Annotated in this window: 55 protein-coding genes and 1 tRNA gene; 30 read left to right on the top strand and 26 right to left on the bottom strand. The window is 63.3% G+C overall.

Features of this window, described 5'->3' with window-relative positions:
* The first annotated feature begins 942 nt into the window (after positions 1 to 942).
* The 3 genes from AC0L2A_RS17095 (at position 943) to AC0L2A_RS17085 (ending at position 3,176) form a co-directional block, all read left to right on the top strand.
* Complete coding sequence (locus AC0L2A_RS17095; protein ID WP_473609771.1) at positions 943 to 1,116, top strand: hypothetical protein; 174 nt, start codon at positions 943 to 945, stop codon at positions 1,114 to 1,116.
* 42 nt (positions 1,117 to 1,158) lie between these two features.
* Positions 1,159 to 2,766: a cysteine peptidase family C39 domain-containing protein gene (locus AC0L2A_RS17090; RefSeq protein WP_473609769.1), complete on the top strand. Its 1,608-nt coding sequence runs from the start codon at positions 1,159 to 1,161 to the stop codon at positions 2,764 to 2,766.
* A 197-nt stretch (positions 2,767 to 2,963) separates the two neighbouring features.
* The gene (locus AC0L2A_RS17085; protein WP_473609768.1) at positions 2,964 to 3,176 is read left to right on the top strand and encodes an N-6 DNA methylase; all 213 of its coding nucleotides are present in this window, start codon (positions 2,964 to 2,966) and stop codon (positions 3,174 to 3,176) included.
* Positions 3,177 to 3,425: 249 nt separating this feature from the next.
* Here the strand turns inward: AC0L2A_RS17085 and AC0L2A_RS17080 are convergent.
* A tRNA-Gly gene (locus AC0L2A_RS17080) sits at positions 3,426 to 3,500 on the bottom strand.
* Between the two features lie 249 nt (positions 3,501 to 3,749).
* On the opposite strand from AC0L2A_RS17080, the gene AC0L2A_RS17075 reads away from it, so the two are divergent.
* The 4 genes from AC0L2A_RS17075 to AC0L2A_RS17060 all read left to right on the top strand — a co-directional run bounded on the left by AC0L2A_RS17075 (position 3,750) and on the right by AC0L2A_RS17060 (position 6,680).
* Complete coding sequence (locus AC0L2A_RS17075) at positions 3,750 to 4,247, top strand: prolyl-tRNA synthetase associated domain-containing protein (RefSeq protein WP_128170050.1); 498 nt, start codon at positions 3,750 to 3,752, stop codon at positions 4,245 to 4,247.
* 92 nt (positions 4,248 to 4,339) lie between these two features.
* Positions 4,340 to 5,338 carry a thioredoxin gene (trxA, locus tag AC0L2A_RS17070; RefSeq protein WP_473609767.1) on the top strand — a complete coding sequence of 333 codons (999 nt, stop codon included), beginning with the start codon at positions 4,340 to 4,342 and terminating at the stop codon, positions 5,336 to 5,338.
* Between the two features lie 166 nt (positions 5,339 to 5,504).
* Complete coding sequence (locus AC0L2A_RS17065) at positions 5,505 to 6,176, top strand: LON peptidase substrate-binding domain-containing protein (RefSeq protein WP_128187761.1); 672 nt, start codon at positions 5,505 to 5,507, stop codon at positions 6,174 to 6,176.
* 264 nt (positions 6,177 to 6,440) lie between these two features.
* On the top strand, positions 6,441 to 6,680 hold the full coding sequence (locus tag AC0L2A_RS17060; protein WP_473609765.1) for a Trm112 family protein: 240 nt from the start codon (positions 6,441 to 6,443) through the stop codon (positions 6,678 to 6,680).
* Positions 6,681 to 6,717: 37 nt separating this feature from the next.
* Here AC0L2A_RS17060 and AC0L2A_RS17055 read toward each other — a convergent pair whose 3' ends face one another.
* From AC0L2A_RS17055 to AC0L2A_RS17045, 3 genes are read right to left on the bottom strand one after another with little or no spacing between them, the layout of a single operon-like run.
* Complete coding sequence (locus AC0L2A_RS17055; protein WP_473609764.1) at positions 6,718 to 9,993, bottom strand: error-prone DNA polymerase; 3,276 nt, start codon at positions 9,991 to 9,993, stop codon at positions 6,718 to 6,720.
* Positions 9,990 to 11,471: a DUF6504 family protein gene (locus AC0L2A_RS17050; protein WP_473609763.1), complete on the bottom strand. Its 1,482-nt coding sequence runs from the start codon at positions 11,469 to 11,471 to the stop codon at positions 9,990 to 9,992. The genes AC0L2A_RS17055 and AC0L2A_RS17050 overlap by 4 nt, the downstream gene beginning before the upstream one ends.
* Positions 11,413 to 12,471: an ImuA family protein gene (locus tag AC0L2A_RS17045; RefSeq protein ID WP_473609762.1), complete on the bottom strand. Its 1,059-nt coding sequence runs from the start codon at positions 12,469 to 12,471 to the stop codon at positions 11,413 to 11,415. Before AC0L2A_RS17045 ends, AC0L2A_RS17050 begins: the two co-directional genes overlap by 59 nt.
* 172 nt (positions 12,472 to 12,643) lie before the next feature.
* On the opposite strand from AC0L2A_RS17045, the gene AC0L2A_RS17040 reads away from it, so the two are divergent.
* Entirely contained in the window at positions 12,644 to 13,066 is a 423-nt protein-coding gene (locus AC0L2A_RS17040) for a metallopeptidase family protein (protein WP_023802719.1), read from the top strand.
* Positions 13,067 to 13,254: 188 nt separating this feature from the next.
* On the opposite strand, the gene AC0L2A_RS17035 is transcribed toward AC0L2A_RS17040, so the two are convergent.
* A complete protein-coding gene (locus AC0L2A_RS17035; RefSeq protein WP_023804277.1) occupies positions 13,255 to 13,461 on the bottom strand; it encodes a DUF1737 domain-containing protein in 207 nt (68 codons plus the stop codon).
* 26 nt (positions 13,462 to 13,487) lie between these two features.
* Entirely contained in the window at positions 13,488 to 14,372 is an 885-nt protein-coding gene (locus tag AC0L2A_RS17030; RefSeq protein ID WP_473609760.1) for an HpcH/HpaI aldolase/citrate lyase family protein, read from the bottom strand.
* 574 nt (positions 14,373 to 14,946) lie between these two features.
* Here AC0L2A_RS17030 and AC0L2A_RS17025 point away from each other — a divergent pair.
* The 4 genes from AC0L2A_RS17025 to AC0L2A_RS17010 all read left to right on the top strand — a co-directional run bounded on the left by AC0L2A_RS17025 (position 14,947) and on the right by AC0L2A_RS17010 (position 19,991).
* Positions 14,947 to 16,503: a DUF4153 domain-containing protein gene (locus AC0L2A_RS17025; RefSeq protein ID WP_473521484.1), complete on the top strand. Its 1,557-nt coding sequence runs from the start codon at positions 14,947 to 14,949 to the stop codon at positions 16,501 to 16,503.
* Positions 16,504 to 16,506: 3 nt separating this feature from the next.
* Positions 16,507 to 17,202: a response regulator gene (locus AC0L2A_RS17020; protein ID WP_473609759.1), complete on the top strand. Its 696-nt coding sequence runs from the start codon at positions 16,507 to 16,509 to the stop codon at positions 17,200 to 17,202.
* Positions 17,203 to 17,261: 59 nt separating this feature from the next.
* Positions 17,262 to 18,758: an ATP-binding protein gene (locus AC0L2A_RS17015; protein WP_473609812.1), complete on the top strand. Its 1,497-nt coding sequence runs from the start codon at positions 17,262 to 17,264 to the stop codon at positions 18,756 to 18,758.
* Between the two features lie 66 nt (positions 18,759 to 18,824).
* The gene (locus AC0L2A_RS17010; protein ID WP_473609758.1) at positions 18,825 to 19,991 is read left to right on the top strand and encodes an NAD(P)/FAD-dependent oxidoreductase; all 1,167 of its coding nucleotides are present in this window, start codon (positions 18,825 to 18,827) and stop codon (positions 19,989 to 19,991) included.
* Positions 19,992 to 20,057: 66 nt separating this feature from the next.
* Here the strand turns inward: AC0L2A_RS17010 and AC0L2A_RS17005 are convergent, their stop codons facing one another.
* Positions 20,058 to 20,483: a GNAT family N-acetyltransferase gene (locus AC0L2A_RS17005; RefSeq protein WP_473609757.1), complete on the bottom strand. Its 426-nt coding sequence runs from the start codon at positions 20,481 to 20,483 to the stop codon at positions 20,058 to 20,060.
* 152 nt (positions 20,484 to 20,635) lie between these two features.
* On the opposite strand from AC0L2A_RS17005, the gene leuD reads away from it, so the two are divergent.
* Both leuD and AC0L2A_RS16995 read left to right on the top strand, forming a co-directional pair.
* Entirely contained in the window at positions 20,636 to 21,241 is a 606-nt protein-coding gene (gene leuD / locus AC0L2A_RS17000; RefSeq protein ID WP_473609756.1) for a 3-isopropylmalate dehydratase small subunit, read from the top strand.
* A 61-nt stretch (positions 21,242 to 21,302) separates the two neighbouring features.
* Positions 21,303 to 22,232: a hypothetical protein gene (locus tag AC0L2A_RS16995; RefSeq protein WP_473609755.1), complete on the top strand. Its 930-nt coding sequence runs from the start codon at positions 21,303 to 21,305 to the stop codon at positions 22,230 to 22,232.
* 118 nt (positions 22,233 to 22,350) lie between these two features.
* Here the strand turns inward: AC0L2A_RS16995 and AC0L2A_RS16990 are convergent, their stop codons facing one another.
* On the bottom strand, positions 22,351 to 23,145 hold the full coding sequence (locus tag AC0L2A_RS16990) for a lytic murein transglycosylase (RefSeq protein WP_287240078.1): 795 nt from the start codon (positions 23,143 to 23,145) through the stop codon (positions 22,351 to 22,353).
* Positions 23,146 to 23,412: 267 nt separating this feature from the next.
* On the opposite strand from AC0L2A_RS16990, the gene AC0L2A_RS16985 reads away from it, so the two are divergent.
* From AC0L2A_RS16985 to rpsP, 7 genes are all read left to right on the top strand, one after another.
* Positions 23,413 to 24,660 carry a flavin monoamine oxidase family protein gene (locus AC0L2A_RS16985; RefSeq protein WP_473609753.1) on the top strand — a complete coding sequence of 416 codons (1,248 nt, stop codon included), beginning with the start codon at positions 23,413 to 23,415 and terminating at the stop codon, positions 24,658 to 24,660.
* A 115-nt stretch (positions 24,661 to 24,775) separates the two neighbouring features.
* Positions 24,776 to 25,870 (top strand): zinc-binding metallopeptidase family protein, encoded by a 1,095-nt coding sequence (locus AC0L2A_RS16980; RefSeq protein ID WP_473609752.1) that lies wholly within the window; start codon positions 24,776 to 24,778, stop codon positions 25,868 to 25,870.
* Positions 25,871 to 25,933: 63 nt separating this feature from the next.
* Positions 25,934 to 26,533: a DUF1236 domain-containing protein gene (locus tag AC0L2A_RS16975; RefSeq protein ID WP_023803769.1), complete on the top strand. Its 600-nt coding sequence runs from the start codon at positions 25,934 to 25,936 to the stop codon at positions 26,531 to 26,533.
* A gap of 291 nt (positions 26,534 to 26,824) precedes the next feature.
* On the top strand, positions 26,825 to 27,787 hold the full coding sequence (locus AC0L2A_RS16970; protein ID WP_473609751.1) for a lysostaphin resistance A-like protein: 963 nt from the start codon (positions 26,825 to 26,827) through the stop codon (positions 27,785 to 27,787).
* A 324-nt stretch (positions 27,788 to 28,111) separates the two neighbouring features.
* The gene (gene ffh / locus AC0L2A_RS16965; protein WP_023803767.1) at positions 28,112 to 29,740 is read left to right on the top strand and encodes a signal recognition particle protein; all 1,629 of its coding nucleotides are present in this window, start codon (positions 28,112 to 28,114) and stop codon (positions 29,738 to 29,740) included.
* Positions 29,741 to 29,747: 7 nt separating this feature from the next.
* Positions 29,748 to 30,074, top strand: coding sequence for a chorismate mutase (locus tag AC0L2A_RS16960; protein WP_023803766.1), 327 nt, complete (start codon positions 29,748 to 29,750; stop codon positions 30,072 to 30,074).
* A gap of 43 nt (positions 30,075 to 30,117) precedes the next feature.
* On the top strand, positions 30,118 to 30,519 hold the full coding sequence (gene rpsP / locus AC0L2A_RS16955) for a 30S ribosomal protein S16 (protein ID WP_027153676.1): 402 nt from the start codon (positions 30,118 to 30,120) through the stop codon (positions 30,517 to 30,519).
* Between the two features lie 76 nt (positions 30,520 to 30,595).
* Here the strand turns inward: rpsP and AC0L2A_RS16950 are convergent, their stop codons facing one another.
* The 5 genes from AC0L2A_RS16950 to AC0L2A_RS16930 form a co-directional block, all read right to left on the bottom strand.
* Positions 30,596 to 30,859 carry a YMGG-like glycine zipper-containing protein gene (locus AC0L2A_RS16950; RefSeq protein WP_473517774.1) on the bottom strand — a complete coding sequence of 88 codons (264 nt, stop codon included), beginning with the start codon at positions 30,857 to 30,859 and terminating at the stop codon, positions 30,596 to 30,598.
* A 152-nt stretch (positions 30,860 to 31,011) separates the two neighbouring features.
* Complete coding sequence (locus tag AC0L2A_RS16945) at positions 31,012 to 31,422, bottom strand: DoxX family protein (RefSeq protein ID WP_473609749.1); 411 nt, start codon at positions 31,420 to 31,422, stop codon at positions 31,012 to 31,014.
* Positions 31,423 to 31,545: 123 nt separating this feature from the next.
* Positions 31,546 to 32,451, bottom strand: a complete 906-nt coding sequence (locus AC0L2A_RS16940; RefSeq protein WP_473609748.1) for a bestrophin family protein — start codon at positions 32,449 to 32,451, stop codon at positions 31,546 to 31,548.
* Between the two features lie 391 nt (positions 32,452 to 32,842).
* Positions 32,843 to 33,877, bottom strand: a complete 1,035-nt coding sequence (locus AC0L2A_RS16935) for an aspartate-semialdehyde dehydrogenase (RefSeq protein ID WP_091592145.1) — start codon at positions 33,875 to 33,877, stop codon at positions 32,843 to 32,845.
* Between the two features lie 106 nt (positions 33,878 to 33,983).
* A complete protein-coding gene (locus AC0L2A_RS16930) occupies positions 33,984 to 34,133 on the bottom strand; it encodes a hypothetical protein (protein ID WP_473609746.1) in 150 nt (49 codons plus the stop codon).
* Between the two features lie 198 nt (positions 34,134 to 34,331).
* Between AC0L2A_RS16930 and AC0L2A_RS16925 the strand changes: the two genes are divergently transcribed.
* Together AC0L2A_RS16925 and AC0L2A_RS16920 are read left to right on the top strand one after the other, a co-directional pair.
* Positions 34,332 to 36,188 carry a DEAD/DEAH box helicase gene (locus AC0L2A_RS16925; RefSeq protein WP_473609745.1) on the top strand — a complete coding sequence of 619 codons (1,857 nt, stop codon included), beginning with the start codon at positions 34,332 to 34,334 and terminating at the stop codon, positions 36,186 to 36,188.
* A 378-nt stretch (positions 36,189 to 36,566) separates the two neighbouring features.
* Positions 36,567 to 37,250, top strand: coding sequence for a DUF805 domain-containing protein (locus AC0L2A_RS16920; RefSeq protein ID WP_473609744.1), 684 nt, complete (start codon positions 36,567 to 36,569; stop codon positions 37,248 to 37,250).
* A 60-nt stretch (positions 37,251 to 37,310) separates the two neighbouring features.
* Here AC0L2A_RS16920 and leuB read toward each other — a convergent pair whose 3' ends face one another.
* The 4 genes from leuB to AC0L2A_RS16900 form a co-directional block, all read right to left on the bottom strand.
* A complete protein-coding gene (leuB, locus tag AC0L2A_RS16915) occupies positions 37,311 to 38,414 on the bottom strand; it encodes a 3-isopropylmalate dehydrogenase (RefSeq protein ID WP_091592151.1) in 1,104 nt (367 codons plus the stop codon).
* Between the two features lie 231 nt (positions 38,415 to 38,645).
* Positions 38,646 to 39,023, bottom strand: coding sequence for a RidA family protein (locus AC0L2A_RS16910; protein ID WP_473513217.1), 378 nt, complete (start codon positions 39,021 to 39,023; stop codon positions 38,646 to 38,648).
* Positions 39,024 to 39,173: 150 nt separating this feature from the next.
* Positions 39,174 to 39,482 carry a hypothetical protein gene (locus AC0L2A_RS16905; RefSeq protein WP_473609742.1) on the bottom strand — a complete coding sequence of 103 codons (309 nt, stop codon included), beginning with the start codon at positions 39,480 to 39,482 and terminating at the stop codon, positions 39,174 to 39,176.
* 151 nt (positions 39,483 to 39,633) lie between these two features.
* Entirely contained in the window at positions 39,634 to 40,857 is a 1,224-nt protein-coding gene (locus tag AC0L2A_RS16900; RefSeq protein WP_473609741.1) for an argininosuccinate synthase, read from the bottom strand.
* Between the two features lie 427 nt (positions 40,858 to 41,284).
* Between AC0L2A_RS16900 and AC0L2A_RS16895 the strand changes: the two genes are divergently transcribed.
* Positions 41,285 to 41,926: a LysE family translocator gene (locus AC0L2A_RS16895; RefSeq protein WP_473609740.1), complete on the top strand. Its 642-nt coding sequence runs from the start codon at positions 41,285 to 41,287 to the stop codon at positions 41,924 to 41,926.
* Between the two features lie 55 nt (positions 41,927 to 41,981).
* Here the strand turns inward: AC0L2A_RS16895 and AC0L2A_RS16890 are convergent, their stop codons facing one another.
* From AC0L2A_RS16890 to AC0L2A_RS16865, 6 genes are all read right to left on the bottom strand, one after another.
* Complete coding sequence (locus AC0L2A_RS16890; protein ID WP_473609739.1) at positions 41,982 to 42,434, bottom strand: hypothetical protein; 453 nt, start codon at positions 42,432 to 42,434, stop codon at positions 41,982 to 41,984.
* Complete coding sequence (locus AC0L2A_RS16885; RefSeq protein WP_473609737.1) at positions 42,431 to 42,892, bottom strand: hypothetical protein; 462 nt, start codon at positions 42,890 to 42,892, stop codon at positions 42,431 to 42,433. The genes AC0L2A_RS16890 and AC0L2A_RS16885 overlap by 4 nt, the downstream gene beginning before the upstream one ends.
* Entirely contained in the window at positions 42,889 to 44,124 is a 1,236-nt protein-coding gene (rlmN, locus tag AC0L2A_RS16880; protein WP_473609736.1) for a dual-specificity RNA methyltransferase RlmN, read from the bottom strand. Before rlmN ends, AC0L2A_RS16885 begins: the two co-directional genes overlap by 4 nt.
* A 270-nt stretch (positions 44,125 to 44,394) precedes the next feature.
* Entirely contained in the window at positions 44,395 to 44,898 is a 504-nt protein-coding gene (locus tag AC0L2A_RS16875) for an invasion associated locus B family protein (RefSeq protein ID WP_473609734.1), read from the bottom strand.
* Between the two features lie 234 nt (positions 44,899 to 45,132).
* On the bottom strand, positions 45,133 to 45,495 hold the full coding sequence (locus AC0L2A_RS16870; protein ID WP_023803329.1) for a YkvA family protein: 363 nt from the start codon (positions 45,493 to 45,495) through the stop codon (positions 45,133 to 45,135).
* 116 nt (positions 45,496 to 45,611) lie between these two features.
* A complete protein-coding gene (locus tag AC0L2A_RS16865) occupies positions 45,612 to 45,932 on the bottom strand; it encodes a 4a-hydroxytetrahydrobiopterin dehydratase (RefSeq protein ID WP_473609733.1) in 321 nt (106 codons plus the stop codon).
* 52 nt (positions 45,933 to 45,984) lie between these two features.
* On the opposite strand from AC0L2A_RS16865, the gene AC0L2A_RS16860 reads away from it, so the two are divergent.
* Positions 45,985 to 46,503 (top strand): low molecular weight protein-tyrosine-phosphatase, encoded by a 519-nt coding sequence (locus AC0L2A_RS16860; protein WP_036262501.1) that lies wholly within the window; start codon positions 45,985 to 45,987, stop codon positions 46,501 to 46,503.
* Here the strand turns inward: AC0L2A_RS16860 and thpR are convergent.
* Both thpR and AC0L2A_RS16850 read right to left on the bottom strand, forming a co-directional pair.
* Positions 46,407 to 47,003 carry an RNA 2',3'-cyclic phosphodiesterase gene (gene thpR / locus AC0L2A_RS16855; RefSeq protein WP_027153691.1) on the bottom strand — a complete coding sequence of 199 codons (597 nt, stop codon included), beginning with the start codon at positions 47,001 to 47,003 and terminating at the stop codon, positions 46,407 to 46,409. The genes AC0L2A_RS16860 and thpR overlap by 97 nt on opposite strands.
* Positions 47,004 to 47,142: 139 nt before the next feature.
* Entirely contained in the window at positions 47,143 to 47,787 is a 645-nt protein-coding gene (locus tag AC0L2A_RS16850; RefSeq protein WP_473609732.1) for an arylesterase, read from the bottom strand.
* An 85-nt stretch (positions 47,788 to 47,872) separates the two neighbouring features.
* Between AC0L2A_RS16850 and AC0L2A_RS16845 the strand changes: the two genes are divergently transcribed.
* The 4 genes from AC0L2A_RS16845 (at position 47,873) to AC0L2A_RS16830 (ending at position 52,843) form a co-directional block, all read left to right on the top strand.
* Positions 47,873 to 48,583: an ABC transporter ATP-binding protein gene (locus AC0L2A_RS16845; protein ID WP_473609730.1), complete on the top strand. Its 711-nt coding sequence runs from the start codon at positions 47,873 to 47,875 to the stop codon at positions 48,581 to 48,583.
* A complete protein-coding gene (locus AC0L2A_RS16840) occupies positions 48,583 to 51,132 on the top strand; it encodes an ABC transporter permease (protein ID WP_473609729.1) in 2,550 nt (849 codons plus the stop codon). Before AC0L2A_RS16845 ends, AC0L2A_RS16840 begins: the two co-directional genes overlap by 1 nt.
* Positions 51,133 to 51,373: 241 nt before the next feature.
* A complete protein-coding gene (locus tag AC0L2A_RS16835) occupies positions 51,374 to 52,153 on the top strand; it encodes a Bax inhibitor-1/YccA family protein (protein ID WP_287137798.1) in 780 nt (259 codons plus the stop codon).
* A gap of 117 nt (positions 52,154 to 52,270) precedes the next feature.
* Positions 52,271 to 52,843, top strand: a complete 573-nt coding sequence (locus AC0L2A_RS16830; RefSeq protein ID WP_473609727.1) for a GNAT family N-acetyltransferase — start codon at positions 52,271 to 52,273, stop codon at positions 52,841 to 52,843.
* Here the strand turns inward: AC0L2A_RS16830 and AC0L2A_RS16825 are convergent, their stop codons facing one another.
* Positions 52,844 to 53,230 (bottom strand): DUF2794 domain-containing protein, encoded by a 387-nt coding sequence (locus AC0L2A_RS16825; protein WP_023803338.1) that lies wholly within the window; start codon positions 53,228 to 53,230, stop codon positions 52,844 to 52,846.
* 632 nt (positions 53,231 to 53,862) lie between these two features.
* Here AC0L2A_RS16825 and AC0L2A_RS16820 point away from each other — a divergent pair.
* Positions 53,863 to 54,996: an IS481 family transposase gene (locus AC0L2A_RS16820; RefSeq protein WP_473609726.1), complete on the top strand. Its 1,134-nt coding sequence runs from the start codon at positions 53,863 to 53,865 to the stop codon at positions 54,994 to 54,996.
* Positions 54,997 to 55,060 lie beyond the last annotated feature (64 nt).

Genomic DNA, 55,060 nt, shown 5'->3' with positions numbered 1-55,060 from the left:
AGGAGCCCGCCAACCGACCAAGAATCTCGATGCTACGATGCGCCGCCGCGCACACATGATTTGCAATTTTATTCGGCGTCGGCTGGCTGGTGCCGTGCAGCCCAAACGCGAAAAAGCCGCGGCGGACCGCGGCTTTTCGATGCTTGTTTCCCGCTTGGGAAACTGGAGCGGGTGAAGCGATTCGAACGCTCGACCCCAACCTTGGCAAGAACACCTTAGACGTTTCCTGGGATTGGGCCGGCTTTGATGCAATTCGCTTTCTGGTTGTATTTCAATGATTTAACTACGATTTCCATTGACAGGGTTGCATGGAGCTTCTGTAATTGGTGGTCACCGGGGGACAGATGCTTGTTCCATGGGACGACCTATCCACTTTCAATCCTTGTAGCGAACCGGATAGAAATCCCCTGGATCGGCGAGCAGGTGGTTTCCCTCACCCGCTCCGTGGATGTGGCTGCTCACTTTGCCACCCTGTTCAGGGATAACAGCGAGGAAAGAGGCGCTGTCCTGGTGCTTGATCGAGACACATTGAGGACCCGGATCGCATTGAACCTGCAAACGACGACAGCATGTCGGAGCATGGAGTCAAGGATGGGGAGTTCGAAGGACGCATCGACGCGTCTGTGGACAACATTGCGCGGCATATCATCGCGGTGGTGTGGGGTCCGCGAGGATTCTCCAAGCTAAAACAATCTACCCCGCCGAAGCGGTGCCAAGTGTCACGGAAACCTGCGAAAATTTGTCTCTCGGATTCGAGTGCGCGAACCCCATCTTTCCTGCTTGTCAAGTTTTTTGGTGGCAAGATCGAACTTAATGTGCATACTCCGGGAACCATTCGACCCATAACCTGTTGATTCAAAAGCATTCTGTAACGCCACGCACACAGATTGACGAGTCTGATCAACAGCTTAGGTCTCCGGGGGCAGGGATTGGGAGCCGATCATGGAACTGAAACGCTTTGATGATTCGGCGCAAAACGACCAGGCAAAGCCGGGTCTGCGCAGGATTCCTTCTATCGACACGAAAATCTCTCAAGAGACCCGCGAGGCGCTCAAGCAGATTGACGCCAATATTCGCACCGCCGAACAAAAAAGCGGGCATCTTCTCGTCGCCTAGCAGGAGCGCGTCCTGTAGGACTGAATCGCTCGGACATATCGCATGGCTGTTTCAGCAATTCTGCTGGATCAGGCCGGTTGGACGCAACTGACCCAAGAGTTACAAGCGGGGCAGCTCAACGGGCGGATCGTCAGCAATATCATAAGGCATCTGAGGGAACTCGGTGCCGAGACCGTTCTTATCGACGACGAGTATCTCGACCGAGATTTCACGGAAGCGTTCGCCGCATACTACTCTAGGCTGTTCAAGCGCCATACGAAGCTGTGTAAGCGAGCGCATTTTTTTAGAAGCGACCTCAGCCAGATCGTCAATCTGGCGTCTCCTTCGGAGCTGGCCGCTCGACTCCAAGATCGGCAAGATGACTATCTTGGATTTTTGGTCCTGCGTCCCATTCACGAGGCTCCGCTTGCCCAAGCGACCCTATTACCACCAGCTCCACCGGCTGGTACTGAGAGCCATATGCTCGTTAAAGCCGAATACGAGACTCATGTCCTTGGCGCGCAACTCACTGTTAAAGGCCTGCCGATGACGCAACAGGACCAGCGGATCGGTGCATGTGCTCAGGCGACCATCTGGTCGGCAAGCCGCCATTTCCATGCCCGCCATAAAGGCCCCTGGCTTTCGACAGTGGGCATTACCGAAGCGGCTATGATGCAGGAGTTTGCGAGCGTCAGCTCGACGATTCCGAACGGCTCGGAATTCCTGAGCCTGAACGGTATGGTATCGGCGTTGCGAGTAGCGGGGCGGAAGCCCCTGATGTATATCAAGACCACCAATGTAAATCCTCCCGTGTGGCAAGGCATTCGGCCCGTCGATGTGATCAACCGATACGTCGATTCCGGTATCCCGGTGATTGTCGGGCTGAATCTTGGAAGCGATATAGGGCATGCCGTAATCGTCTCTGGGCAGGTCTTCACGCACCAGGCTCCAGCCATTGCAGCCCTCCCCAACGATCCTACCCGAGCCGCGTTCTGCTCAGCGTTCTACATCAATGACGATCAGCTGGGGCCGAACCTCCGAATGCCAATTCGGACAGGTGATCCCGTTGGCGAGACGCCATACAGCGTCGAGGACAACGTTCAGTTCCTACTCATTCCTCTCCCCGACAAGGTCTTCCTCCCGGCAGAGAAGGCCGAGGTCTTCGCCTGGGACCTGCTACGGCAGTATCGGAATGTCTGGCCCCAAGTGAAGCAGGACTATGCGGCCAACCTCGGAACTTCCGACGCTCTCGGCGATGCATTCCTTGCGGATTTCGCGCAAAATTCCGTCATCGCGAGGACATACCTCACATATGGCTGGAAATATAAGCATCGCCTGCTGCGGAACCGTCTTACAGACGCGGTCCATGCCTTGGCGCGTGGAACTGAACTGCCGCGCTATGTGTGGGTCACGGAATTTGGCACTGTCGATTCGTTCTCGGCAGCCGCCCTCCATGACCGCAGGATACTCGCGCACTGCGTTGTAGACGCGACTGCGAAAAACATGGGCGAGGACAGCCGCCTATTTTTCCATGCCCCTGGGTTGGCGATCAGCCGGTCACATGACCGAAGTAATCCGAACGGATCTTACCAAGAGGCTGTCCACGTCATATCCGATGACCAAAGCTATTATCCGAAGCTCCGTGGCGATCTTGACTTTGCCGGCTATTGATCAACGGAGCCAGGCGATAGCGGCATAATGTTCTGCCGTTGAGGCGCTACACCTTATATTCTCTACCCCCTCCATCCGTAGCTTGAGCGACGTAGAGCATATCTTCCGAAGCTCTGTCTCTGGGGCTTGATTTCCTGCTCTTTTTTCAGATTTGACGATTTGGTTTCTGTGGCTGCCCGCGCTACTCTCGTCATCGCTTGGGGTCGCACGGCATCGGCAAGATCTACGGCCAAGAGAAGAACATTACCACTTTTAACCTCGCGCGGATGAACATGTTGCTGCGCGGAGTGAAGGACACTGAGTTCGAGATTTACCACGGCGACACGCTCACGAACGACTGGGACATGCTCCGTTGTTCGAGATCGAGGGGCAAATTCGTCAGGCAACGGAGAGGCACAATTTATATCTAAAAGAACTCGGGCTTCCGCTTTTGCCTCAGTCTGATCAGTAGCTGATTCATCAAGCCTGAAATCGAACCGGCCAGGCATCACGTCGCGCAGGGTGACATCGACGCTTATGCGCGCCAAACCTTAGGATAGAGAAGTTGAAGCAGGCCATATCCCGCTCGCGCGTGGTCACCCTGTGGTCACCAATGCAAGAAAGCAAAACGGCCACCCGAAGGCGGCCGCTTTAATGGCTTGTTTCCCCTTTCGGGAAACTGGAGCGGGTGAAGCGATTCGAACGCTCGACCCCAACCTTGGCAAGGTTGTGCTCTACCCCTGAGCTACACCCGCTCGCGCGGCTTTTGGGCCGCAAGCCGAGCCTATATGGCTGAAGGGCGCGGCGATTGCAACAGGGAAATCGCAGGTTTTTTGGCGGCACCCGGCGACGTAACCGAGGCTTCCCTGGCGCGGACAGGAACGCAATCGGCAGCCTTGCCGCGCAACGGTCTTGTCTCGGCCGCGTCATTGGCCGTAAACGGCATGATCCAAACCGCGACAACAAGCCAAACCGCTACAACAGAAGGTCCGACAAGAAACGACATGCCGAAAACCGAAGCCGAGCTTTTCGCCTTTCTCGCCGATCTCGGGATCGAGGTCTCGACCCTGCGCCATCCGCCGCTGTTCACGGTCGCCGATTCGCAGGCGCTGCGCGGGGAAATCGCCGGCGGGCACACCAAGAACCTGTTCCTCAAGGACAGGAAGGACAATTTCTTCCTGGTCAGCGTCGATGAGGAGGCGGTGGTCGATCTCAAGCAGATCCACCAAATCATCGGCGCCGCCGGGCGCGTGTCCTTCGGCAAGCCGGAGATGCTGATGGAGCTTCTCGGCGTCGCTCCGGGGGCGGTCACCGTGTTCGGCTTGATCAACGATACGCAGTTGCGGGTCAAGGTCGTTCTCGACCAGGAGTTGATGCGCCATGCCGTCATCAACGCCCATCCGCTGACCAACGAGGCAACGACATCAATCGCCGCCGCCGACCTGGTCAAATTCGTCGAGGCAACCGGGCATGATGCTGTTATCTTGAAAGTCACGGCATGATCGCCACATGGATGACGATATACCGACTTCTGAGCGAGAATTAAGGATGTTGCGCCGGGCTGGCGGCCGGGCGGCGACCGAAAGGGCACGAGATGAGCGACAACAATCAATTTGGCGGCCCGTTTGGCAGCAATGCCGGACAGTATGCCACCACTGTGCAGTATGGCGGCACTGAGACCGCGCCTGAGAAAGTCGCGCTTGGCGACCCGCCTGTCGCTGCCGACGTCATCAAGGAGACGACGACGGCAGCATTTGCCGCCGACGTCATCCAGGAATCGCGCCGTCAGCCGGTGCTGGTCGATTTCTGGGCGCCATGGTGCGGGCCCTGCAAGCAACTGACGCCGCTGCTGGAAAAGGCGGTCACCGCCGCCGGCGGCAAGGTCAAGCTGGTCAAGATGAACATCGACGACCATCCTTCGATCGCCGGACAGCTCGGCATCCAGTCGATACCGGCAGTCATCGCATTCAAGGACGGCCAGCCGGTCGACGGTTTTATGGGGGCCATTCCCGAGAGCCAGATCGCCGCGTTCATCCAGAAGGTCGGCGGCAAGGGCAATGGTGCGCCGCAGGTGGCCGAGGCGCTTGCCGCGGCCGCGGAGGCGCGCGCCGCCGGCGATGTGCAGACCGCGGCGGACATTTTCGACGCGATCCTGGAACAAGCGCCGGAGACGATCGAGGCGATTGCCGGGCTGGGCGATCTGCTGTTCGAGGCCGGCGATGCCGAGGGTGCCGAAGCCGTGCTGGCGCGGGCGCCGGAAGCAAAAAAGGATGCGCCGCCGCTCGCCGCCGTGCGCGCCAAGATGGCGCTCGCCGCGCAGGCACAAGCACTTGGCAATCCGGCCGAGCTCGAGCGGCGCCTGGCCGAGAACCCCGGGGATCATCAGGCACGTTTCGAGCTTGCCATGATCCAGAACGCCAACGGCGAGCGCATGGCCGCAGCCGACAATCTGCTGGCGATCGTCAAAGCCGATCGCTCGTGGAACGACGACGGCGCCAAGACGCAGTTGCTGCAGTTCTTCGAGGCCTGGGGCATGACCGACGAGGCAACGCTGGCGGCGCGGCGCAAATTGTCGTCGCTGCTGTTTTCCTGAGCGCAGCACCAAGCTGTTTTTGCCTGATGGCCTTGCGGTCGACAACGGCTGCGCCAGATTAGGAGGCCTGACCGATCCGTTCTTCGCTTGCTGGCGATTATGCACCAGGTTGCGAAGGGATGGGCGGGCTTGGTGCGCTTCTTGAGGGAGCGAGCGGAGGTTTGAAGTGCAGGCGGGAAACGCGCATTACCGGCTCGATACGGATTTGCCGCCGACGGTGCCGATCTTCCCGCTTGAAGGCGCCCTGCTGCTGCCGGGCGGCCGCATGCCGCTCAACATTTTCGAGCCGCGCTATCTGGAGATGGTCGATGAGGCGATCGCCGGATCGCGGCTGATCGGCGTCATACAGCCCAGCCTCGACGGCGCGCGGCGTCCCGACGGCGAGCCGGCGCTTTGCAATGTCGGCTGCGCCGGCCGTATCATCGCGCTTTCCGAGAGCGGCGACGGCCGCTACCTGATTTCGCTGCAAGGGGTGTGCCGGTTCCGCATCGTGCAGGAGCTTGTGGTCAAGACGCCCTTCCGCCAGTGCCGGTTTGCACCCTTTCTCACCGATCTCGACGAAGATCAAGCCGAGGCCGAGATCGACCGGCCGGCGCTGCTCAAGGCATTTCGCGCCTATTTGCAGGCCAACGATCTTGAAGCCGACTGGGAAAGCGTCAGCCGCGCCGAAAACGCCATGCTGGTCAATGCGCTGTCGATGATGGCGCCCTACGGGCCGGCCGAGAAACAGGCGCTGCTCGAAGCGGCGGACCTGAAGACACGCGCCGAAACCCTGATCGCCATCACCGAAATGGCGCTGGCACGCGAGAACGAGGATTTCGGCTCGAGTTTGCAGTAGACAAAGTAAAAGGAACGCAGGGACTAAGCCAATTGCGGAAGTCGGCGCCGCCCCTCATCGCCCTGCCGGGCATTTCTCCCCGTATAGGGACGGGGAGAAGGGGCTGTCGGCAGCCTTGGCGGACGTTCTGCAACGCGGGTGATTGGCGAAACCACCGATGAGAGCGTCCCTCTCCCCGTCACTATACGGGGAGAGGATGCCGGCAGGCAGGTGAGGGGCAGCGTCAACGCACGAAGACTGAGGACGAACGAAAGGACTGACAAAATGGTGGATGGGCGTGAGGGAAAGAAGGCCAATGTCGACCCCAAGCTGCTGGAATTGCTGGCCTGCCCGCTGACCAAGGGTCCCCTCAGCTGGGATCCGGAGCGCAGCGAGCTCATCTCGAGGGTCGCACGGCTTGCCTATCCGGTGCGTGACGGCATTCCGATCATGCTGCCTTCGGAGGCACGCTCGCTCCCCTTCGACGACGGATTGCCGCCGCCGCGGTTGAGCGGGCCGTCCTGAAGCGTGGTGATCCTTCGCTGTCCCGCCGACACATCCCCTATTGAAAATTGCGCCCCTTGGGCATGACCCTTTCTGCCTTCCCCGCGATGTCCTGCCGGTCGTCTTGCACGACAGGGACATCGGGCTTCTCCTCAAAAAGCACGGATAGCCAGGGTGTCAGGTCCTCGACCTTGTCGGCGACGATATGGATGACGTCCGATTCCGACTGCAGTTTGCCGGTGACGCGGATCAGCCGCGCGCCCATGACAATGGGCCGGTAGCGGTTGAAGGTCCTTTCCCAAAAAATGACGTTGGCGACCGCCTGCTCGTCTTCCAGCGTCAGGAAAATCGCTTTGGCGTTGCCCGGCCGCTGCCGCACCAGGACAAGGCCGGCTACCGAAACGCGCTTGCCGTCCCGAACCTGGCCGAGGCGCGCATTGGGGGTGACGCCGGAGCGGTCCAGCCGCTGGCGCAGAAAGGCAAGCGGGTGCGCCTTCAGCGACAGGCCGAGCGAACGGTAGTCGTGGATGACGTGCTCGCCGAGCGGCATTGTCGGCAGCCTGGTCTCGGGCTCGAGATCGCGCAAGCGGATCGCCGGCCGGTCGAACAGCGGCAGGGTTTCCGTGGCACTCCTGCCGTCGAGCGCGCGGACCGCCCACAGGGCGTCGCGGCGGTCGAGGCCGAGCGAACGAAAAGCGTCGGCTTGCGCCAGCTTCTCGATCTCGTCGACGTAGAGGCCCGAGCGCAGCCAGACATCGCGAACGGATGCGTAGCCGTCGCCGCGTCTGGCGACAAACACCTCCATGCGCTCCTTCGACAGGCCCTTGACCTGGCGGAAACCCAGCCGGACGGCATGGCTGGTCCGGATGACGCCGCGCATCTGGGCATGGCGTTCGAGGATGCGGGTTGGATCGAAAGGCACTTCTTCCATCGCGCAATCCCAACCGGAAAAATTGACGTCGACCTCGCGGATTTCAACGCCATGGTCGCGCGCGTCGCGGACAAGCTGAGCCGGCTGATAAAACCCCATCGGCTGGGAATTCAGGATCGCGGCGCAGAACACGTCGGGATAGAAGGTCTTGAACCAGCAGGAGGCATAGACCAGCAGGGCGAAGGAGGCGGCATGGCTTTCGGGAAAGCCATATTCGCCAAAACCCTCGATCTGCTTGAAGCAGCGCTCGGCGAAGTCCTTTTCGTAACCCCGCAAAATCATGCCGTCGACCATCCGCCTGCGATAATTGCCGATCGTGCCGGTGCGCTTGAACGTGGCCATGGCGCGGCGCAGTTCATCGGCCTCGCCCGGCCTGAAGCCGCCGGCGACAATGGCGATCTTCATCGCCTGCTCCTGGAACAGCGGCACGCCCAGCGTCCTGCCGAGTATCTCTTCCAGTTCCGGCTTGGGGTATTCGGGCTTTTCCTTGCCCTGCCGGCGGCGCAGATAGGGGTGGACCATGTCGCCCTGGATCGGGCCGGGCCGCACGATCGCCACCTCGATGACGAGGTCATAGAATGTTTTCGGCCTGAGCCGCGGCAGCATCGACATCTGGGCGCGCGATTCGATCTGGAAGACGCCGATCGTGTCGGCGCGGCAGATCATGTCGTAGACATGTTTGTCCTCGGCAGGGAGGGTGGCCAGCACATAGGGCCGGCCAAAATCATCCCGCGCATCGGGATAATGATCCTCAAGCAGGGTGAAGGCGCGCTGCAGGCAGGTCAGCATGCCGAGCGCCAGCACGTCGACTTTTAGGATTTTCACCGCGTCGAGATCGTCCTTGTCCCACTCGACCATCTTGCGCTCGTCCATCGCCGTCTTGATGATGGGCACGATCTCGTCGAGCCGGTCCCTGGTGATGACGAAGCCGCCGACATGCTGCGACAGATGACGGGGAAAGCCCATGATCTCGTTGGCGCATTCGATCACCTGCCTTGTCGATGGATCGGTCTGATCGAGGCCGCCGGCCCTGGTCTCCTTTTCGCCGAGCTCCGAGGTCGACCAGCCCCAGATCGAGCTGGACAGCGCGCTCCTGACATCGTCCGACAGGCCCATCGCCTTGGCCACTTCGCGCATCGCCGAGCGGCCCCGGTAGCTGACGACGGCCGCGGCAAGCGCGGTGCGCTTGGCGCTGTATTTCGAGTAGATATACTGGATGACCTCTTCGCGCTTTTCATGCTCGAAATCGACATCGATGTCGGGCGGCTCGTTTCTTTCCTCGGAAATGAAGCGCTCGAAAAGCGAATCGATCCGCTCAGGCCCCACTTCGGTGATGCCGATGCAATAGCAGACCACCGAGTTGGCCGCGGAGCCACGCCCCTGGCAGAGTATGCCCTGGCTGCGGGCGAATTTGACGATGTCGTAGACAGTCAGGAAATAGCGCGCGTAATTCAGGCGCTCGATCAAAGCGAGCTCCTCGCGGATGCGCCTGGTCACATCGGCGGGAACGCCCGAGGGGTAGCGTATCGCGGCTCCCTCCAGAGCCAGCCTTTCCAGTTCGGCCTGGGGCCCGAGGCCCGATTCCGTCGGTTCGTCGGGATAGTTGTATTGGAGGTCACTGAGAGAGAAGCTCAATTCGCCGGCAAAGTGCTGCGTTTGCGCCAGTGCCTGCGGATGCCGCCGGAACAGCCGCGCCATCTCCATTGGCGGCTTCAAATGGCGCTCGGCATTGGCCGCCAATTCCAGCCCGGCTTCGGCAACAGGCACGTTGAGGCGGATCGCCGTCAGCACGTCCTGCAACCGGCGCCGTTCGGACGTATGGTAAAGAACGTCGTTGGTCGCCATCAGCGGAATGCTTGATGCCTCGGCCATGGCCGCCGCCTGCTCGATACGGTAGCGGTCGTTGCCGTGATAATCCGGCGAAACGGCAAGCCGAAGGGTCTTGCCGAAGCGATCTTTCAGGCGGCTGATCAGCCTGAGATCCTGCGCCGGCGTCGACAGATCCGGCAGGATCGCCAGCGACATGAGATCGCCCCATTCGAAAAGATCGTCGCGATAGAGCAGCGGTGCGCCCTTTTCGCTGTCGTCGCGCATATTGGCCTGCGTCAGCATGCGGCACAGATGGCCCCAGCCCTTGCGGTCCTGCGGATAGGCGAGAACGTCGGGCGTGCCATCGCAAAAAACCAGGCGGCAGCCGGGATGATAGGAAAGACCTTCCACCTTGGCCTGCTGCCAGGCGCGCACGACGCCGGCCACCGTGTTGCGGTCGGCAAGCCCGATCGACGAAAAGCCCAAAAACTTTGCCGCGACCACCAGCTCCTCCGGTTTCGAGGCGCCGCGCAGGAACGAGAAATTCGACTGGATGCCGAATTCGGCGTAGGGAACGACCGCCAGCGCGTTCATGCGAAGACCCCATGCATGAACCAGCGCGGCGCCGCCTGCGAGGCGCCGTAGAGACCCTGGCGATAAAGCCAGTAACGGCGGCCGTCGCTATCCTCGATGCGGAAATAATCCCGGGTCGCTTCCTGCCCCGCTGCCTCCCGCCACCATTCCGGGGCGATGCGTTCCGGCCCTTCGGCGCGCGCCACCCGGTAGAGCGCGCGCCGCCAGCGGAAGTTCAGCGGCGGTCCTTCAGGCATTTCGGTGGCCGGCACCTCGATCGGCTCGGGCGAGCGGAACAGCCGGATCGGCCGTTCCGGCCGCAAGACAGGCCTAGTGTCTTTCATCTTGCCCGGCGTCTTGTCCGGCTGCTTCGGCGCAGAGAGCCTTTGCGGCGCCTCCGCATAGGGATGCGTGGCGACGGCGCGCTCGGGCAGATGGCTCTCGACGGCGACCGGTTTCAAAACCGCGCTGTCGCCGAGCCGGGCGCGGATGCGGTCGGCGAAAAGGGCGATGTCGGCGCCGTCGTCGCGCGTCTCGCCGGTCAGATCCGCCTGCTGCATGTCGAAGGCCGCGGCCGACAGCACCGAGAGGCGCACGAGATCGAAGCCATAGCCGGCATCGATGTCCTGTTCGAGCGCGGCAAGCCTCTCGTGGAACAATTTCTGGATCAGCAGCGGCTCGCGCAACGGCCGCGAGGTGCCGACGGCGATGCGGCTGACGGCGCCGTCGACGCGGAAAAGCAGCAGCGCCAGCCTTCTTGCGCCCTCGCCGCGGCGCTCGAGGTCCGCCTTCAATGTCGTCGCCAGCATTTTCACCAGCCGCTCTATTTCGTCGGTCAGCATGATCGGTTCGGCGAGATGGCGTTCGACCGAAAGCGGCGCCACCGGCAGGCGCGGCGACACCGCCTCGTCGAGGCGGCCGAGCGCCTGGTCGAGGCGCAAAAGCAGCGATCTGCCGAAGCGGCGGGCGAGCGGCGCGCGCGGTGCTGCCATGACGGCGCCCGCCGTGCGCAGACCGACGCTTTCCAGGCTGGCGCGGATGTCAGGCTCGATGCGCAGCGCCGCCAGCGGCAAGGGCGCGAGAAGCGCTTCCTCCTCGCCACCGGGGACGATGCGATCACCAGAAAACCGCGCTGCCGCCCAGGCTGCACCTGGTGTGGCGGCAAGGCCGGCGCGGACATCGAAACCCTGATGGAAAAAGCGCGACAGGATGTCGTCCAGCATCGCCCGTTCGCCGCCGAAAAGATGGGTGCAGCCGGTGACGTCGAGGAACAGGCCATCGGCTGCGTCGATCGCCACCAGCGGGGTGTAGCGGTCGCACCAGTCGGCGAGGCTTTCGAGCAGGCGGCGGTCGGCCTCGGGATCGGCTTCCACGACGTCGATCGACGGATGCATGGCGCGCGCGTCGGCTATGCCCATGCCGCGCTTCAGGTGAAGCGCCTCAGCCCGCTCGTCGAGGGCGGCGATGCGCTGCGCGTTCGCCTGGCGATGGCTGATCACCAGCGGCAGGTGATCCGACGGCCGCGAACGCCAGGACCGCCCCAGACGCTGGCGCAGGATCCTTTCCGCGGCGAGATGCGGAAACCACAGGGACAGGATTCGCTGCCCGTTCCTGCCGTCTTTCCCCAGCCCTTCTTTCCTCGAAACTGCGTTCATCGGGGTTCCACTCCAGTGTGAATTGTCCTGGCAAGGCGGTGCGGCTCTTGCCGATGCTGACGGTGAAGGCAGGACAGCCGATCGAGCCGGCGAGCGGCCCGGCGATCGTCTCGCGTGGTGCCGACGGCGCCGCCGACAGGACGAGGCGGACGGGTGCCGCCGTCGGCTCGGGTTCGCCGGCCTGGCGCAGCAAAAACACCGGCCGGCCGGCGCTCTGTGCCCGGGCGTGCAGCCGCCGCGTCGCGGTGAGGTCCAGCCGCTGCGGACTGCCGCGGATTTCGAGGATGACGGCGGCGAGGGCCGTCATCCGGGCGGCCTCCTCGGCGGTCCACAGCGCGTCGAGGAGCCTTGGCGCCTCGGAAAACAGCAATTGCTCCGGCTCGATGCCGAAAAGGCGATGAAGCCCCCTGGCATAGGGGAAGCCGGCCTCGCGGAAGATTTCCGCGGTGCCGATCCACAGGACCGGCAGTCGCGGCCCCTGTTTGAGGATCAGGCTGACGAGCGACAGGGCGAAGCCGGCGACGGCTCCGGCATCGCGGGTCGCGGCGCCATGGATCTCGCTCAGCGCCGCCTTCGGCAGGCCGCCGCTGAGCGCAGTATCGAGACCTTCGGCGCCGGTGCGCACAAACGCATCGGGCGGCGCCACGGCGAGGCCGCGGCGGACAATTGTCAGATTTTTGGGCGGGATATTTTTGGGCGTGACATCAGCTGTTGGATTCCGGGGCGCATCAACGGGGGCTGCGCCGGCCGGCGCCTGCAGGCGCTCGGGCAGCGTTCCCTCGATCTTCGCGATCTGGCGGCGCAGGGCAAAAACAGTCTCCCGCGCCACGGCGCTTGTCGCCATGACGGTCAGCTTCCACTCACAATTGTTCCTGTTATGTTCTAATAGATTCCAGAGGGCGGCCGAAGAGTCAAGCGGAGTCATGGGGAATTTATTCCTGTCAGCGAAAGCGGCAACCCGGCCAATTGCCGAGTCCGGCGCGAAAGCCTATATGCCGGGATCAGAAGGACAAAGCATGGCCCGCATCTACAAAACCCGTACCTGGCACGACGAGCTTTCGCCGTCGATGGAGGAAATGGAGTTCCTGGCGCTAGAAGCTTACGCCCATCTGCCGGAGGAGTTTCGCAAGCTGACCGGCGAGATCGTCATCCAGATCGCCGAATTCCCGACCGACGAGATCATGGACGATTTGTCGCTGGAAACGCCTTTCGACCTGCTCGGCCTGTTCGAGGGGCGCGGCATCGCCGAGCGCTGGAATCCGCAGACCGGCGAGGGGCCGAACCGCGTCACGCTCTACCGCCGCGCCATCCTCGATTACTGGGCCGAGAACGAGGAGACGCTGGGCGATATCGTCACCCATGTGCTGATCCACGAAATCGGCCACCATTTCGGCCTGTCGGATGACGATATGGAGCGGATCGAAGAGGCAGCCGAATAGGCTGTGCTGATATTCAGGTGATGCCGGCCTGCGAATGGCAGTTCCCTGCGCTTCCTGTGCTCACGTACCCAAAAGTACGCTCCGCTCCGGTTCTCGGAAACTACCCAGTCTGGTCGCTTCGCGCCCGTCTTCGACTCCGGCGCGGCCTGACCTGAATCTCAACGCACCCTGCGTCGAGCTGTGCAAATCTACCAATCGCTGAGCTTGGTGCCAGGGCCGTATTCCTGGCCCTCGACATCCTTCACCACGGCCTGGCCGCAGCGCATGACCTTGGTCTGCTTGTCGTAGGAATAGGTTGGCGAGCCGAACAGGTGCCAGCCCTTGTTTAGCGCCGCCGTCACCTTGTGGCAGAAGCTGGAATCGTCCGGGCCGGACAGAAAGCGGTAGAGTTTCATTTTTCATTCCTGTGATAAGTTGCCAATCATGCCCCGCTGGTGCTGGCGGCCGCCTTCGCCAGCAGTTTCTCGGCCTGCGCCAGATGCAGCCGTTCGAGCATCTTTCCATTCAGCGCAATGACTTGCCTGCCGGCATTTTCGGCAAGCTCGAAGGCCTCCTTGACCGCACGCGCCTCGGCCACGGCTTCGGCAGATGGTGCAAAGGCGCGGTTTGCGGCATCGATCTGGGCCGGGTGGATCAGCGACTTGCCGTCGAACCCCATGGCGGCTGCTTCCGCGCATTCGCGCGCAAAAGCGTCCAGATCGCGAAAATCGTTGAAGACACCGTCGAGCAGGTCGAGGCCGCCGGCGCGCGTGGCGAGCACCATCTGCATCAGCCATGGTGTGAGATAGCGCCGGTCAGGCGTGGCGAGAATGCCGGTGTCCTTGACCAGGTCGTTCGTTCCGGCAACGAAACAGACCAGCCGCGAGGCCGGATCGCGGCCAAGCTCGGCAATCGGGCCGATGTTGAGCAGCGCCTTGGGCGTCTCGATCATCGCCCACAGCTTCACCGCGTCGGGTGAAAAATTGTCGTCCAGCACGTCGCCGGCTTCCAGGACGTCGCGCGGCGTGTCGACCTTGGGCAGCAGGATGGCGTCGGGCTCGCAGCGTGCCGCCGCCAGCAAGTCCCTGGCGCCCCATTCGCTGGAGAGCGGGTTGATACGCACGACCATTTCGCAGCGCAGGTTTGCGCGGTGAGGGAAAATGTCAGCCAGTTTTTCGCGCGCAAAAACCTTGTCGGCCGGGGCGACAGCATCTTCGAGATCGATGATGACGGCATCGCAGGCCAGCGACGAGATCTTGGCCAGCGCCTTGTCGTTCGAGGCCGGGACGTAAAGCACCGAGCGGCGCGGGCGGCAGGTTTCAGTCATGCCTGATCTATGCCGCCTGGAGGCGATCGAAGCAACCCGTCTGGCTTCTACCGGGCCAATCGCCTCAGGTTGAATTTTCCCTATCTTCAGGCGTTGGTGCTGCCCCTCACCTGCCTGCCGGCATCCTCTCCCCGTATAGTGACGGGGAGAGGGGCGCGCTCTCAATGATTTCGCCAATTTCCAGCGTTGTAGAATACGCGCCACGGTTGCGACCGGTCACTTCTCCCCGTCTCTATACGGGGAGAAGTGCCCGGCAGGGCGATGAGGGCGGCGACGACTTCGACAATTAGCGTCTCCGACACAAATTGAAAACTTTCATCTGGCTGAAGCGATTGCCCTGCACAAAAACTGCACAACATTGCGGAAAATCTCCTCGGACCCGCCTCGCTGCCTGCATTTCGGCCGGCGAAAAGGGCGGCATGCAAGAGCGCGAAAAACCTCGTTGGTCCCTGCCCCTCCGCAATGACGGTTGCTGGCTCGTCGATCCACCGCGGCCGGGTTCGGCGACCCTCCTCCCCTTCATCCGCAAATCTCCGCCCCCCGGCCGGATCAAAGCCGTAGAGAAAGCCCGATCATGACATCGTTGCTTGCCGCCGCGCCGGGCACTTGTGCGCGCTTCGGCGTTGCCGTCCTGCTTGCCGCGCTGGCCGATTTCTTCTTCTATGGGCAGCCGGTCGGCATCACGCTCTTCCTGTTCGGCATGACGCTGGCCGCCGCGGCCGCGGCGCTCCAGCCGTCGGCGCTCGGCGCCGGCCGGGCCTGGTTCAAACCCGTTGCCCTGCTTGTCGGGCTACTGCCGTTCCTTGAAAATGTCAGCGCGCTGTCCGTCGCGATCGGGCTTGCGGCGCTGGCCGTCTTTGCGCTTTCGCTGGTCGGGCGGCTGCGGCGCGGATTTGCCCGCATTGCCGGCCAGGTCGCGCTGTTCCTGCTCGCAGCGCCGTTTCGGTTCGTCCACGATTTCGTCCGCTGGCGCAAGGCGGCGCGGCGGCTTGGCCGGCGGCGCATCGGCTTCGCGGCGATCGCCGTCTGGATCATGCCGCTGACCCTGGGCGCAGTGTTTCTGGCGCTGTTCGGCGCCGCCAATCCGGTTATCGAATACTGGCTGTCGCTGATCGATCTCCACGCACTGCTCGACCTCATCCAGCTGCCGCGGCTGGCCTTCTGGCTGGTCGTGCTTGCCGGCGTCTGGGCTTTTTTGCGCCCGCGCCTGCCGCGCTTCTTGCGCCGCATTGCGCGTCGGGTGACACCTGTCCCTGTCAGCGCGGTGACGACGACGACAAAACCCGCCAGGGCGATCGAGGACATCATCTTCGGCAAGGCCGCCATCCTTCGCGCGCTGGTCATCTTCAACATCCTGTTCGCGATGCAGACCGCGCTCGACGCCACCTATCTGTGGGGCGGCATCGCCCTGCCCGACGGGCTGACCTACGCCGCCTATGCGCATCGCGGCGCCTATCCGCTGATCGTCACGGCGCTGCTCGCCGCCGGTTTCGTGCTGGCGGCGCTCAGGCCGGGAAGTGCCACTTCCAGCGATCCGTTCATCCGCCGGCTGGTCTATGTCTGGGTGGCGCAGAACATCGTGCTGGTCATCTCGTCGATCCTGCGGCTTGAACTCTATGTCGGCATCTATGCGCTGACCTACTGGCGCGTCGCCGCCTTCGTCTGGATGGGGCTGGTGGCGGCGGGCCTCGCCCTGATCATCGCCCGCATCGCGCTCGGAAAATCCAATGAATGGCTGCTTTCCGCCAATCTTCTGACGCTATCGGCGACGCTTTATGCCTGCTCGTTCATCAACTTTGCCGCCCTGATCGCCAACTACAATGTCGAGCACTCATTCGAAATGACCGGCCACGGCAGCGAGCTCGATATATGGTACCTGCGTTCGCTCGGTCCCAGCGCCCGACCGGCACTCGATCGCTTCCTCGAGCATCAGGCCAGGACCAATACGGCCAGCGTTTCCCCCTACCGCGAACTCGTCCGTTTGCTGGGACAGGACGAGGCCGGCTACCGCGCGGCCCAGGAAAACTGGCGCGCCTGGAGCTTTCGCGACTGGCGGCTCCTTCGCACTCTCGACACGTCCATCCCGTTCGTGGTTCCTCAGGGCTCCGAACCCTTCGTGCCGGGCCGCTGATCGATGCCGCATCACATCCTGATCGCCGACGATGATCCGCACATCCGCGAGATCATCTGTTTCGCGCTCGAAAAGGCCGGCATGAAAACGGTTGCGGTAGCCGACGGCGCCGCCGCCTTGCAGGCGATCGAGCGCCGCGCGCCCGACCTTGTCGTGCTCGACATCGGCATGCCGGAGATGGACGGGCTGGAGGTCTGCCGGCGGCTGCGGCACACATCCGATGTGCCGGTGCTGTTCCTGTCGGCGCGTGATGAAGAAATCGATCGCATCCTGGGGCTCGAAATGGGTGGCGACGACTATGTCACCAAGCCGTTCAGCCCGCGCGAGCTGGTCGCCCGCGTCAACGTCATCCTGCGGCGCGCCCGCCCGGCAAAAGCCGAACAGGCCGACGACAGGCAATTCTCGCATGGCAGACTGGCTTTGCTGCCGGCCAGCCACGCCGCCAGCTTCGACGGCAGGCCGCTGGTGCTGACCTCGATCGAATTCGCCATCCTGAAGGGGTTTCTGGCGCGCCCGGCGCATGTGCTTGGGCGCGACATGGTGATGGCCAATGCCTATGCCGGCAACATCCATGTCGCCGACCGCACCGTCGACAGCCATATCCGCAACATCCGCGCCAAGCTGGCGGCGGCCGGCTGCAAAGATGCGATCGAGACCGTGCATGGCGTCGGCTTCCGGCTCGGCCGGTGCGGCGCGTGACCGCGCATAAATGGCGGCCGCGCCTCGCCACCATCGTTGTCGCCATCCTGATCATGGTGATGGCGCTGCCGCTGGTCGGCCTGTTCTTCTTCAGGCTCTACGAGAACCAGCTGATCCGCCAGACCGAGGCCGAGCTGATCGCGCAGGGTGCCGCCCTTGCCGCCATCCATGCGCAAGAGGTCCGCGACGTCGGCATCCCGGCTGAAAAGCTCGGCGCGGCCGTGCCTGCCGACAGCGACAATCCGGACTCTCCCTACCGGCCGATCGAGCCAAGCCTCGATCTTGCGTCCGACAAGGTTCTGGCGACACGGCCCGCGGCGACAGCCGCCACCGTCGATCCCGCCTTCACGGCGATCGGCGCGCGGCTGTCGGGCATTCTTGCCGAGACGCAGAAAACCACGCTTGCCGGCTTCCGGCTGCTCGATCCCAAAGGCGTCGTCATCGCCGGACGCGAGGAGATCGGCCTGTCGCTCGGCGCCGTCGGCGAGGTTCGCGCAGCACTTGCCGGCCGCTATGCCAGCGCGCTCAGGCAGAGGATATCAGACGAGCCGCCACCTTCGCTCTATTCGGTCAGCCGCGGCACGAGAGTCCGCGTCTTCGTCGCAATGCCGATCGCCGTCGACGGCAAGGTCGCCGGCGTCGTCTATCTGTCGCGGACGCCGAACAACATCGTCAAGCATCTTTATGGCGAGCGCGGCAAGGTGGTGCTGGCGGCGATCGCCATCCTCGGCGGCACGCTGCTCATCGGCCTGATCTTCCTGCGCACCGTCAGCCGGCCGATCTACGCGCTGATGGAGCGGACAAAGCGCATCGCCGCCGGTGATCGAGCAGCGATCAGGCCGCTCGACCATCATGGCACGCGCGAGATGGCAGCGCTGTCCGACGCTTTCCTCGAGATGGCCGAAAAGCTGCATGCGCGCTCCGACAGCATCCAGACCTTCGCCACCCATGTCTCGCACGAGCTCAAATCGCCGCTGACGGCGATCCAGGGGGCGGCCGAACTGCTGCGCGATTCAGGTAGCGCAATGGACGAGGCCGAGCGGCGGCGGTTTTCAGACAATATCGTCACCGACGCCGGGCGGCTCAATCTGCTGGTGCGTCGTCTGCTCGACCTGGCGCGCGCCGAAAATCTTGCGCCCAGCGGCGAAAGCACGTCGCTCACTGCGGCCCTGGCGCTGTTGCCGACCGGGGACAGGCTGGCGCTTCGGGTCGAGGCGGGCGGCGAGACCGGCCTGCGCATCTCGGCCGAGAACGCAGCGATCGTGCTGGCCAATCTCATCGACAATTCGGCAAGGCATGGCGCGACACTGGTTTCGGTCACGGCGGCGAGCGCAGGCGGCAAGGCGACGATCCAGGTGAGCGACGACGGCGCCGGCATTTCGCCGAGCAACCGCGCGCGTATTTTCGAGCCATTCTTCACCACACGCCGCGATTGCGGCGGCACCGGCATGGGCCTCGGCATCGTTCTGGCCCTGCTGAAAGCGCATGATGGCACGATCCGCCTGGTTGACTCCGAGCGCGGCACGCGCTTCGAGATCATCCTGCCGGCTGTATGAATTGCAGCATGATCGTTTCAGAAAACCGGCTTCGGGATCATGCTTCAGAACTGGAGAAGCGAAAAAGTGCGCTACGACGTCGTCATCATCGGCGGAGCCATCGTCGGCTCCTCGATCGCCTATTATCTGCGCGAGGAAGGGTTTTCGGGCTCGATCGCGCTGGTCGAGCGCGACCCGCAGTTCGCCCATGCGGCGACGACGCTGTCCTGCGCTTCGATCCGCCAGCAGTTTTCGATTCCGCAAAACATCCGGCTGTCGCAGTTCACGCTGAAACTGTTCCGGCGGCTGACGGAAGAGTTCGGGGCCGACGCCGATATCGGTTTTCGAGAAGGCGGCTACCTCATCCTTGCCGGCGAGAACGGGTTGCCGATCCTCAAGGCCAATCACCAGACGCAGTTGGCCGAGGGCGCCGACATCGTGCTTGAGGATGCGGAGGCGCTCGTCCGCCGGTTCGCATGGCTGTCGGCCGAGGGCATCACCGCCGGCGCCTATGGCCGCAGCGGCGAAGGCTGGTTCGACGCGCATGCCATGCTGATGCTGTTCCGCAAGGCGCTGCGCGACAAAAAGATCGATTTCATCACCGCCGACGTGACCGGCATCGAACGGCTGGGCGACCGTGTCACCGGCGTCAGCCTCGACAATGGCGAAAGGCTCGACGCCGGTATCGTCGTCAACGCCGCCGGGCCGAATGCCGGAAAAGTCTCGGCAATGGCCGGACTGGTGCTGCCGGTGGAACCGCGCAAGCGCAATGTCTTCATCTTCGAGGCGCGCGAGAAATATGACGACATGCCGCTGCTGGTCGATCCCTCAGGCATCTATGTCAGACCGGAAGGCTCGGTCTACATCACCGGCGGGGCCGAGCCGGGAGACGGCGACGGCCCCGCCGATCCCAGCGATTTCGAACCCGACTGGCCGCTGTTCGAAGAGGTAATCTGGCCGGTGCTGGCGACCCGCATCCCGGCCTTCGAGGCGATCAAGCCGACGCGCGCCTGGGCCGGTCATTACGACTACAACACGCTCGACCAGAACGCGGTGATCGGCCCGCATCCGCAGGTCGGGAATTTCCTGTTCGCCAACGGTTTTTCCGGCCACGGCCTGCAGCAGGCGCCGGCGGTCGGCAAGGCGCTGGCCGAGCTGATCGTGCATGGCGGCTACCGCACGGTGGACTGCTCGGCGTTTGGGTATGAGCGCGTTGCCGAGGGGCGGGCTTTCAGGGAGTTGAATGTGATCTGAGGCTGGCGGACAGAGGGGGGTGCTGTCCCTCGGCACCAAAGGGTTCCGCCACCGCAAGGCCAGCCGTCAGCGCTCGCGGCCAAACCAGAACGCGTCCGCCATCCGCGTCATGCCGATCCGTTCGTAGAAGCCGACGGCGTCGGGCACGGAGATCAGTGACATGGCGACGGATGGCCCGAGCTGCCGCCGCGCTTCGTCGAGCAGGCCCTTGCCGATGCCGAGCCCTTGCGCCGATTTGCAGACGGCGAGCTCGGAAATATAGCACACCCACGAGAAGTCGGTGATGCCTCGGGCGAGGCCGATCAGCGGCTTGCCAGGCGCATCGAGGCGCGCCGTCAGCACCAGATCTGCATTGGCAAGCATCGCCTTCAGACGGACGTCGTCATCGATGGGCCGAGTGACGCCGAGGCCGGATTCCACCAGCACGCGGCGGAACTCGGCTGCGTCGAGGTTCAGTTCGCTGGCGTAGAGCACTTTGGGACGTGTTGTCATTCCGGCCACGGTGCACCATAGGGCGGCAACTTTGAAGCGGTCCGTGCTCTAGGACCAAAGCTTGCGAAAACAGCCGCCTTTTATTTGCCTGCAGCTTTGTGTAAACCGGGCGCCAATACATCCCCGCAGCGAAAAGAAGACGGGCAAGACCTATGGAAAAATTCACCAAGCTCACCGGCGTTGCCGCGCCGATGCCGATCGTCAATGTCGACACCGACATGATCATTCCCAAGGATTATCTCAAGACGATCAAGCGCACCGGGCTCGGCAGCGGACTGTTTGCCGAAATGCGCTACACGGACGACGGCTCGGAAAACCCCGACTTCGTGCTCAACAAGCCGGCCTACCGCAAGGCGCAGATCTTGGTCGCCGGCGACAATTTCGGCTGCGGCTCGTCGCGCGAGCATGCGCCGTGGGCGCTGCTCGACTTCGGCATACGCTGCGTCATCTCGACCTCGTTCGCCGACATTTTCTACAACAACTGCTTCAAGAACGGCATCCTGCCGATCACCGTCAGCCCGGAGGATCTGGACAAGCTGATGGACGACGCCTCGCGCGGCTCCAACGCAACCCTGTCGATCGACCTCGACGCCAAGGAAATCCGCGGTCCGGACGGCGGCGTGGTCAAGTTCGACCTCGACGACTTCAAGCGGCACTGCCTCTTGAACGGGCTCGACGATATCGGCCTGACCATGGAGAAGGCCGACGCCATCGCCTCGTTCGAGAAGAAGAACGCCGAGCTGCGGCCCTGGGCCTGAACGGTAGGATGACCCCGGCCGCGACAGGCCGGGTTCGTGGCGGCTGCACGGAGGGACAGGCATGACACGTTCGCTGCTTGCCGGCGCCTGGGCGCTGGCGTGGATACTGATGCCGGTGGCTGGCGCGCATGCACAGACCGACACGGTGCTCGTGCCGGCTGACGATGCGTCCGGCGGGGCCGCCGACCTGGGCGCGTCGAGCAATGCGGCCCTGGCCGAGGATGACGGCCAAGCACCGGTCCCGTTCGAGAATGGGCAGCTGACCATCACCCAGCAGGAAGACTATGGCGAGAAGGTGCTGGCCTATGACGGCAAGCAACTGGCGCGCAATTACGATGTCTTCTTCGACAGGATTGTCGAGGTCGGCGGCGTCACGGTGGCGCTGGTCGATGTCGGCGACGGCGGCAATCAATGCGGTCCGGCCAAGGTGATCGTGTGGAAGCCGGAAGGCGGCACGATCCAGACGACCACCGTCGAGCAGGACGAATGCGGCGCACCGCCGGCCGCGCTATCCGACGGCGCCATCTATTTCGTGCCCAATCTCTTGCCGGGCGAATCGAAGCCGGCGCTGCAATGGTCGCCGACCGGCGGGTTGTCGACCTTGGGCAACCTCGCCTACATGCCGGAGCCGGGTACCGGCTGGAAAGATGTCGACCCGGCGAAATACGACAGCATCGTCGATGCCTTCCATAACGAGGCCGTCTACAGGCAAGCCGCGTCGCTGCTCGGCAAGCAGATGCCCGACATGGCGACCAGCCTGCTGGTCGGCGGCGGCACCGAGAAAACCACCTCGGGCGTCTTCCACGCCAGCGGCTGCATGCCGCATGATTGCGGCGGCGACGACGGCTTCATGGCGATCGATCCGGCCAACCACAAGCTCTATTTCGCCCGCCGCGGCGACGAGCCCGAGCCGGATGCGTGGCCGGCGGTGAACACGTGGCCGGCCGAGGTCAGGGAAGCGATGGACAAGGCGCTCGGTTCGCCGAATTAGCTTCTCTGCTTCATGCCTTCGTTCCCGAGGCGGGGTCGAGCGGCGGCAGTCGTAACCTCAGACCATCGACAAAAAAGCCCGGCGCATGGCCGGGCTTTCCGTCGAATAGAGACTTTTATCACTCGCCGTCGATTGCCGTGGCGATGCGGGCGATGGCCTGTTGATAGTTGCTCGCGTCATTCCAGCCGGCAATTGCACCGAGATTCGCCTGTGCGCTGGCACCCGCCTGCCAACCATGAGCCTTGAGGAAGTTGGCGGTGGAAGCCAACGCAGTGGCCTTGTCGCGCAGATTTCCGCTGCCGACCCCGTATTTCAAGACATTTCCGGGCAGGAACTGCGTATGGCCAATCTCGCCATGCATGGCGCCGACCGACGAGGCGCTCAGCGCGCCGCGATCAACCAGTTTCAGGGCTGCAACAGCATGCGGGTAGAAGAACTCCGGGCGGCGGCAATCATAGGCAAGCGTTACAATGGCAGAGACCGTATTCTGCTTTCCCAAGAAGGAACCGAAGCCAGTCTCCATCCCCCAGATGGCGAGCAACACACCCGGCGTCACGCCGTAGGTCCGTTCGATCTTGTCGAACAGCGCCGCGTTCGACTTCTTCAGTGAACGGCCCTTGGAAATGATTGTGGACGCGCCACGGCGCTTCATGAAAGCATCCACCGAGCCACCGAAAGCCTTGTGAATAGCGCGGTCGGCGGCGATCGTCCTTTTTGCGTAGGTCGCGTTAGCCAGAGCGGCCAGACCCTTCGAGCCTACACCGCTGGCCCTTGCTTCCTGCGCGAACTCCGCCTTCCACGCTTCGAAGCCCGCGCCCGTTTTGCCGCATTGCGCGGCCTGTGCCGCTGTTGCCGCCGCAAGCATCATCGATGCCGCCGCTGCGAAAATCTTTGCCTTGGCAAAAAATGCCATGTTGCTCTCCTGGTTGCCTGAATCTTGTCCCGAATACGAATTTGCCAGCGAAACGCCCGCTTGTCACCGTTGGAGCGACGTGCGTCCGCTTGGACGCAGTACGCTCCAGCACTTTACAATCTGCGCATCGTGCTTTCCGAGAATCGGAACCGACTTTCGGGGCCGATGCGCTAAGAACTCGTTTACGCATCCTCGCCGCAGCGCTGGCGAATGCCGGACAACTTGCTTACGATCAAGTAATTATTGTGGCGGGGGGCTAGAATATTCATGGAAGACGTTGACGTCGTGGTCATCGGCGCCGGCTCGGCGGGACTTTCCGCCGCCAAGACCGTGCGTGCGGCCGGCCTTTCCTTCAAGCTGGTCGAAGCGATGAACCGTATCGGCGGCCGCGCCTGGACCAGCGACCAGCATTTCGGCGTTCCTTTCGACATCGGCTGCGCCTGGCTGCACGCGGCCAACCGCAATCCCTACTTTCCCGAGGCGCAAGCTGCCCGCTGGACGCTTCATCATCACGACATGAATATCGACCATCTCTATTATCGCAACCGAAAGGCGAGCGAAGACGAAGAGGCCGCAATGAAGGCGGCCGATATCAGGCTGTTCGAGCTGCTGGCGGCGCATGAGGTCAAGGTTGGTGACGACGACCGTCTTTCGGCGTTGCTCGCCAGGGGCCATGCGCCGCGCGCCGCCGCCACCTTCGCCGGGCCGATGGACTTCGGCGCCGACGAGGACGAGATATCGATCCGCGACTTTCAGGCTGCCGCCGATCTCGATCCGAACTACTTCACCAAGGAGGGGTTCGGCGCGCTGGTCGCCCGTTTCGGCGCCGACGTGCCGGTCGAGCTGTCGACGCCGGTGCGGAAAGTCCTCTGGGACGTGCCCGGCGTCGCCTGCGTCACCGATCGCGGCATCATCCGCGCCAAGGCGGTCATCGTCACCGCCTCGCCGGCGGTGCTCGCCTTCGAGGAGATCGAATTCGCGCCGGCGCTGCCAGACAGGCATTTCGCTGCCTTCTTCGACCTGCCGATGGGCATGCTGACCAAGCTGCCGGTTGAGATCAGGGGCACAAGGCTCGGGCTGGCGCCGTTCGACGACCTGCTGATCGAGCGGCTGGCCAGGCACGACATCTACTTCCTTTGCTTTCCCTTCGACCTTGACCTGATGGTCGGCTTCGTCGGCGGCGATTTCGCTTGGGAGATGTCGGCGGCGGGCGAGGCGGCAGGCGTCGACTTCGTCGTCGACCGGCTGTGCGCCATCTTCGGCGGCGACGTCAGAAAACATGTCGGGCGCGCCATGATGACCAATTGGGGCGGCGAGCGGTTCGTGCGCGGCGCCTATGCGGCGGCCCGACCCGGCCGTTCGCAGGCGCGCGCCACGCTGATGCAGCCGGTGGCGGAAAAAATCTTCTTCGCCGGTGAGCATCTGGCCGGTCCGCTGATGCAGACCTGCGGCGGCGCCAGGCTATCGGGCGAGGCGGTGGCGAGAACGGTCGCCGCTCAGCTTGCGGCAAAATAGCAACGGCAGGAACGCCGGCCGCCGACAGGCGTTTGGGCGATATGCCGCTGCGCACTATATCCGGGCCTGATGATTTGAGACTTGGTGATTTGAGATCTGGTGATTCGAGATCGGTATGAAGCTCTTCGATTGCCCGCATTGCGGCCACCGCCTCTATTTCGAGAACGCCCAGTGCCTGAACTGTGCCAGCCCCGTGCTTTACGATGCCGGGCATGCGCGCTTCGTGCTGTCTGGCGCCGGCGGCGTTTTCCAGTGCACCAATGCCGACGAGTGCGCCTGCAACTGGATGGCGGAACCTGGCCATGCCTTCTGCCGCGCCTGCGCGCTGAACCAGCTGATCCCGGACCTTTCGGTCGATGGCAACCGCCGTCGCTGGATCCGCGTCGAAGCGGCAAAGAAGCGGGCCATCTATTCGCTGCTCGCCGCCGGACTGCCGGTCGCACCCAAGCAGAACGCCGGCGACGAGGCTGGCCTCGCCTTCGACTTTCTCGCCGATCCGATCGGCGGTCCGGGTGGCGCGCGCATCCTGACCGGCCATGACAACGGCCTGATCACACTCAATGTCGCCGAGGCCGACTCGGCCGAGCGCGAAAGACGGCGCGTCGAGATGGGCGAGAACTATCGCACTTTGCTCGGCCATTTCCGCCACGAGCTCGGCCACTATTACTGGGACCGCCTGATCCGCGACGACCCGCAACGGCTTGCCGCCTTCCGCACCTTGTTCGGCGACGAGCGCGCCGACTACGAGCAGGCGCTGAAGACCTACCATGCCAATGGCGCGCCGCCCGACTGGCAGCAGGACCACATTTCCGCCTATGCCGCCTCCCATCCCTGGGAGGACTGGGCCGAGACATGGGCGCACCATCTGCACATCGCCGATACGCTGGAGATGGTGCATGCGCTGAATTTCCCGCTCGGCCGGCTGGAAACCGTGGAGGCCAACGACCTGTCGCGGGGCGACACCGGCGGCGAGCTCCAGCCGGCGCCGTCTGAACCTGCCGCCGTTCCCGAACCGTTCGAAAAGATCCTGGCCCGCTGGCTGGTGCTGTCGGAAGCGTCCAACTCGATCAACCGCTGCATGGGCCTGCCGGACCTCTATCCCTTCGTCATCTCGGAGCTGACGGCACAGAAGCTGGCCTTCGTCCATGAACTCCTGACCGGTGTCGTGAAAGAAACCGGAACAAAACGTGAGCCGGCCGAGGCGTTTTAGCCGGAACGCATGAGGTCTTGTTTCGTTTTCGTTCGCGAGGGACCATCAACACGGAGCGAAACCATGAAGCGCATACTGTTTCCTGCTGTCGCCGGAGCGCTTGTCGCCATGTCCGGCACAGCCTTGGCCGATACCGCCGTTTCGGCGGTCGCCGATCTCAACATTCGCGCCGGCCCAGGGCCGCAATACCCAGTCATCGGCGTGCTCGCCGCCGGCCAGTCGGCAACGCTCGATGGCTGCATCCAAAACAGCAAATGGTGCACCATAGCCGAGGCCAATGGCCAGGGCTGGATCTATTCCGACTATGTGACGGCCGATTTCGGCGGCAACGAGGTCGTCCTGACCCGGCGCCCGGCCGACGCAGACATTACCATCGTCGAAGCCCCCGCCGATGTCGACGATCCCGACATCTATACCGGAGCGATCGTCGCTGGCGAGCCGATCGAGCCGATCAGGCGGCCGCCGGCCGAAGTCCGCACCTACATCGAGACCAACCGGGTCGACCCGGTTTATCTCGAGGGCGAGGTGGTTACCGGCGCGACCTTGCCCGATACCGTCGAGTTGCGCGAGATTCCGGACTATGACTACCGCTATGTCTATGTGAACGGTCAGCCGGCACTGGTCGACCCCGGCACCCGACGCATCATGTACGTCGAGCGCTGACGGTGCCGAACAGGGCAATCGCCTCAGACAATTGACGGAACTGTCGAAGTCGGCGCCGCCCCTCATCGCCCTGCCGGGCGCTTCTCCCCGTATAGTGACGGGGAGAAGCGGCCTCTTCTGCAATGCTGGCGATTAGCGAAATCGTTGGTAGAGCGCCCCTCTCCCCGTTCACGGGGAGAGGATGCCGGCAGGCAGGTGAGGGGCGGCGCCAACGCCGATTGCCGTGACGATTGCGCGGCACGACCCGATCGAATAGATCATGCGACCCGAAGCACCAGCCTGTGAGCCCGCGTGATAGACCCTGCCGCCTTCGAGCGCTATCGGCATACTCCCAACGCCAAGACGACCCTGCCGCGGCTCCTGCTCGGAACGGCGATCGTCGTCCTGTTCTGGGTCGCGACGACCGTCGCCGTGCTGTTCGGCGGCGCCTATTTCTTCGTCGTCTGGCAAGCATCGTCCGGCGCCCCGATGGAAGGAGGGGCGGTGCAGAATTTCATGGCCTCACCCGCCGGGATCCTCGCCGCGCTCGCCTCCTTTGCCGGAATCTGGCTCGGCCTGTGGGCTGCCATGCGCTGGATCCATCGCGAGCCGCTGATGGCGCTGATCGGCACCAGCCGCCGCGTTTCGCGCTCGGGATTTTTTAGGGGATTGGCCGCGGTGCTGGTCACATCGCTGCTCTCCGAGATACTGCTCTATCTCTTGCAGCCCGACATTGCGCGCGGTGCGATCGGCCTGTCGTCCTGGCTGCTGTTCCTGATCCCGATCGCCGCGCTGACCCTGCTGCAGACCTCGTCCGAAGAGGTGCTGTTTCGCGGCTATCTCCTCAGGGGCCTGGCCAACCGCTTTCAAAACCCCTTCATCTGGGCGCTGCTGCCAGGACTTCTGTTCACTGCGATGCATTGGAACCCAGGCTCGACGACCGCCATCAACGCCTGCGTGCTGGCCTCGATCGCCGCTTTTGCGCTGCTCCTGACGCTTGTGGTCTATGCCACGGGCAATCTCGGCGCGGCCTTCGGCGCCCACCTCGGCAACAATCTGACCGGCTTCCTGCTGATTTCGCACCAGCAAAGCTACAATTCCTTCGCCCTGTTCAACGCCAAGCCGCTCGAAGGCCCCGGCTGGACGACGCTTGATGCCGTCCTCATCGCGGCGATCGGCATCGTCTGCAGCCTGTTGACCGTTCTGCTGCTGCTGCACCCGCGCTCGCCGCTGAAGGTCGAGCCGGATTTTTCGCACCCCGGCGGCCCAAGCTGATGCGCATCACGCTGGTGGTGCTGCCATAAACCAAACCGGCCCGGTTCAGCGTATTCGGCCCCGCACCTTGACTCCGCGGCCGATTTCCTGTCTACAGCCCGCGAATTCCGCGACGAGTATCCCTCCGAGCAAGCCGACCGGGACGCCGAAGCCTGTTTGAGGCGACGTGCTGTAAATCGATCCTGGAGGCCAACATCCGGCAGCGCTGTGCGCCCCCGGGTGCTTTTTGGCTTTGGGCTTTTGCCTGGACAGCTTGGGTTGGATACTGGGCGCGAACGCATTACCTCTCGGGCATCATCCGGGTGCCAGGGAAAAGGAAGAAGAATGTTTGAATCGCTACAGGAACGTCTTGGTTCGATCCTGAACGGCCTCACCGGCCGCGGCGCCCTGTCCGAGGCCGATGTCTCGGCGGCGCTGCGCGAGGTGCGCCGTGCGCTGCTTGAGGCCGACGTTGCGCTGGAAGTGGTGCGTTCCTTCACCGACAAGGTGCGCGAGAAGGCCGTCGGCGCCGCCGTGCTGAAGTCGATCAAGCCCGGGCAGATGGTCGTCAAGATCGTCCATGACGAGCTGGTCGGGATGCTGGGCGCCGAGGGCGTCGCCATCGACCTCAATGCACCGGCTCCAGTCGTCATCATGATGGTCGGCCTGCAGGGTTCCGGCAAGACCACGACATCGGCCAAGATCGCCAAGCGCCTCACCGAGCGTCAGAACAAGAAGGTCCTGATGGCCTCGCTCGACACGCGGCGTCCCGCCGCGCAGGAGCAGCTCCGTCAGCTCGGCGAGCAGGTCAAGGTCGCCACGCTGCCGATCGTCGAGGGCCAGACGCCGGTCGACATCGCCCGCCGCGCCGTGCAGGCGGCAAAGCTCGGCGGCCATGACGTCGTCATCCTCGACACCGCCGGCCGCACCCATATAGACGAGCCGCTGATGGTCGAGATGGCCGACATCAAGAAGGTCTCGTCGCCGCACGAAATCCTTTTGGTCGCCGATTCGCTGACGGGCCAAGATGCCGTCAATCTGGCAAAAAGCTTCGATGAGCGCGTCGGCATCACCGGCCTGGTGCTGACCCGTATGGATGGCGACGGCCGTGGTGGTGCGGCACTTTCCATGCGCGCCGTCACCGGCAAGCCGATCAAGCTGATCGGCACCGGCGAGAAAATGGACGGGCTGGAGGAATTCCATCCCAAGCGCATCGCCGACCGCATTCTTGGCATGGGCGACATCATCAGCCTCGTCGAAAAGGCTGCCGAAAACATCGACGCCGAGCAGGCGGCGGCGATGGCCAAGAAGATGCAGTCGGGCAAGTTCGACCTGAACGATCTTGCCGGCCAGCTTCAGCAGATGTCGAAGATGGGCGGCATGGGCGGCATCATGGGCATGATGCCGGGCATGGGCAAGATGAAGGACCAGATGGCTGCCGCCGGTCTCGACGACAAGATGTTCGGCCGCCAGCTCGCCATCATCTCGTCGATGACCAAGGCCGAGCGCGCCAACCCCGATATTCTGAAGCACTCGCGCAAGAAGCGCATCGCCGCAGGCTCCGGCACCGATGCGGCCGAGATCAACAAGCTCCTGAAGATGCACCGCGGCATGGCCGACATGATGAAAGCGATGGGCGGCAAGGGCAAAGGCGGTGGCCTGATGCGTGGCATGATGGGCGGTCTGGCCCAGAAGATGGGACTCGGCGGCATGATGCCAGGGGGCATGGGTGGCCCGGGCGGCATGATGGGCGGCGGCATGCCGGACCTGTCCAAGATGGACCCCAAGCAGCTCGAAGCCTTGCAGAAGCAAGCACAGGCAGCCGGTCTCGGCGGCATGAAGGGTCTTCCCGGTGGCCTCCCAGGTGGCGGTGGTCTGCCTGGGCTGCCCGGCGGCATGAAGCTTCCTGGTTTGCCAGGATCCGGCGGCGGTCTGCCAATGCTCGGCAAGAACGCCCCTGGCAAGAAGAAGTGAGGGCGCGATGAACGAAGAGAAGGACATGGCCGACGCACGCGCGGCGCTGGTCGACTACCGCGCCTCGATCGACAACATCGACGCAGCGCTCATCCACATGCTGGCCGAGCGTTTCCGCTGCACCAAGGCGGTCGGCGAGCTGAAGGCATCGCATGGCCTGCCGCCGGCCGATCCGGCGCGCGAGCAGCAGCAGATCGCCCGCCTTCGCCAACTGGCGAAGGACGCCCATCTCGACCCGGATTTCGCGGAGAAATTCCTGAACTTCGTCGTCCGCGAAGTGATCCGCCATCACGAGCATATCGCCGCATCCAACGGCGGAACGAAAACCGGCTGAGGACCAGCCGTAAACCCGAAATCAGCGTTTTAGGAGAAAAGAAATGCCATTGAAAATCCGACTGGCCCGTGCGGGCTCGAAAAAGCGTCCCTATTACCACGTCGTCGTCGCCGACGCCCGTTCGCCGCGCGACGGCCGTTTCATCGAGTCGCTCGGCTCGTGGAACCCGCTGCTGCCCAAGGACGGCGAGCGGGTCAAGGTCGACGCCGACCGCGTCAAGCATTGGCTCTCGCACGGCGCCCAGCCGACCGACCGCGTGCTGCGCTTCCTCGACGAGGCCGGCATCGCCAAGCGCGAGGCCCGCTCCAATCCCAAGAAGGCCGAACCCGGCAAGAAGGCGCAGGAACGCGCCGCACTTCTGAAGAAGGCGCAGGACGATGCAGCCGCCGCGGTTGCCGCTGCGGCAGCCGCGCCGGCCGAGGCGGAAGCCGCGACCGCCGAATAATCCGCTTTTTATCGCTTACGGAACGGCGGGCGCTTTGCCCGCCGTTTCATTTCGTCGGAGCTATGACGCGGCCCGATCAATAGCCTGCCGGGCAGCGGGCGATGTAGACGCGTCCATAGCGATCGCTATAGCGGCACCGGCCGGGTTCGGTCGCACGACCGATCAGTGCGCCGGCGACGGCGCCGACAGCACCACCAACAACAGCTCCCTCCACCGGGTCATTTGCAACGGCAGCGCCGACAGCAGCGCCTCCCAGGCCACCGACCGCGGCGCCCTGTTCTGTCCGGGAACAGGCTGCGAGCGTGGTTGCCAATATGATCAGGACCACCAATTTCTTCATCGTCGCTCCTCCCAAATGGGGTTTTCCGTCCTCGCCCCACATCGTCTAACTCGCAACCGGTCGATTTGATCCAAGGACAAGGAAGAAGGGTGGCGGCAGACAGCCGCCTCTCTGGCGGCGCGACCGCCATCGAAAGGCTTTTGACGCCGCCGCTACCGGCTGAACGGGATCAGCGAGCGCACCCCGGGATTGCGCAGGAAAAAGCCGCCCCACAGAATGAGGCCGAGATAGACGCCGAACAAGGTGTGCGAGAACAGCGGGCTGCCAAGACGCGCGTGGGTCGCGATGGCGCCGCCGAGATAGGCGGTGAGCAGGACGGCGCCGAGCACCGAGGTGCGCGGCACCGCATAGAGCGCGGTCGAGACCAGCCCGACGATGCCGAGCATGCGCGAGACATCGGGATCGGCCGGCCAGCCGAGTTGTACCATGGTCTGGGTGACGACATCGAGCGGCGGCAGCTTGATGACGCCGTCGAAGGTCATGAACAGCACGATGAGGGCGCTGAGCCCGCGGCCGGTCCACAGCGCGCTCGGCGTGACGGATGCTGTTTGAGACGTGGTCATTGGTCCTCCGGTGTTTCGAGCCCTCTTGGCGAGGGTCGAACCAAGGACGCGGCGTGAGGCGGCGATCCGACACGCTTATGATTTTTCCAGCGCACGGTGCTTCGGTGAGCGCGGGAACAAACCCTAGGAAAAATAGTATTTTTTGGCGGGGATCATTTCTGGCGGCGCCTCGCCGAGCGCCTCGAACACCGAGATTTCACAGACGCGGCACAGACCGTCGAGGGCGAGATCGTTGGCCTCGGTGCCGAACGGGTCCTCGAGTTCCTCCGAAAGCGCGTCGAGGCCGAAAAAGGTGTAGGCGATCAGCGCCGTGAACAGCGGCGTCGCCCAACCGGCAGTCGAGGCCAGCCCAAACGGAAGCAGCAGGCAGAAGATATAGGCGGTGCGCTGCAACAGCAGCGTGTAGGCAAACGGAAGCGGTGTTCCCATGATGCGCTCGCAGCCGGCCTGCGCTGCGGCGATTTGCGATAGGCGCTCGTCGAGAATGCGGTAGCCCATGACATCGATTGCGCCGGCCGTGTACAACGCGGCGGCTCGCTCGCCCATCCGCCGCAGCATGGCGTCCGGCGGGTTGGCCAGCTTGGCAGCACTTTCGGCCGCTTCATCGATGAACGCGCGTGCGTCGGTCGTGGCATCGACCCGCCGAAGCAGGCCGCGCAGGAAGTGACAGAAGGCGATCGCCTCCATCAGCAGCCCGCGCAGTTCGACCCGATCCTCGATCAACCCGGTGCTGGCGCGCGCCAGATTGCGAATGTCGAACACAAGCTGGCCCCACAGCTTGCGCGCCTCCCACCAGCGGTCATAGGCGGCATTGTTACGGAAGCCGAGATAGATCGACAGCGCCACACCGAGCAAGGCGAGCGGCGCGGGCCCGGCATTGCCGAGGTCAAGCTGCAGGGCCCTGACCGCCAGCACCACCAGTGCGCCATAAATGCCGAAGCCGAAGATCTGCGGCAGGATGCGCGGCACCACCGAGCCGCGCATGATGAAGAACAGATGCAAAAATCCCGGGCGCGGGCGAACGATCATCGAAACCCCTTTCACGGACCGGCAATGATCCTGGTCGGTTCCATTGTGCGACGCAATACACGTACAAGCCCAGCAGCCAGCGACATAGCGATGTCGTCTTGCCGGTTTGAGGGCAGGGCAGGCCAGGTGATGCCGGCCCGATGCGTCCTACCTGAGACGTCGGTGCCGCCCCCCATCCGCCTGCCGGGGCCCCCGGCCCTTCGCTGTCGCCACGGGCGTTCGTCGTTCGGAAAGCCAAGCAATTGGCTTTCCGTCCGCTTCTCACCCCCGTGAACGGGGGAGAAGGGAGCTAACCGGCCGAAGGCCGAGCCCGCGACTGCGGGCCGCCGGTCGTCCGGCGCCCCGCGGAGGGCCCGCCGCGGCAGCGGCGATACGGCCCGTGAGCGAGAAGTTACGCCGCCTTCTTCTTCGGTTGGATCAGCCCGCGCTCGATCAGCAATTCGGCGATCTGCACCGCGTTGAGTGCCGCGCCCTTGCGCAGATTGTCGGAGACGATCCACATCGACAGGCCGTTGTCGACGGTCGAATCCTCGCGGATGCGCGAGATGAAGGTCGCGTCCTCGCCGGCCGAGTCCAGCGGCGTGATGTAGCCGCCGTCCTCGCGCTTGTCGAGAACCTGGCAGCCCGGCGCTTCGCGCAGGATCTCACGCGCTTCCTCGGCGGTGATCGGCTTTTCGAACTCGATGTTGACCGCTTCCGAATGGCCGATGAACACCGGCACGCGCACGCAGGTCGCCGTCAGCTTGATTTTGGGGTCGAGCATTTTCTTGGTCTCGGCGACCATCTTCCATTCTTCCTTGGTGAAGCCGTCGTCGAGGAAGACGTCGATGTGCGGGATGACGTTGAAGGCGATGCGCTTGGTGAACTTCTTGACGTCGACCTGATCGGCGACGAACACCGCGCGGGTCTGCGTGAACAGTTCGTCCATGCCTTCCTTGCCGGCGCCGGACACCGATTGATAGGTGGCGACGACGACACGCTTGATGGTGGCGAGGTCATGCAGCGGCTTCAGCGCCACGACCAGTTGCGCCGTCGAGCAGTTCGGGTTGGCGATGATGTTCTTGCGCGTGAACAGCGAAATCGCGTCCGGATTCACTTCCGGCACGATCAGCGGCACGTCCTGGTCATAGCGGAAGGCCGACGAATTATCGATGACGACACAGCCCTGCTTGCCGATCTTCGGCGACCATTCCTTCGAAACGTTGCCGCCGGCCGACATGATGCAGATGTCGGTATCGGAAAAATCATATTGGTCGAGCGCCCTGACCTTCAGCGTGCGATCGCCGAACGACACTTCCGTGCCCTGGCTGCGCCGCGAGGCCAGCGCCACCACCTCGCTCACCGGAAAGCCGCGCTCTTCCAGTATGTTGAGCATTTCCCGACCCACATTGCCCGTGGCGCCGACGATTGCAACCTTGAAACTCATCGAAATCTCCTGTCCTCTCCGCTCGGTTTTTTGGAGAAAACCCGCCGGCCGATGCGGGTTTCAACCCCCGGGCCGGACCCGGGAGAGGGTGGTTAGGCCAAGGGAATCAGACCGTTTTAGTGGTCGTTTTACCGGTTTTTTTGGCCAAGAACGTGATTTTGCTGGAACGAACAGACGCGCCGAGACGCCCGGCCCAATGGTTCGCAATGCGGCCGGGAACGTCGAAGGCAAGAAGCGCCATCAAAAGGCCGCGCATCGAAACTACCCCATTCGGTGCCGGCTTTTACGCGGTTTGCGTAAAGAGTCAATCGCGACGCGGCGAGGCGCTTGCCCTGTACAATGGCGGCGGCGCGAAGTACGAACGATTGGATCGTTTGGCTCGTGGCGCTCCTGGCGCTCGCCGACGGATGACCCATTGCCGGGCATAAAAGAATCCGAATTCCGAAAGAGTGAAATGTCCAATTTCGAAGCACTTGTCCCCGCGCTGGCAAAGGCGCTGGAAAAACGCGGCTATGTCGAGCTGACGCCGGTGCAGAAGGCGGTACTCGAGCTCGGACAGGCCGATGCGCTGGTTTCCGCCCAGACCGGCTCCGGCAAGACCGTCGCCTTCGGGCTGGCTCTGGCGCCGACCCTTCTCGACGGCGCCGAGCGCTTTTCCCATGCCGCAGCACCGCTGGCGCTGGCCGTGGCACCGACGCGGGAGCTCGCTTTGCAGGTGACGCGCGAGCTCGAATGGCTCTACGACCTGACTGGCGCTGCGATCGCGTCCTGCGTCGGCGGCATGGACATGCGCACCGAGCGCCGCACGCTGGAGCGCGGCGCCCATATCGTTGTCGGCACGCCCGGCCGGCTGCGCGACCACATCACCCGCAATTCGCTCGACATGTCCGAGCTGAAGGCAGTGGTGCTCGACGAGGCCGACGAGATGCTCGACCTCGGCTTTCGCGAGGATCTGGAATTCATCCTCGACGCCGCGCCGGCCGAGCGCCGCACCTTGATGTTTTCGGCCACCGTGCCGCGCTCCATCGCCACGCTGGCCAAGGGCTACCAGCGCGATGCGGTGCGCATCTCGGCAGCCGGCGAGGAGAAGCAGCATCTCGACATTGAATACCGGGCACTGAGCGTGGCCCAGGCCGACCGGGAAAATGCCATCATCAACGTGCTGCGCTATTACGAGGCGAAGAACGCACTGGTGTTCTGCAACACGCGCGCCGCCGTCAATCACCTGACCGCGCGCTTCAACAACCGCAACTTTTCCGTCGTCGCGCTTTCGGGCGAGCTGAGCCAGAACGAGCGCGGCCACGCGCTGCAGGCGATGCGCGACGGCCGCGCAAAAGTCTGCATCGCCACCGACGTGGCGGCGCGCGGCATCGACCTGCCCAACCTCGAACTGGTGATCCACGCCGACCTGCCGACCAATCCGGAGACGCTTCTGCACCGAAGCGGGCGGACGGGGCGGGCGGGACGTAAGGGTGTTAGCGCGCTGATCGTGCCCAACAATGCCCGCAGGCGCACCGAACGGCTGCTGCAAAGCGCTGGCCTTGCGGCGACCTGGGCAAGCCCGCCTTCGGCCGACGACGTCCTGCGCCGCGACGACGAGCGCATCCTCGCCGACCCGGTTTTCAGCGAGCCTGTGACGGATGATGAACGCGGCTTCATCAATGCGCTTCTTGAGCAGCACGGCCCCGATCAGGTGGCCGCCGCCTTCGTGCGCCTGTGCCGCTCCAGCCGCTCGGCGCCCGAGGATCTCCTAGACGTCGCTCCGTTCACGCCATCGGGCGACAGGCCCTGTGGCGACAGATCTGCCCGTCGCGACGAGGCGCCAAGCCGCCGCGACGATTTCGGCGACAGCGTCTGGTTCTCGCTGTCGGTGGGACGCAGGCAGAACGCCGAGCCGCGCTGGCTGATCCCGATGCTGTGCCGGACCGGCGGCATCTCCAAGCGCGAGATCGGCGCCATCAAGATGCAGCCGGAGGAAACTTTCGTGCAGATCGCGGCGGATTGGGCCGATCGGTTCCTCCAGGCGATCGGCCCGGACCGCAAGCTGCAGAACAACATCGCGGTGAAGCGGCTGGACGGCACGCCCGACCTGTCGCGGGCCGGCTATCAGGAGCCACGGCCGGACAAGAAGCCGCACCGCGGCAAGCGGACGTTCGACCAGAACGCGCCCAAATTCGAGAAGCGCGCACCGTCAGCCGATCAGCGCCCCGCCGCATTCGAGGCAAAACCCTGGGCCGGGAAGGCAGGCAAGCCGAAATTCGACAAGGCCGGACCCGCCAAGAGCAAGAAAGCGAAGAAGGGGCCGGCTTAGCGATTTGCTGGCATCGTTGGCTAGTCATGGCCTGCAAGGGCTGGCCCTCGCCAAGGCAATCGATTCAGGTCTGCGCCGCCCCTCATCCGCCTGCCGGCACCTTCTCCCCGTAAACGGGGAGAAGCCCGCTGGCCGCAGCCTCGGCGTTCTTTCCGCGACGCCCGCGATTGGCGAAACCGGCGATGACAGCGTCCTTCTCCCCGTCACTATACGGGGAGTGCCCGGCAGGGCGATGAGGGGCGGCGCAGACTTCGACGATTGGTCGTCTCCAACACGAGTGGCGCGCTATCTTTTGTCTGGAGCGATGCTCCCGCGCACGCACCCCTTGCGGTCTGCCGCAACTTTGAACAGTCTGGCCAGCGGGACGAGGGGCAGGACATGCGCGGCGAAGTGCTTCACTATGACGAGGACCAGGGTTTTGGTTTCATCTCCGGGGCCGACGGCAACCGCTACACGTTCGCGCGCGAGGATCTGCGCCGAGAGGCGACGATAGGCGGGGGCACGGCCATCGAGTTCCAGCCGGCTGGCGGACGGGCACGCGAGGTTTTTTCGATCCGTGTCCAGGCTGCCAGTCCGACGGACGCAACCGTGGCCCCGTCTCAGGCCGGCAATGCGCCCGTGGCGCCGCAACATTTCGGCCGTTTCGCTGAAAATGCTCCCGCCACCGACCTTTGGAGCTACTTCCGGCGGGGCCTGACTGAAAATTACTTCAATTTCGCCGGCCGTGCCCGCCGCAAGGAATATTGGGGCTATTGCCTGTTCTGGGCGATCGCGCTGATCGTGGTCGTCGGCGTCGGCCTTTTCATCGACGACGCGATGGGCGATCTTGACGAATTGCCGGCAGCGACGGTCGGTCTTTGCGGCGCGTTTGTGCTGGCGACAATCCCGCCTTGGATCGGACTGAACGTGCGTCGCCTGCACGACATCGGCCTGACCGGCTGGCTTTTTCTGGCGGTGCTCATCCCGACCATCGGCTGGCTGATCATCCTGGTCTTCGCGCTGATCCCGACGCAGGCCCGTGAAAATCAGTGGGGCCCGGTGCCGGCGGGGGTCAGGGCCTAGCAGCTCGACACAGCGATTTTGAGGGGCTGGAAGCCGGGCGGACGTCGATCGCCAGCAGGCTTAGCCCAGGAACCTGGCGATGATCGCGTCGCCCATCTCAGCGGTGCCGACCTCGGTCATGCCAGGGGAAAGAATATCCCTGGTGCGCAAGCCCTGGTCGAGCACGGCGGCGATGGCGCTTTCCAGGCGGTCGGCCTCGGCCACCATGCCGAAGGAATAGCGCATGCACATGGCGAAGGAGGCGATCATGGCGATCGGGTTGGCGATGCCCTTGCCCGCAATGTCCGGCGCCGAACCGTGCACCGGCTCGTAGAGCGCCTTGCGCTTTTTCGTCTTGGCATCCGGCGCGCCGAGCGACGCCGAGGGCAGCATGCCGATCGAGCCGGTCAGCATGGCGGCGATGTCGGACAGCATGTCGCCGAACAGGTTGTCGGTGACGATGACGTCGAATTGTTTCGGCCAGCGCACCAGCTGCATGCCGCCGGCATCGGCCAGCATGTGGTCGAGCTTGACGTCGGCGTATCTGGCCTTGTGGGTCTGGCTGACGACCTCGTTCCACAAAACGCCGGATTTCATCACATTGCGCTTTTCCATCGAGGTCACATGGTTCTTGCGAGTCCGCGCCAATTCGAAGGCGACGCCCGAGATGCGCTCGATCTCGAACGTGTCGTAGACCTGGGTGTCGATGCCGCGCTTCTGGCCGTTGCCGAGATCGATGATCTGCTTCGGCTCGCCGAAATAGACGCCGCCGGTGAGCTCGCGAACGATCAGAATGTCGAGCCCTTCGACCACCTCCTGCTTGAGCGAGGAGGATGCCGCCAGCGCCGGATAGCAGATGGCCGGCCTGAGATTGGCGAACAGCTCCATGTCCTTGCGCAGCCGCAGCAGTCCGGCTTCCGGGCGCACCTCATAAGGCACCGCATCCCATTTCGGCCCGCCGACGGCGCCGAACAGCACCGCGTCGGCGGCCATCGCCTTGGCCATGTCGGCATCGGAAATCGCCGCGCCATGCGCGTCATAGGCGCAGCCGCCGACCAGCCCCTCATCGGTGACAAAACCGCTGTCGAGCTTGTCGTTCATGGCGGCGATCAGCTTCTTCACTTCGGCCATCGCCTCGGGGCCGATGCCGTCGCCGGCGAGCAGGAGAAGATTTTTCGAAGCCATCCGGAACCGTCCTAATTGTGGCGCATGAAATCGGAATCGATTTCGCAAAGCATCATGCGCAGAAACAAAATTCTACAGCGTCCTTTGCGCGTCTAAAGGATGCGCGGCGCTGTCGTGAGCCGCGGCCTTGCTAAACGCCAAGAGGCTCACGCGCAAGCGTTTGGTTCAGAGCATCCTTGTCGATGAACGTGCCTCGACAAGGTCGCGCAAGCTCCTGCGCCGCCATCGAACTCAGCGCTTCAGTGCCGTCACTTCGATCTCGATCTTCATTTCCGGCTTGTTGAGCTGACAGACGATCATCGTTGCCGCCGGCCTGATGTCGCCAAACACCTCGCCCAGGAGCGGAAAGACGATGTCGACGAAAGCCGCGTCGGTGATGTAGTAATGCGCCCGCACCACATCGGCCATCTCAAAACCGCCGTCCTGCAACGCCTTGGCAATCGTCGCCAGGCAATTGCGCGTCTGCGCCTCGACCGTCTCCGGCATTGTCATGGTCGCATAGTCGTAGCCGGTCGTTCCGGAGACGAAACACCAGTCGCCCTGTACCACGGCGCGTGAATAACCGGCGGCCTTCTCGAAGGGCGAGCCGGTGGAGATCAGTTTTCGCATGGTTCCCTCGCATTTTCCTTAGGAAGGTTGAGCCGAAGAAGTGCCTTCCCGCCATAGGCCAGGCAGGGCGGATCGACGGGGCAAAAAACCTTTGATGTGAAACGACGGTAGAGACATCGAGCGCAATGCGCGTAGCCAGCGCCTGACCCGTCACTTCCCCTTAATGACCTTCCAAATCTCGGTCGGTTGATTAAGCTGGAGGCTGTTGATGTCGGACGCGGTAATTCGGCCACTGAGCACCGCATCGCGCAGGCGCTGACAGAAGAGGCTTGGCATGCGTTCCTGGGACACACCCATGAAGGCGGAGGTCTCATGTTTGAGCGTAATGCTCCATACAGCGACAGCGGCGATGCAGCGGTTGTACCCAGCCTCGGGATTCTTCTTCGCGGTGTCCTGCCCAGTCTGGCAACCTGCCAGCGCGCCGACCATCGCCGGCAAAATCAAAAACCCCAATCTCATAGCAAATTCCCCTGCCCATTGCGAAAGCAGTTGGACAAGATCGCCGAGAGGTCAAGCGAGAAAGCGTCTGGTCTAGTCTTTTGATGTCGGTATATTAGGGGATACAAATAAGGAACCCGGCTTTCACCGGGTTCTACATGTCCTATTCTGGTTAGCTCTTTCGACTGCGCGCCGCCAGCGTCCTCAGCCTCAGCGCGTTGAGGCGGATAAAACCTTCGGCGTCCTTCTGGTCGTAGGCGCCGCGATCGTCCTCGAAGGTGACCAGCGCGTCGGAATAGAGCGTCTTCTTCGACTTGCGGCCGGTGACGATGACGTTGCCCTTGTAGAGTTTCAGCCGCACCGTGCCTTCGACATCTTCCTGGCTCTTGTCGATCATCGCCTGCAGCATCAGGCGTTCGGGCGCGAACCAGAAGCCGTTGTAGATCAGCTCGGCGTAGCGCGGCATGAACTCGTCCTTGAGGTGGGCGGCGCCACGGTCGAGCGTGATCGATTCGATCGCCCGGTGGGCTGATATCAGGATGGTGCCGCCGGGGGTCTCGTAGACGCCGCGCGATTTCATGCCAACGAAACGGTTCTCGACAAGGTCGAGCCGGCCGATGCCGTTGTCGCGGCCGAGATCGTTGAGCGCCGCCAGCATCGTCGCCGGCGATAGTTTCTTGCCGTCGAGCGCGATCGGATCGCCCTTCAGGAATTCGATTTCGATCTCGGTGACCTTGTCCGGCGCGTCCATCGGCGAGATGGTGCGCTGGTGGACGAATTCCGGCGGCTCGCTCCACGGGTCCTCCAGCACCTTGCCTTCGGAGGACGAATGCAGAAGGTTGGCGTCGACCGAAAACGGCGCATCGCCCTTCTTGTCTTTCGGCACCGGGATCTGGTGCTGCTCGGCGAAGTTGATCAGGTCGGTGCGCGACTTGAACGACCAGTCGCGCCATGGCGCGATGACCTTGATGTCGGGATTGAGCGCATAGGCCGAAAGCTCGTAGCGGACCTGGTCGTTGCCCTTGCCGGTAGAACCATGAGCAACGGCATCGGCGCCGGTCTCCCTTGCGATCTCGACCAGGTGTTTCGCAATCAGCGGGCGGGCGATCGAGGTGCCGAGCAAATAGGTGCCTTCATAGACGGCATTGGCGCGGAACATCGGGAAGACGAAGTCGGAGACGAACTCCTCGCGCACGTCGACGATGCGGATATCCTTGATGCCCATCATCTCGGCCTTGCGCCGCGCCGGTTCCAACTCGTCGCCCTGGCCGAGATCGGCGGTGAAGGTGACCACCTCGGCGCCAAGCTCTGTCTGCAGCCATTTCAGGATGATGGAGGTGTCAAGGCCGCCGGAATAGGCGAGCACGACCTTGTTGACGGCTTTTGCTTTTGACATTTGGCTATTCCACGACAGGGTTCTTTGCGGGCGAGGTATCACGGCGTTTCCGCCTTGCGCAAGGGACGAACAGTGTTCCGGAGGGCAATCGTTCCTTCCTGGCGTTTGCACCGCCCCTCACCTGCCTGCCGGCATGCTCTCCCCGTATAGTGACCGGGAGAGGAGGCGGCTTCATCGGTTTCGCCAAACTCTAACGCTGCAAGAACGGCGCTGAGGCTGCGGCCAGCCCCTTTCTCCCCGTCACTATACGGGGAGAAATGCCCGGCAGGGCAATGAGGGGCGGCGCCGACATTTGACGATTGGCTTCCCGAGTTGGGCGCGATTGTTTGTCGGAGTCTCGCTATACCAGACGCCGTGCTTGCGAGAAGCTGGCGCGGGCTTGGCACCTGCGCTATAGGCTTCGCTTTCTTTATCCAGGGGCCCGCAGATGTCCTTCATTCCCGACACCACCACGCTGATCCAGTTCGCCATCGCCACCGTGATCCTGGCGATCACGCCAGGCCCCGACATGACGCTGTTCGTGTCGCGCACGCTGAGCCATGGCCGCGCCATCGGCTTTGCCTCGATGGCCGGCGCGCTGTTCGGCACGCTGATCCACACCACGCTTGTGGTGGTCGGCATCTCGGCGTTGATCGTCGCCTCGCCAGCGGCCTTTTTTGTCCTGAAGATCTTCGGCGCTGCCTATCTCGTCTTCCTGGCGTGGCAAGCGATCACCAAGGGATCGGCGTTTTCGCCCGAGAAGAAGAGCGGGCCGGAGATTTCACTGTTCCGTGCGTGGGCGGCAGGGCTCGGCGTCAATCTGCTCAACCCGAAGATCATCCTGTTCTTCATGACCTTCCTGCCGCAGTTCGTCTCGGCCCATGATCCGAACGCGCCCGGAAAACTGTTCTTCCTCGGCGCGATGTTCGTCGTTTTGTCGATCCCGGTAACAGCGCCGATGGTCTTTGCGGCAGAAAAGTTCTCGAGCGCGATGAAAGCAAGCCCGCGGGTAACGCGCGTCGTCGACTATCTGTTCGCCGGGGTGTTTTCGGCCTTCGCGCTCAAGATCCTGACCGCCCAGGCGAAGTAGACCTATTCTTGCTTGACCATGATCGTTTCCGAAAACCGGCCTCCACTTTTCGGGATCATGGTCCGATCTGCCGCCAGCTTCCGGCCGAACGCCCGGCGCTCAGCCAGTAGAAAATGCCGCCGATCATGCCGCTGCCGATCACGGCAGCGACGACGCGCGGGTCGGTGATCTCGAAATTGGCGTCGGCGTTCTGGTGAGCGAAGCCGAGGAAGACCGCCGCGACCACTGCGCCCGCCAGCGCATAAAACAGCCAGTCGCGCCGTCCCAGGATTTCCGAGACGAGAATCGCCACCGCTGCCGGCATAAAGGCGAAATAGGCGACGAACAGCGCAACGAACGGAACGGAAAACCACAGCGAGGCCTGCGCTGCCGGCTCCGTCTCGTCCGTCATCAGCCCAAGAGAGGCCAGGAACGTGATGTTGAGGAAGGCACTGGCCGCCAGTGCGGCGACGGCATAGCCAATCAGGATGACGGCGAAGCGAATGAGGTAGAGGACAAGGCGGTTCATGACCAAAAGAACTCTTCATTGCTGGGAAGAGACCGTCTGACCACCGCCCAATAGGCGATGCCGCCAGCGAACCCGCCCGGCAGGCAGGGCAGCAATATCATAAGAGGCGTTCCCAACAGTGGCATATGCAGCGGAACCCTGAAGATCGCCAATGCAAGAACGGCATTAAGCGTGCCAGCGCAAGCGAATGGCAACCATCCGACCCAGCGTCCCAGACGCGCAACAAACAGCGTCATCAGAAAACCGGGCAACGCTGTCGGAAAAGTGACGTAAAGGCCCAAGATGTAGAGAACTTCAATATTGCTTTTGTTAGCGTAGAAGGACCCCCAGGCGCCGTTATCCGGCAGGGCAGTCGGGGCCAGAATTGCAAAGACGGCAACGGTGACTGCGATCAGAACGGCGGCAAGATAGCCAAAAAATGCAAAAGCGATGCGGCCCCAAGGCAGATCGCGATTCACGCCTCGCCGTGCCCCGCGATCATCATTGCTTCCAGCGCGAGCCGATCGACCTTGCGCATGCGCTCGGATTCCGACTTGAGCTGGCCGCAGGCGGCGAGGATATCGCGGCCGCGCGGCGTGCGGATCGGCGAGGCATAGCCGGCATTGTTGATGTAGTCGGCGAATTTCTCGATCGTCTCCCAGTCCGAGCACTGGTAGTTGGTGCCCGGCCACGGATTGAACGGGATCAGATTGATCTTGGCCGGAATGCCTTTGAGCAGCTTGATCAGTCCCTTGGCGTCCTCGATCGAATCGTTGACGTCCTTCAGCATCACATATTCGAAGGTGATGCGGCGGGCGTTCGACAGGCCGGGATAGGCGCGGCAGGCGGCGATCAGCTCTTTCAAGGGATATTTTTTGTTGATCGGCACCAAAAGGTCGCGCAGATCGTCATTGGTGGCGTGCAGCGAGATCGCCAGCATGACACCGATCTCGTCGCCGGTGCGGAAGATCTCCGGCACGACGCCGGAGGTCGACAGCGTGATGCGTCTCTTCGACAGGGAAAGCCCGTCGCCGTCAGACGCGATCAGCAGCGCCTTCTTCACCGCCTCGAAATTGTAGAGCGGCTCGCCCATGCCCATCATGACGATGTTGGACACTTTCCGGCCCTCGGCCGGAACGACGGCGCCATCGGGCGTGTCGCGGTCGGGGAAATCGCCGAGCCGGTCGCGGGCGGTCAGAAGCTGGGCGAGGATTTCCTCCGCGGTCAGGTTGCGCACCAGCTTCTGCGTGCCGGTGTGGCAAAAGGAGCAGGTCAGCGTGCAACCGACCTGTGAGGAGATGCAGAGCGTGCCGCGGCCTTCTTCGGGAATGTAGACGGTCTCGATCTCGACCGGCCGGCCGGCGCCGCGCGGCGGAAAGCGAAACAGCCATTTGCGCGTGCCGTCGGAGGAAATCTGCTCCTCGACGATCTCGGGCCTGGCGACGGTAAAATGCTTGTCGAGCTCGGCGCGCAGATCCTTGGAGATGTTGAACATACCGGCAAAGTCGGAGACGCCGCGCACATACATCCAGTGCCAGAGCTGCTGGGCGCGCATCCTGGCCTGGCGCTCCGGCACGATGCCTGATGCAACGAGCGCAGCGCCAAGCTCGGCGCGGGTCAGGCCGATCAGCGACGGTTTTTCCGTCGGCGCGGCGCGGGCGCGCAACGCGTCACGGGCGCCTTCAGTGGTAAGGTCGAATGAGAGGGTCATTGTTGCGCCAATATAAGCGATTTACGGCCGATTACAGCATCGTGCCCGAAATGAAGCGCGGCGCATAGCACAGCTTGACGGCGGAGTCATGGGTGGCGGTGGTTTCCTTCTCCCCTTGTTGTGGGAGAAGGTGGATCGGCGCGCAGCGCCGAGACGGATGAGGGGTGCTGGAAGGAATGAGGCGTTGTCGCTCCCTGGAACACCCCTCATCCGTCGCCTTCGGCGACACCTTCTCCCACAAGGGGAGAAGGGACCGCACCTAATTATTGGCTATTTGCACCTGGCGATGGACGACAGCGCCGCCGAAATGCCTTTCAGCGAAAAGACATAGGTGGTGGTGTTGCCGCGGCCGGACTTCGCCTGCACCTTCATGTCGCTGCCGGTTTTCATCGCGGCGATCAGCACCGGCTCCTCGGCGGCGTTTTCGACCCAGGCCGACTTGCCGCGGGTGAACATCGAAAAGCTCTTGCCGTCGATGGTGACGGTGGCCTTGGAGTTTTCCTGGAAATTGTAGCCGGCGATGAATTGCGGCTCGTAAGACACTTGCTGTCCCGGCCGCTGGCTGACGAAGAAGAACATGTCGCCATGGTCAAGCGTCGGCGGCTGCTTGTCGGTCGGCACGGTCAACACATAGCAAACCTTGCCGCCCGACGCCTGGTAGCTGTAGGTGCCCCAGGCATTGTGCTGGCCGATCTTGGTTGCCGACTGCGCCAGAGCCGGCGCTGTCATGGCCACCAGTGCCAGGCTCAAAATTGTAGCAATCAATCCGCGCATCGCTTTTCCCATATATGGTGCGGAGGCAGGCCGGCTCGGCGTCCTGCCCGTCGCTTCATTTTGATTTAATCTGGGTTACCAAACGGTGAAGTTCCCTCAGGAAAAGGACATCCACCCCAGGAAACCGCCGCCATCCTTGCGCCCGTCGCTCGAAAGCGGCAGTTGCAACGTCCCTTTCGCGACTTGGATGCCACGAAAGCGGCAAGAGTTTGACTTTTCTGCCTTATCGCCGGCTCAGCCGTTGTCGGCAATCGCCTGTTTGGCGGCGAGCCGATGCGCTGATGTGATGTGGGCTTTGACGGTGGTGATCGCGGCGGTCAGCACGGCGATGTCGTCGGTAAAGCCCAGTCCGAGGACGAAGTCGGGGATGACGTCAGCCGGCAGCACGAAATAGCCGAGCGCCGCCACCAGGATGCCCTTGGCGCGCAGCGGCGTGTTCTTGTCCATGGCGCAGTAGTAGGCGGCGACCAGTTCCTCCATGAACGGGATCTGCCGGGCAGCCCGCTTGGCCGTGCGCCAGAATTTCTCGCGCACTTCGCTCTCGTCGCCCGGCTTGCCGCCAAAGCCGAAGAAATCAAAACCTGATTTTTGCGCCATCAGTCTCTCCTAACGAGGCTGCGCATGGCGTTCCACGCGTGCCTGCCAGCGGAAAATGTGGTGAAAGCGCCAGCCCACTACAAGAGTTCGGCCGCTCCCAGGCCTGAAAATCGGGACTAAGGCGTCGACAGATCTCCAACGACCTGACCGAAATAGCGGTCCATCGTCCTGGCCAGTTCGAAGTCGAGCGCGGTCAGGCCGCCGGCATCATGGGTGTTCAGCGTCACGTTCACCGTGTTGTAGACGTTCGACCAGTCGGGGTGATGGTCGATCTTCTCCGCCGCCAGGGCGACGCGGGTCATGAAGGCGAAGGCTTCGGAAAAATCGCTGAAGGTGAAGCTGCGCGCGATCGAGCCGCCATCCTCGTCCAGCAACCAGCCGTCGAGCCCGGCCAGCGCCTCGGCGACCGCCTCACTGCTCAGTTTCTCTCTCGCCATGGTCGCTTCCCGTGCTATCTGGATTTGCAGTCTTCAGCATAGTGCCGGATCGATGAGCGCCAAGCCGATAAAATCCATTCTCTTTGTCTGTCTCGGCAATATCTGCCGCTCGCCACTGGCGGAGGGCGTGTTGCGCGCCGTCCTGGCGGAGCGCGGCCTCGATCGGGATATCCTGCTCGATTCGGCCGGGACCAGCGACTGGGAAGCCGGTTCGGCACCCGACCCGCGCTCGATCTCGATCGCCAAGCGGCACGGCGTCGATATTTCCGGACAGACGGCGCGCAAGCTGGCGCCGGACGATTTTTCGCGTTTCGACCTCATTCTCGCCATGGACCGATCGAATCTCCGGGATCTTAAAGCGCTGGTGCCTGCCGCCATGCGCGACCGTGTCCATCTGTTCCTTCAGTTCGCCGAGGGAAAGGTGGGCGACGTGCCGGACCCCTATCATCAGGGGCCGGAGGCGTTTGCCTCGGTCTACCGCATGATCCGCGAAGCGTCGGAGGCGCTGGCGACGCGGCTCGAGGCACGGCTGTCGGCGCCCGACAGCGGCCAGGCCTCCTCGACGATGTAGGGTCCGCCGCCGACCGAATCGCGCGACGACATCAGGACGAAGCGGCCGACACGGAAGGGCAGCGTCGAAAAATTGCCGCGCGCCGAAAGATACTGGGCGACGTCGAGCGGGCTCGAATTGCGCAACCTGGCCAGCGTCACATGCGGCATGAATTTGCGCGGGTCGGCGGGGATGCCGAGGCGCTGGCAGATGCGCTCGATCTCGGCTTGCAGCGCCGCAAGATCGGGCGAGAAGGAGACGCCGGCCCACACCGCGTGCGGTTTTTTCTGGCCGAAGGCGCCGACGCCGGACAGTGTCAGCGCGAAGGATGGGCGGTGGACACGGTCGAGCGCGTTGGCGATCTCGTCGGCGACATGGCCCTCGACATCGCCAATGAAGCGCAGCGTCATATGGTAGTTCTCGACGTCGATCCAACGGGCTCCGGGCAGGCCGCCCCGGAGCAGGGACAGCGAAAGGGCGGCATCACGCGGTATTTCGAGGGCGGTGAAAAGACGCGGCATGGCAAGCCTCCTGTCCTCGAATCGAACTCTGCCCCTAGCGAATCATCGAAAATCGAGCGGGGCAAGCGGTTTGTTGGTTGCACCTGGCCTAAAATCAAATCGTGCGGGGAATGCGTGGCATCATCGAAATCCGGTCCCTTCAAGAGTTGCCCTTAACCACGGCAATGGCTTTCTCGACATCCGGCAGTATGCGCTCGACCATGCGGTCGACGCCCTTGGCATTCGGGTGCAGGCCGTCCTCAAGCTGCATAGCTGGTTCGCCGGCGACGCCGTCGAGAAAGAATGGATAAAGCGTGACGCCGTGTTTTTCCGCCAGTTTCGGGAAGATCGCCTCAAAGCCGTTCTGGTAGTCGGCGCCGAGATTGGGGGCGGCGCGCATGCCGGCCAGCAGCACGGCGATGTTGCGCTGCTTCAGCTTCGCCAGCATGGCGTCGAGATTTTTTTGGGTGATATCGGGAGAAACGCCGCGCAGCATGTCGTTGGCACCGAGTTCGAGAATGACAAGCTGCGTGCCGTCCGGCACCGACCAGTCGAGCCGCGACAGGCCGCCACTCGACGTATCGCCGGAGACGCCGGCATTGGCGACGGTCACATCGTGGCCCTTGGCGCGGAGTGCTGCCTCAAGTTTTCGGGTGAAGCCTTCGTCCGGTCCGAGGCCAAAGCCTGCCATCAGGCTGTCGCCGAAACCGACGATCGTGAACGGCTCGGCGCGCGCCGAAGAAATGGCGCCGCAAATTCCGAGGAAAAGGACGAAGGCTGCGGCAAGTCGGTGTTTGAAAGCCATGCGGCAGGGCCCCATATGACCGAGAACATTATACTGGCGGTAGGCGGAATTCTGCCCTCCCTTTCCCATATAGGACGATTTTATTTTGACAGAAGCCGTCATCGCGCTGAAAAACGTATCGCTGACGCTCGGCGAAGGAGCGTCTTCCGTCCATGTCCTGAAAGGCGTCAGCCTCGACGTAGCAAGTGGCGAGGCGACCGGCATTGTCGGTCCGTCGGGCTCGGGAAAGTCGACGCTGCTGATGGTTTTGGCCGGTTTGGAAAGGGTCGATTCGGGTACGGTACGGATTGCCGGCGAATTGCTGAACGGCAAGAGCGAAGATCAGATCGCATCGTTTCGCGGGCGAAACATTGGCATCGTCTTCCAGTCCTTCCACCTCATCCCCAACATGACAGCGCTCGAAAATGTCGCAGTGCCGCTGGAACTAGCAGGGCATGCCAATCCGTTCGGGGTGGCGGCGCGGGAGCTCGAGGCGGTGGGCTTGAGCGACCGCGTCACTCACTATCCCGGCGAATTGTCCGGCGGCGAACAGCAGCGTGTGGCGATCGCCCGGGCGCTGGCGCCTTCGCCGCGCATCCTGATCGCCGACGAGCCAACCGGCAACCTGGACCAGGCAACGGGACGGCAGGTCGCTGATCTCCTGTTCGCCAAAGCGGCCGAGCGCGGCATGACGCTGGTGCTGGTCACCCATGATCCGGCGCTCGCCGCACGCTGCTCCCGGCAGGTGTCGATGCGGTCGGGCCGGATCGAGGATGCGCCAGAATCAGTTCCAAAGCCTGGCAAGGTGCCGGCCTGATGCCGCTGTCGCGCACGCTGAAGCTCGCCTTCCGCTTCTCGCTGCGCGAGATGCGCGGCGGGCTGTCCGGCTTCCTGATCTTCCTTGCCTGCATCGCGCTTGGCGTCGCGGCGATCGGCGGTGTCAATTCGGTGGCCCGGGCGATTACCGCCGGTGTCGCCAACGAAGGCCAGTCGCTGCTCGGCGGCGATCTTCGTTTTCAGCTCAATCAGCGCGCCGCGACGCAGGCCGAGCACATCTTTCTTGACGGGCTGGGCACGGTCTCGCACAGCGCCAACATGCGCTCGATGGCGCGGCTCGAGGACGGCTCCGACCAGGCGCTGGTCGAGGCCAAGGCGGTCGACGGCGCCTATCCGCTCTATGGTGCGCTGCAGATCGAGCCGGTGCTGTCGAAGCAGGAATTGTTCGGCGAGAAATCCGGTGTTTTCGGCGCCGCCGCACCCGACCTTTTGTTCGAGCGGCTGAACCTTCGGATCGGCGACCGGCTGAAGCTGGGCAGCGCCACCTTCGAACTGCGCGCCCGGCTCGTCAACGAGCCGGACGCGGTATCCGACGGCTTCGGCTTTGCGCCGCGGCTGATGATCTCGACCGACGGGCTTGCCGCTTCCGGTTTGATCCAGCCCGGCAGCCTGGTCGAGAACGCCTACAAGGTCCGCCTGCCCGGCGGCACCGGCGAGGCGCGGATAAAAGCTATTCAGGATCAGGCGGCGGAGGAGTTTCCCGAGTCCGGCTGGTCGATCCGCACGCGCAGCAATGCAGCACCGGCGTTGTCCGCCAATATCGAACGGTTTTCGCAGTTCCTGACGCTGGTCGGGCTGACGGCGCTGGTGGTCGGCGGCGTCGGCGTGGCCAATGCGGTGCGCGCCTATCTCGACGGCAAGCGCGGCGTCATTGCCACCTTCAAGAGCCTGGGAGCTTCGGGCGGTTTCGTCTTTGCCGTCTACCTGGTGCAGATCCTGATGATCGCCGTGCTTGGCATCATGCTCGGCGTCGTGCTTGGCGCGCTGATGCCGTTCGCGGCGAGCGCGGCGCTCCAGTCGATCATTCCGGTGCCGGCGGAAGGCGGATTCTATCCCGGCGCGCTCGGCATGGCGGCGCTGTTCGGGCTGCTGGTGACGCTGGCTTTCGCCTTGCTGCCGCTCGGCCGGGCGCGCGACGTGCCGGCGACGGCGCTGTTTCGTGAAATGGGTTTTGAGGGCCGCGGTTTTCCGCGCCCGCTCTACACGGCGGCGGCGCTCGGCATCGCGCTGCTGCTGGCGGCGCTGGCCATTCTGTTTTCCGGCGACCGCTACATCGCCTCGATCTTCGTCGGCGCCACCATTTTTGCTTTTTTGGTGCTGCGCCTTGTCGGCGCGCTGGTGCAGTGGGCCGCCAAAAGGAGCCCGCGCGTTGGCTCGACGGTGCTCAGGCTCGCCATCGGCAACATCCATCGGCCGGGCGCCTTGACGCCGTCGGTGGTGCTGTCGCTGGGACTGGGGCTGACGCTTTTGGTGACGCTGGCGCTGATCGACGGCAATCTCAGGCGGCAGATTTCCGGCAGCCTGCCGGAGCGGGCGCCGAACTTCTTCTTCGTCGACATCCAGAGCAGCGATGTCGATGCGTTCTCGGAGCTGGTCGGCAGGGAGGCGCCGCAAGGCACGCTGGTCAAGGTGCCGATGCTGCGCGGCCGGGTGATGGCGTTGAATGGCGTCGACGTCGACAAGGTCAAGGTCCCGGCGGAAGGGGCCTGGGTGCTGCGCGGCGATCGCGGGCTGACCTACGAGGCCAGAATTCCTGCGAATGCGACGCTGACCGAAGGCACATGGTGGCCGGACAACTATGCCGGCGAGCCGCTGGTGTCGTTCTCGGCCGAGGAAGGCAAAGAGATCGGGCTGAAACTCGGCGATACCGTCACCGTCAACGTGCTCGGCCGCAACGTGACGGCGAAGATCGCCAATTTCCGCCAGGTCGAGTGGGAGACGATGGGCATCAATTTCGTCATGGTGTTCTCGCCCAGCACATTTGCCGGCGCGCCGCACAGCTGGCTGGCGACGCTGACCGAAAAGGGCGCGTCGCCGGCCGACGATGCCCGTCTTCTCAACGCCGTCACCCGTGCCTTTCCCGCGGTGACGACAGTCAGGGTCAAGGACGCGCTCGACATCGTCAACCGGCTGGTGGCGCAACTCGGCACCGCGATCAGGGCCGCGGCCGGGGTGGCGCTGATCGCCTCGGTGCTGGTGCTGGCCGGCGCGTTGGCGGCCGGCAACCGCGCCCGCATCCACGATGCGGTGGTGCTGAAGACGCTGGGCGCCACCAGGAAGACGCTGATCGCGGCCTTTTCGCTGGAATACATGCTGATCGGCCTCGCCACCGCGATCTTCGCGCTGGCGGCAGGCGGCATTGCGGCGTGGTTCGTTGTCGCGCGCGTCATGACGCTGCCGTCGCATTTCATGCCCGATGTGGCGGTGGCCACAATAGTCTTTGCCTTGCTGGTCACGGTCGGCATCGGCCTCGCCGGCACCTGGCGGGTGCTGGGCCACAAGGCGGCGCCGGTGCTGCGCAATCTCTGATCTGCAAGGGTCGGCAAGCTCAACGCGACCGGGATTTGGTTAAATCTTGTTAATGTTGGGCTTCGGACGGCCGATAAATCCGGATTTTTGCTACTTCACGAAGCATTACGCCCGGTTACGGTCTTGTTCTTGACGCCAATAACCATCATATTTCGCGGCAGGCATGCTGGAGCCCCGCCAGCGGCGCCTCGGTCCAAATCGACCGGACACCGGACGGGGCAGAAGCAATATGAGGATTTCCATGGCTGAACCCGTTCGCAATTATCAGACGCGTGCCGTGCCCGGCGTCGGCGTCGATGCTGCTATCGACCAGGGCCTGCGCGCTTATATGATCAAGGTCTACAATCTGATGGGGCTTGGCCTCCTCATCACCGGCCTCGCCGCGGTCGGAACGATCATGCTGGCCACCACCACCGATCCGGCTTCGGCGGTCGCTACGCTGCCGAACGGCGATATGCTGACATCCTTTGGCTACGCGATCTTCGGCTCGCCGCTGAAATGGCTGGTGATCTTTGCCCCCCTGGCAGCGGTGCTGTTCCTGTCGTTTCGCGTCCAGTCGATGAGCGTTTCCGCCGCGCAGACGACGTTCTGGGTCTATGCCGGCCTCGTCGGCCTGTCACTGTCGTCGATCTTCCTGGTCTACACGACCGCCAGCATCTCGCAGACCTTCTTCGCCACCGCCGCCGCCTTTGGCGGACTGTCGCTCTACGGCTACACGACCAAGCGCGATCTTTCCGGGCTCGGTTCGTTCCTGATCATGGGCGTGGTCGGTCTGATCATCGCAAGTGTGATCAACATCTTCCTGCAGTCATCGGCGCTTTCCTTCGCCGTTTCGGCGATCGGCGTGCTGATCTTCGCAGGGCTGACCGCCTACGACACGCAGAACATCAAGGAGATGTATTTCGAGGGCGACGAGACTGATGTCGCCGGCCGCAAGGCTATCATGGGCGCTCTGAGGCTCTATCTCGACTTCATCAACCTGTTCATGTTCCTGCTGCAGTTCATGGGCGATCGCCGTTAACACCGGTCCCTTGAGTCTGTGGACCAGCGAATTTGGAAAGGGCGGCCCAACGGCCGCCCTTTCCTTCTGTGCCGGCCTTTGCTGTTATAGAAGGCAGATGAACGGCTTGCATAAATTATGAGCAGCATCACGATACGCGGCGCGACAGCGGCCGATCTCGACCGCATCACCGCCATCTATGCCGATGCGGTGATCCACGGCACGGCGAGCTACGAACTGGAGCCGCCTGGCCGTGCCGAGATGGGCGAGCGCTTCGACAGTTTGATAGCGGGCGGCTTTCCCTATCTGGTGGCGGAAAAAGCCGGCATCGTGCTCGGTTATGCCTATGCCGGCGCCTTCCGGGCACGGCCTGCGTACCGGTTCATCGTCGAAGATTCTGTCTATGTCGCGCCCGAGGCCAAGGGCCATGGCATCGGGCTGAAGCTGATGCAAGGGCTGATCGCGGCGGCCGAGGCGGCGGGCTTCCGCCAGATCATCGCGGTGATCGGCGACGGTCGGCCGGACAGTGCCTCGGTCCGGCTGCATGAAAAGCTCGGCTTTCGCCATTCGGGCCGTCTGGAAGCCTCCGGCTACAAGCTCGGACGCTGGCTCGACACGGTGTTCATGCAACTGCCGATCAATGGCGGGTCTCAGGTTCCGCCCGATCCCAACTCACTGCCGGAGCAGAGATTCCGGAAGCACAACAAGTAGTTAGGCCTCGACAAGTTTCAGCGTGCGGTCGAACACGCCAAGCACGCGGCCAAGCTCCTGGCCGCGCTTAAGGATGCGGCCGCCGGCGGCGATGACGGCGAAAGCCCCTTGCCGGCGCGCCAGCTTCGGATCCTTGACGATCTGGAACAGCGGCACCTCGCTGGTGCGACGGAAGACGGAAAAGACGGCGCGGTCGGCAAGATGGTCGATGGCGTAGTCGCGCCATTCATTGGCGGCGACCATGCGCCCGTAAAGCCTCAGGATCTGGTCCAATTCACGCCGGTCGAACCGCACCGGCTGGTCGAGGCGTTCACGTCTTGCCTCATGCAGCGGGATCAGTATTGCGGATGCGTCCCCATCCTCCGTCCCACTGCCGTGATCAGTCATGCCTCGATCCCTTCGAATGAATCTTACATTAATCAAAGTTGGCGCTTTCGCCATGGAATTGCAAGCCCGGCTGGGGAAAGGCTGGCGGCGCAACGTTTCCGCGGTGTCCAGTCACGTTTATAAAAACGCCCGTTGAAATTGGTGATGCTTTGCCACAATCCTGCCTTCTTTTAACCGCGCTAAAGCCCCAATCTCCGACGAATTTACGGGTGTTGCCTGAGACGGTTCGGTCCGGCACTGGCTCGTAAACCCCAAGCCCCCCGCCCACGGGTCTGCGTCGGATCGAACCAACCTCGGTTTCTCCCTTGGAGAAATCGAGCGCGACGATCCCAAAACCTAAATGACCGGCGTCAGAAGCAAGCTGACGTCGGTTTTTTATTTTATTGGCCGAGTGCGTCCTTCCCTTCTCCCCTTGTGGGAGAAGGTGGATCGGCCCGCAGCGCCGAGACGGACGAGGGGTGCTGAAGGAATGAGGCGGCGGCGATTTCAAGCAATTGCCAAGCTGGAACACCCCTCATCCGTCGCCTTCGGCGACACCTTCTCCCACAAGGGTGTTTGGACCGGAGACATCGCGAACAGGTGTGCGAGGACATCGCGAACAGTTTTGCGCATTGTGCGCGAGGGGGTTCGGGATGCCGTTCAAGGACACAAGCGCGATGAAGCAGAAGTTGGAATTCGTGAGGCTGGCCTCGGCGGAGGGGGCGAATGTGAGCGCGTTGTGTCGGCGCTTCGGCATCGGACGGACGTGCGGCCACAAGCTGCTTTTGCGCTACCGGAGCGAGGGCGAGGCAGGACTGGCCGAGCAGTCGCGGCGGCCGCGATCGAGCCCGGCGCAGTGCGCGCCGGAGGTGGAAGCGGCTGCGCTTTCGGTGCGTGCGGCGCATCCGGCTTGGGGTGGACGCAAGATCGCGCGCGTCATCGCCCGCGACGGCATCGGCACGCCCGCGGCCTCGACGGTGACCGGCATTCTGCGCCGCAACGGCATCGAGCTGGGCGTGCTGGGCGGCGGGGCTCAGCCCTTCATCCGCTTCGAGCACGAAGCTCCCAACGATCTGTGGCAGATGGACTTCAAGGGCCACGTCGCTTTGCGTGGCGGTCGGCTGCATCCGCTCACCGTGCTCGACGACAATTCGCGCTTCTCGATCGCGCTGTCGGCCTGCGCCGACCAGACCACAGCAACCGTGAAGACCCGGCTGATCGCCGCCTTCCGCCGCTACGGCCTGCCGTGGCGTATCGCTACCGACAACGGCCCGCCCTGGGGCGACGGCGGCCGCAACAATTTCACGCTGCTCACCGTCTGGCTGATCGAGGCCGGCGTCGCCGTCAGCCATTCCAGGCCTTGCCACCCGCAGACGCTCGGCAAGGACGAGCGCTTCCATCGCTCGCTCAAAGCCGAAGCGCTGCAGGGACCGCCCTTTGCCGATCTCCCCAAGGCCCAGGACGCCTTCGATCGCTGGCATCACATCTACAACACCGAGCGTCCGCACGACGCGCTTGGCGGCGCCGTGCCGCTCGACCGCTACCGCGTCTCGCAGCGCCAGTATCGCGAAACCGTCGTCGAGCCGTTCGACTATGCCAAGGACGATCTCATCCGCCGCGTTCAGCAGCATGGCTTCGTCTCCATTCTCGGCCACAGCGTGCGCCTGTGCAGGGCCTTCGCCGGAAAGTCCGTCGCCTTTCGTCCAACCGCTGCCGACGGCGTCTTCGACGCCTGGTTCAGACATCAGAAAATAGAAACCATCGACCTCAATGCCCTTGCTCGATAGGATGGCAAAACTGTTCGCGATGTCCTCGCACACCTGTTCGCGATGTCTCCGGTCCAAACACCCT

The sequence above is a fragment of the Mesorhizobium sp. WSM4844 genome, from assembly GCF_055811775.1.
This window is presented reverse-complemented; position numbering and strand designations above follow the sequence as displayed.

What these genes read in the sequence shown, in the direction of transcription:
- AC0L2A_RS16985 (WP_473609753.1), top strand. Translation starts at nt 23,413, where the DNA reads ATGGAAGACGTTGACGTCGTGGTCATCGGCGCCGGCTCGGCGGGACTT.
- AC0L2A_RS16910 (WP_473513217.1), bottom strand. Translation starts at nt 39,023, where the DNA reads ATGCGAAAACTGATCTCCACCGGCTCGCCCTTCGAGAAGGCCGCCGGT.
- AC0L2A_RS16945 (WP_473609749.1), bottom strand. Translation starts at nt 31,422, where the DNA reads ATGACCACGTCTCAAACAGCATCCGTCACGCCGAGCGCGCTGTGGACC.
- AC0L2A_RS16980 (WP_473609752.1), top strand. Translation starts at nt 24,776, where the DNA reads ATGAAGCTCTTCGATTGCCCGCATTGCGGCCACCGCCTCTATTTCGAG.
- AC0L2A_RS17095 (WP_473609771.1), top strand. Translation starts at nt 943, where the DNA reads ATGGAACTGAAACGCTTTGATGATTCGGCGCAAAACGACCAGGCAAAG.
- AC0L2A_RS16865 (WP_473609733.1), bottom strand. Translation starts at nt 45,932, where the DNA reads ATGGCGAGAGAGAAACTGAGCAGTGAGGCGGTCGCCGAGGCGCTGGCC.
- AC0L2A_RS17060 (WP_473609765.1), top strand. Translation starts at nt 6,441, where the DNA reads ATGGTGGATGGGCGTGAGGGAAAGAAGGCCAATGTCGACCCCAAGCTG.
- AC0L2A_RS17045 (WP_473609762.1), bottom strand. Translation starts at nt 12,471, where the DNA reads ATGGCGACAAGCGCCGTGGCGCGGGAGACTGTTTTTGCCCTGCGCCGC.
- AC0L2A_RS16875 (WP_473609734.1), bottom strand. Translation starts at nt 44,898, where the DNA reads ATGCGCGGATTGATTGCTACAATTTTGAGCCTGGCACTGGTGGCCATG.
- AC0L2A_RS16940 (WP_473609748.1), bottom strand. Translation starts at nt 32,451, where the DNA reads ATGATCGTTCGCCCGCGCCCGGGATTTTTGCATCTGTTCTTCATCATG.
- AC0L2A_RS17040 (WP_023802719.1), top strand. Translation starts at nt 12,644, where the DNA reads ATGGCCCGCATCTACAAAACCCGTACCTGGCACGACGAGCTTTCGCCG.
- AC0L2A_RS16905 (WP_473609742.1), bottom strand. Translation starts at nt 39,482, where the DNA reads ATGAGATTGGGGTTTTTGATTTTGCCGGCGATGGTCGGCGCGCTGGCA.
- thpR (WP_027153691.1), bottom strand. Translation starts at nt 47,003, where the DNA reads ATGCCGCGTCTTTTCACCGCCCTCGAAATACCGCGTGATGCCGCCCTT.
- AC0L2A_RS16900 (WP_473609741.1), bottom strand. Translation starts at nt 40,857, where the DNA reads ATGTCAAAAGCAAAAGCCGTCAACAAGGTCGTGCTCGCCTATTCCGGC.
- AC0L2A_RS16990 (WP_287240078.1), bottom strand. Translation starts at nt 23,145, where the DNA reads ATGGCATTTTTTGCCAAGGCAAAGATTTTCGCAGCGGCGGCATCGATG.
- AC0L2A_RS16860 (WP_036262501.1), top strand. Translation starts at nt 45,985, where the DNA reads ATGAGCGCCAAGCCGATAAAATCCATTCTCTTTGTCTGTCTCGGCAAT.
- AC0L2A_RS16960 (WP_023803766.1), top strand. Translation starts at nt 29,748, where the DNA reads ATGAACGAAGAGAAGGACATGGCCGACGCACGCGCGGCGCTGGTCGAC.
- rlmN (WP_473609736.1), bottom strand. Translation starts at nt 44,124, where the DNA reads ATGACCCTCTCATTCGACCTTACCACTGAAGGCGCCCGTGACGCGTTG.
- leuD (WP_473609756.1), top strand. Translation starts at nt 20,636, where the DNA reads ATGGAAAAATTCACCAAGCTCACCGGCGTTGCCGCGCCGATGCCGATC.
- AC0L2A_RS16930 (WP_473609746.1), bottom strand. Translation starts at nt 34,133, where the DNA reads ATGCGCGGCCTTTTGATGGCGCTTCTTGCCTTCGACGTTCCCGGCCGC.
- AC0L2A_RS16925 (WP_473609745.1), top strand. Translation starts at nt 34,332, where the DNA reads ATGTCCAATTTCGAAGCACTTGTCCCCGCGCTGGCAAAGGCGCTGGAA.
- AC0L2A_RS16840 (WP_473609729.1), top strand. Translation starts at nt 48,583, where the DNA reads ATGCCGCTGTCGCGCACGCTGAAGCTCGCCTTCCGCTTCTCGCTGCGC.
- AC0L2A_RS16820 (WP_473609726.1), top strand. Translation starts at nt 53,863, where the DNA reads ATGCCGTTCAAGGACACAAGCGCGATGAAGCAGAAGTTGGAATTCGTG.
- AC0L2A_RS16920 (WP_473609744.1), top strand. Translation starts at nt 36,567, where the DNA reads ATGCGCGGCGAAGTGCTTCACTATGACGAGGACCAGGGTTTTGGTTTC.
- AC0L2A_RS16890 (WP_473609739.1), bottom strand. Translation starts at nt 42,434, where the DNA reads ATGAACCGCCTTGTCCTCTACCTCATTCGCTTCGCCGTCATCCTGATT.
- AC0L2A_RS17025 (WP_473521484.1), top strand. Translation starts at nt 14,947, where the DNA reads ATGACATCGTTGCTTGCCGCCGCGCCGGGCACTTGTGCGCGCTTCGGC.
- AC0L2A_RS16830 (WP_473609727.1), top strand. Translation starts at nt 52,271, where the DNA reads ATGAGCAGCATCACGATACGCGGCGCGACAGCGGCCGATCTCGACCGC.
- AC0L2A_RS17005 (WP_473609757.1), bottom strand. Translation starts at nt 20,483, where the DNA reads ATGACAACACGTCCCAAAGTGCTCTACGCCAGCGAACTGAACCTCGAC.
- AC0L2A_RS16995 (WP_473609755.1), top strand. Translation starts at nt 21,303, where the DNA reads ATGACACGTTCGCTGCTTGCCGGCGCCTGGGCGCTGGCGTGGATACTG.
- leuB (WP_091592151.1), bottom strand. Translation starts at nt 38,414, where the DNA reads ATGGCTTCGAAAAATCTTCTCCTGCTCGCCGGCGACGGCATCGGCCCC.
- AC0L2A_RS16870 (WP_023803329.1), bottom strand. Translation starts at nt 45,495, where the DNA reads ATGGCGCAAAAATCAGGTTTTGATTTCTTCGGCTTTGGCGGCAAGCCG.
- AC0L2A_RS17075 (WP_128170050.1), top strand. Translation starts at nt 3,750, where the DNA reads ATGCCGAAAACCGAAGCCGAGCTTTTCGCCTTTCTCGCCGATCTCGGG.
- AC0L2A_RS17015 (WP_473609812.1), top strand. Translation starts at nt 17,262, where the DNA reads ATGGCGCTGCCGCTGGTCGGCCTGTTCTTCTTCAGGCTCTACGAGAAC.
- AC0L2A_RS17055 (WP_473609764.1), bottom strand. Translation starts at nt 9,993, where the DNA reads ATGAACGCGCTGGCGGTCGTTCCCTACGCCGAATTCGGCATCCAGTCG.
- AC0L2A_RS17020 (WP_473609759.1), top strand. Translation starts at nt 16,507, where the DNA reads ATGCCGCATCACATCCTGATCGCCGACGATGATCCGCACATCCGCGAG.
- AC0L2A_RS17035 (WP_023804277.1), bottom strand. Translation starts at nt 13,461, where the DNA reads ATGAAACTCTACCGCTTTCTGTCCGGCCCGGACGATTCCAGCTTCTGC.
- AC0L2A_RS16935 (WP_091592145.1), bottom strand. Translation starts at nt 33,877, where the DNA reads ATGAGTTTCAAGGTTGCAATCGTCGGCGCCACGGGCAATGTGGGTCGG.
- AC0L2A_RS16835 (WP_287137798.1), top strand. Translation starts at nt 51,374, where the DNA reads ATGGCTGAACCCGTTCGCAATTATCAGACGCGTGCCGTGCCCGGCGTC.
- AC0L2A_RS16895 (WP_473609740.1), top strand. Translation starts at nt 41,285, where the DNA reads ATGTCCTTCATTCCCGACACCACCACGCTGATCCAGTTCGCCATCGCC.
- rpsP (WP_027153676.1), top strand. Translation starts at nt 30,118, where the DNA reads ATGCCATTGAAAATCCGACTGGCCCGTGCGGGCTCGAAAAAGCGTCCC.
- AC0L2A_RS16950 (WP_473517774.1), bottom strand. Translation starts at nt 30,859, where the DNA reads ATGAAGAAATTGGTGGTCCTGATCATATTGGCAACCACGCTCGCAGCC.
- trxA (WP_473609767.1), top strand. Translation starts at nt 4,340, where the DNA reads ATGAGCGACAACAATCAATTTGGCGGCCCGTTTGGCAGCAATGCCGGA.
- AC0L2A_RS16850 (WP_473609732.1), bottom strand. Translation starts at nt 47,787, where the DNA reads ATGGCTTTCAAACACCGACTTGCCGCAGCCTTCGTCCTTTTCCTCGGA.
- AC0L2A_RS17030 (WP_473609760.1), bottom strand. Translation starts at nt 14,372, where the DNA reads ATGACTGAAACCTGCCGCCCGCGCCGCTCGGTGCTTTACGTCCCGGCC.
- AC0L2A_RS16975 (WP_023803769.1), top strand. Translation starts at nt 25,934, where the DNA reads ATGAAGCGCATACTGTTTCCTGCTGTCGCCGGAGCGCTTGTCGCCATG.
- AC0L2A_RS16825 (WP_023803338.1), bottom strand. Translation starts at nt 53,230, where the DNA reads ATGACTGATCACGGCAGTGGGACGGAGGATGGGGACGCATCCGCAATA.
- ffh (WP_023803767.1), top strand. Translation starts at nt 28,112, where the DNA reads ATGTTTGAATCGCTACAGGAACGTCTTGGTTCGATCCTGAACGGCCTC.
- AC0L2A_RS17090 (WP_473609769.1), top strand. Translation starts at nt 1,159, where the DNA reads ATGGCTGTTTCAGCAATTCTGCTGGATCAGGCCGGTTGGACGCAACTG.